The 57,071-nt window shown below is 64.9% G+C and carries 50 protein-coding genes, 1 tRNA gene and 2 pseudogenes (2 of these 53 cut by a window edge); 9 read left to right on the top strand and 44 right to left on the bottom strand.

What is annotated here, in order from left to right:
- The 6 genes in view from BRO63_RS09940 to BRO63_RS09915 are tightly spaced (at most 59 nt apart) and all read right to left on the bottom strand, a layout consistent with a single transcriptional unit that may run on beyond the window.
- A protein-coding gene (locus BRO63_RS09940) for an ATP-binding protein (RefSeq protein WP_088139661.1) crosses the window boundary here: on the bottom strand, positions 1-990 show its 5' portion. 378 nt of this gene lie to the left of the window's left edge; the window shows 990 of its 1,368 coding nt (coding positions 1-990); the start codon lies at positions 988-990; its stop codon lies beyond the left edge, outside the window.
- A 10-nt stretch (positions 991-1,000) separates the two neighbouring features.
- Complete coding sequence (locus BRO63_RS09935; RefSeq protein ID WP_088139613.1) at positions 1,001-2,545, bottom strand: acyl-CoA carboxylase subunit beta; 1,545 nt, start codon at positions 2,543-2,545, stop codon at positions 1,001-1,003.
- Positions 2,546-2,577: 32 nt separating this feature from the next.
- Complete coding sequence (locus BRO63_RS09930) at positions 2,578-3,246, bottom strand: 3-oxoacid CoA-transferase subunit B (RefSeq protein WP_088139611.1); 669 nt, start codon at positions 3,244-3,246, stop codon at positions 2,578-2,580.
- Complete coding sequence (locus tag BRO63_RS09925) at positions 3,233-3,922, bottom strand: 3-oxoacid CoA-transferase subunit A (protein WP_088139609.1); 690 nt, start codon at positions 3,920-3,922, stop codon at positions 3,233-3,235. The genes BRO63_RS09930 and BRO63_RS09925 overlap by 14 nt, the downstream gene beginning before the upstream one ends.
- Positions 3,923-3,981: 59 nt before the next feature.
- Positions 3,982-5,154, bottom strand: a complete 1,173-nt coding sequence (locus tag BRO63_RS09920; RefSeq protein ID WP_088139608.1) for a thiolase — start codon at positions 5,152-5,154, stop codon at positions 3,982-3,984.
- On the bottom strand, positions 5,151-5,552 hold the full coding sequence (locus BRO63_RS09915) for a Zn-ribbon domain-containing OB-fold protein (RefSeq protein ID WP_088139606.1): 402 nt from the start codon (positions 5,550-5,552) through the stop codon (positions 5,151-5,153). Before BRO63_RS09915 ends, BRO63_RS09920 begins: the two co-directional genes overlap by 4 nt.
- Before the next feature lie 154 nt (positions 5,553-5,706).
- Here BRO63_RS09915 and BRO63_RS09910 point away from each other — a divergent pair, with 154 nt between their 5' ends.
- Entirely contained in the window at positions 5,707-6,639 is a 933-nt protein-coding gene (locus tag BRO63_RS09910; RefSeq protein ID WP_088139604.1) for a LysR family transcriptional regulator, read from the top strand.
- Between the two features lie 15 nt (positions 6,640-6,654).
- Here the strand turns inward: BRO63_RS09910 and BRO63_RS09905 are convergent, their stop codons facing one another.
- A complete protein-coding gene (locus tag BRO63_RS09905; protein WP_088139659.1) occupies positions 6,655-7,248 on the bottom strand; it encodes a BPSL1445 family SYLF domain-containing lipoprotein in 594 nt (197 codons plus the stop codon).
- A gap of 325 nt (positions 7,249-7,573) precedes the next feature.
- Between BRO63_RS09905 and BRO63_RS09900 the strand changes: the two genes are divergently transcribed.
- The 4 genes and pseudogenes from BRO63_RS09900 to BRO63_RS09885 form a co-directional block, all read left to right on the top strand.
- A complete protein-coding gene (locus BRO63_RS09900) occupies positions 7,574-7,732 on the top strand; it encodes a DUF6726 family protein (protein WP_088139657.1) in 159 nt (52 codons plus the stop codon).
- Between the two features lie 381 nt (positions 7,733-8,113).
- Positions 8,114-9,193 carry an acyltransferase family protein gene (locus BRO63_RS09895; RefSeq protein ID WP_088139602.1) on the top strand — a complete coding sequence of 360 codons (1,080 nt, stop codon included), beginning with the start codon at positions 8,114-8,116 and terminating at the stop codon, positions 9,191-9,193.
- 694 nt (positions 9,194-9,887) lie between these two features.
- Positions 9,888-10,580: pseudogene (locus BRO63_RS09890) on the top strand (IS3 family transposase); the annotation flags it as partial.
- Between the two features lie 6 nt (positions 10,581-10,586).
- Positions 10,587-10,857: pseudogene (locus tag BRO63_RS09885) on the top strand (tyrosine-type recombinase/integrase); the annotation flags it as partial.
- Positions 10,858-10,873: 16 nt separating this feature from the next.
- Here BRO63_RS09885 and BRO63_RS09880 read toward each other — a convergent pair.
- The 20 genes from BRO63_RS09880 to ndk all read right to left on the bottom strand — a co-directional run bounded on the left by BRO63_RS09880 (position 10,874) and on the right by ndk (position 32,874).
- Positions 10,874-10,952, bottom strand: a tRNA-Ile gene (locus BRO63_RS09880).
- Positions 10,953-10,961: 9 nt separating this feature from the next.
- A complete protein-coding gene (gene rpoD / locus BRO63_RS09875) occupies positions 10,962-13,226 on the bottom strand; it encodes an RNA polymerase sigma factor RpoD (RefSeq protein ID WP_088139599.1) in 2,265 nt (754 codons plus the stop codon).
- Positions 13,227-13,974: 748 nt separating this feature from the next.
- Positions 13,975-16,044 (bottom strand): DNA primase, encoded by a 2,070-nt coding sequence (gene dnaG, locus BRO63_RS09870; RefSeq protein ID WP_088139597.1) that lies wholly within the window; start codon positions 16,042-16,044, stop codon positions 13,975-13,977.
- A gap of 19 nt (positions 16,045-16,063) precedes the next feature.
- On the bottom strand, positions 16,064-16,276 hold the full coding sequence (gene rpsU, locus BRO63_RS09865; RefSeq protein WP_006218592.1) for a 30S ribosomal protein S21: 213 nt from the start codon (positions 16,274-16,276) through the stop codon (positions 16,064-16,066).
- Positions 16,277-16,665: 389 nt separating this feature from the next.
- Entirely contained in the window at positions 16,666-17,208 is a 543-nt protein-coding gene (locus BRO63_RS09860; RefSeq protein WP_042792860.1) for a phosphoribosyltransferase, read from the bottom strand.
- Positions 17,209-17,292: 84 nt separating this feature from the next.
- Positions 17,293-18,588, bottom strand: coding sequence for an adenylosuccinate synthase (locus BRO63_RS09855; RefSeq protein ID WP_042792859.1), 1,296 nt, complete (start codon positions 18,586-18,588; stop codon positions 17,293-17,295).
- A 76-nt stretch (positions 18,589-18,664) separates the two neighbouring features.
- Positions 18,665-19,822 carry an ATP phosphoribosyltransferase regulatory subunit gene (locus BRO63_RS09850; RefSeq protein WP_088139594.1) on the bottom strand — a complete coding sequence of 386 codons (1,158 nt, stop codon included), beginning with the start codon at positions 19,820-19,822 and terminating at the stop codon, positions 18,665-18,667.
- Positions 19,823-20,086: 264 nt separating this feature from the next.
- On the bottom strand, positions 20,087-20,989 hold the full coding sequence (gene hflC, locus BRO63_RS09845) for a protease modulator HflC (protein WP_088139592.1): 903 nt from the start codon (positions 20,987-20,989) through the stop codon (positions 20,087-20,089).
- 18 nt (positions 20,990-21,007) lie between these two features.
- Positions 21,008-22,306 carry an FtsH protease activity modulator HflK gene (gene hflK / locus BRO63_RS09840; protein WP_088139591.1) on the bottom strand — a complete coding sequence of 433 codons (1,299 nt, stop codon included), beginning with the start codon at positions 22,304-22,306 and terminating at the stop codon, positions 21,008-21,010.
- Positions 22,272-23,378, bottom strand: a complete 1,107-nt coding sequence (gene hflX, locus BRO63_RS09835) for a GTPase HflX (RefSeq protein WP_059378961.1) — start codon at positions 23,376-23,378, stop codon at positions 22,272-22,274. Before hflX ends, hflK begins: the two co-directional genes overlap by 35 nt.
- Before the next feature lie 84 nt (positions 23,379-23,462).
- Positions 23,463-23,699, bottom strand: a complete 237-nt coding sequence (hfq, locus tag BRO63_RS09830; protein ID WP_006218585.1) for an RNA chaperone Hfq — start codon at positions 23,697-23,699, stop codon at positions 23,463-23,465.
- A 155-nt stretch (positions 23,700-23,854) separates the two neighbouring features.
- A complete protein-coding gene (gene hisC / locus BRO63_RS09825; RefSeq protein WP_088139589.1) occupies positions 23,855-24,928 on the bottom strand; it encodes a histidinol-phosphate transaminase in 1,074 nt (357 codons plus the stop codon).
- Between the two features lie 3 nt (positions 24,929-24,931).
- Positions 24,932-26,284 (bottom strand): ribosome biogenesis GTPase Der, encoded by a 1,353-nt coding sequence (gene der / locus BRO63_RS09820; RefSeq protein WP_088139588.1) that lies wholly within the window; start codon positions 26,282-26,284, stop codon positions 24,932-24,934.
- Positions 26,285-26,309: 25 nt separating this feature from the next.
- Positions 26,310-27,467 carry an outer membrane protein assembly factor BamB gene (bamB, locus tag BRO63_RS09815; RefSeq protein ID WP_088139586.1) on the bottom strand — a complete coding sequence of 386 codons (1,158 nt, stop codon included), beginning with the start codon at positions 27,465-27,467 and terminating at the stop codon, positions 26,310-26,312.
- A gap of 5 nt (positions 27,468-27,472) precedes the next feature.
- Complete coding sequence (locus tag BRO63_RS09810) at positions 27,473-28,111, bottom strand: YfgM family protein (RefSeq protein WP_088139585.1); 639 nt, start codon at positions 28,109-28,111, stop codon at positions 27,473-27,475.
- Between the two features lie 3 nt (positions 28,112-28,114).
- Complete coding sequence (hisS, locus tag BRO63_RS09805) at positions 28,115-29,401, bottom strand: histidine--tRNA ligase (RefSeq protein WP_088139655.1); 1,287 nt, start codon at positions 29,399-29,401, stop codon at positions 28,115-28,117.
- A gap of 54 nt (positions 29,402-29,455) precedes the next feature.
- Entirely contained in the window at positions 29,456-30,742 is a 1,287-nt protein-coding gene (gene ispG / locus BRO63_RS09800) for a flavodoxin-dependent (E)-4-hydroxy-3-methylbut-2-enyl-diphosphate synthase (protein ID WP_088139583.1), read from the bottom strand.
- 16 nt (positions 30,743-30,758) lie between these two features.
- Positions 30,759-31,253: a helix-turn-helix domain-containing protein gene (locus BRO63_RS09795; RefSeq protein WP_088139581.1), complete on the bottom strand. Its 495-nt coding sequence runs from the start codon at positions 31,251-31,253 to the stop codon at positions 30,759-30,761.
- Complete coding sequence (gene rlmN, locus BRO63_RS09790; protein WP_088139580.1) at positions 31,250-32,404, bottom strand: 23S rRNA (adenine(2503)-C(2))-methyltransferase RlmN; 1,155 nt, start codon at positions 32,402-32,404, stop codon at positions 31,250-31,252. The genes BRO63_RS09795 and rlmN overlap by 4 nt, the downstream gene beginning before the upstream one ends.
- Positions 32,405-32,448: 44 nt before the next feature.
- Positions 32,449-32,874 (bottom strand): nucleoside-diphosphate kinase, encoded by a 426-nt coding sequence (ndk, locus tag BRO63_RS09785; protein ID WP_088139578.1) that lies wholly within the window; start codon positions 32,872-32,874, stop codon positions 32,449-32,451.
- Between the two features lie 341 nt (positions 32,875-33,215).
- Here ndk and BRO63_RS09780 point away from each other — a divergent pair, with 341 nt between their 5' ends.
- A complete protein-coding gene (locus BRO63_RS09780) occupies positions 33,216-36,110 on the top strand; it encodes a valine--tRNA ligase (RefSeq protein ID WP_088139576.1) in 2,895 nt (964 codons plus the stop codon).
- Between the two features lie 118 nt (positions 36,111-36,228).
- Here BRO63_RS09780 and trmD read toward each other — a convergent pair whose 3' ends face one another.
- The 3 genes from trmD to rpsP form a co-directional block, all read right to left on the bottom strand.
- Positions 36,229-37,053, bottom strand: coding sequence for a tRNA (guanosine(37)-N1)-methyltransferase TrmD (gene trmD / locus BRO63_RS09775; protein ID WP_088139574.1), 825 nt, complete (start codon positions 37,051-37,053; stop codon positions 36,229-36,231).
- A complete protein-coding gene (rimM, locus tag BRO63_RS09770) occupies positions 37,053-37,670 on the bottom strand; it encodes a ribosome maturation factor RimM (RefSeq protein ID WP_088139572.1) in 618 nt (205 codons plus the stop codon). The genes trmD and rimM overlap by 1 nt, the downstream gene beginning before the upstream one ends.
- Positions 37,671-37,749: 79 nt before the next feature.
- The gene (rpsP, locus tag BRO63_RS09765; protein WP_013392819.1) at positions 37,750-38,010 is read right to left on the bottom strand and encodes a 30S ribosomal protein S16; all 261 of its coding nucleotides are present in this window, start codon (positions 38,008-38,010) and stop codon (positions 37,750-37,752) included.
- A 429-nt stretch (positions 38,011-38,439) separates the two neighbouring features.
- Here rpsP and BRO63_RS09760 point away from each other — a divergent pair, with 429 nt between their 5' ends.
- Complete coding sequence (locus BRO63_RS09760) at positions 38,440-39,021, top strand: hypothetical protein (protein ID WP_088139570.1); 582 nt, start codon at positions 38,440-38,442, stop codon at positions 39,019-39,021.
- 77 nt (positions 39,022-39,098) lie between these two features.
- On the opposite strand, the gene BRO63_RS09755 is transcribed toward BRO63_RS09760, so the two are convergent.
- The 14 genes from BRO63_RS09755 to panD form a co-directional block, all read right to left on the bottom strand.
- Entirely contained in the window at positions 39,099-39,368 is a 270-nt protein-coding gene (locus BRO63_RS09755; RefSeq protein WP_088139568.1) for a sulfurtransferase TusA family protein, read from the bottom strand.
- The gene (gene alaS / locus BRO63_RS09750; protein ID WP_088139566.1) at positions 39,368-41,992 is read right to left on the bottom strand and encodes an alanine--tRNA ligase; all 2,625 of its coding nucleotides are present in this window, start codon (positions 41,990-41,992) and stop codon (positions 39,368-39,370) included. Before alaS ends, BRO63_RS09755 begins: the two co-directional genes overlap by 1 nt.
- 81 nt (positions 41,993-42,073) lie before the next feature.
- Positions 42,074-43,123 (bottom strand): PulJ/GspJ family protein, encoded by a 1,050-nt coding sequence (locus BRO63_RS09745; protein WP_088139565.1) that lies wholly within the window; start codon positions 43,121-43,123, stop codon positions 42,074-42,076.
- 17 nt (positions 43,124-43,140) lie between these two features.
- Positions 43,141-43,761, bottom strand: coding sequence for a type 4 pilus major pilin (locus BRO63_RS09740; protein ID WP_088139563.1), 621 nt, complete (start codon positions 43,759-43,761; stop codon positions 43,141-43,143).
- 62 nt (positions 43,762-43,823) lie between these two features.
- A complete protein-coding gene (locus BRO63_RS09735) occupies positions 43,824-44,960 on the bottom strand; it encodes a general secretion pathway protein (RefSeq protein ID WP_088139561.1) in 1,137 nt (378 codons plus the stop codon).
- On the bottom strand, positions 44,953-46,689 hold the full coding sequence (locus BRO63_RS09730; RefSeq protein WP_088139559.1) for an ATPase, T2SS/T4P/T4SS family: 1,737 nt from the start codon (positions 46,687-46,689) through the stop codon (positions 44,953-44,955). Before BRO63_RS09730 ends, BRO63_RS09735 begins: the two co-directional genes overlap by 8 nt.
- Positions 46,686-47,183, bottom strand: a complete 498-nt coding sequence (locus tag BRO63_RS09725; RefSeq protein WP_088139558.1) for a hypothetical protein — start codon at positions 47,181-47,183, stop codon at positions 46,686-46,688. The genes BRO63_RS09730 and BRO63_RS09725 overlap by 4 nt, the downstream gene beginning before the upstream one ends.
- Positions 47,170-48,492: a hypothetical protein gene (locus BRO63_RS09720; RefSeq protein ID WP_256943267.1), complete on the bottom strand. Its 1,323-nt coding sequence runs from the start codon at positions 48,490-48,492 to the stop codon at positions 47,170-47,172. Before BRO63_RS09720 ends, BRO63_RS09725 begins: the two co-directional genes overlap by 14 nt.
- 2 nt (positions 48,493-48,494) lie before the next feature.
- Complete coding sequence (locus tag BRO63_RS09715) at positions 48,495-50,081, bottom strand: hypothetical protein (RefSeq protein ID WP_088139556.1); 1,587 nt, start codon at positions 50,079-50,081, stop codon at positions 48,495-48,497.
- Entirely contained in the window at positions 50,078-50,947 is an 870-nt protein-coding gene (locus tag BRO63_RS09710) for a TcpQ domain-containing protein (RefSeq protein ID WP_088139554.1), read from the bottom strand. The genes BRO63_RS09715 and BRO63_RS09710 overlap by 4 nt, the downstream gene beginning before the upstream one ends.
- A gap of 190 nt (positions 50,948-51,137) precedes the next feature.
- A complete protein-coding gene (locus BRO63_RS09705; protein WP_088139552.1) occupies positions 51,138-52,478 on the bottom strand; it encodes an extracellular solute-binding protein in 1,341 nt (446 codons plus the stop codon).
- A 4-nt stretch (positions 52,479-52,482) separates the two neighbouring features.
- Positions 52,483-53,739 carry a D-amino acid dehydrogenase gene (locus BRO63_RS09700; protein ID WP_088139551.1) on the bottom strand — a complete coding sequence of 419 codons (1,257 nt, stop codon included), beginning with the start codon at positions 53,737-53,739 and terminating at the stop codon, positions 52,483-52,485.
- A 181-nt stretch (positions 53,740-53,920) separates the two neighbouring features.
- The gene (locus BRO63_RS09695; protein WP_088139549.1) at positions 53,921-54,973 is read right to left on the bottom strand and encodes a CDP-6-deoxy-delta-3,4-glucoseen reductase; all 1,053 of its coding nucleotides are present in this window, start codon (positions 54,971-54,973) and stop codon (positions 53,921-53,923) included.
- Positions 54,974-55,034: 61 nt separating this feature from the next.
- Positions 55,035-55,403 carry an aspartate 1-decarboxylase gene (gene panD, locus BRO63_RS09690; RefSeq protein WP_088139547.1) on the bottom strand — a complete coding sequence of 123 codons (369 nt, stop codon included), beginning with the start codon at positions 55,401-55,403 and terminating at the stop codon, positions 55,035-55,037.
- 207 nt (positions 55,404-55,610) lie between these two features.
- Between panD and sugE the strand changes: the two genes are divergently transcribed.
- Both sugE and BRO63_RS09680 read left to right on the top strand, forming a co-directional pair.
- A complete protein-coding gene (gene sugE / locus BRO63_RS09685; protein WP_013392803.1) occupies positions 55,611-55,928 on the top strand; it encodes a quaternary ammonium compound efflux SMR transporter SugE in 318 nt (105 codons plus the stop codon).
- A gap of 197 nt (positions 55,929-56,125) precedes the next feature.
- Positions 56,126-57,071: the 5' portion of an acyl-CoA dehydrogenase family protein gene (locus BRO63_RS09680; protein WP_088139545.1), read on the top strand. Its footprint extends 206 nt past the window's final position; the window shows 946 of its 1,152 coding nt (coding positions 1-946); the start codon lies at positions 56,126-56,128; its stop codon lies beyond the right edge, outside the window.

The raw sequence follows: 57,071 nt of genomic DNA, 5'->3' as shown, positions 1-57,071 counted from the left end.
GGCAGGCTGCCCGCCAATCACCGAGGACAGCTTTTCACCCGCGGCCAGACGGATCTGCGCCTGCACGATGTCCACGCCGGTGACCGCTTCCGAGATGGCGTGCTCGACCTGCAGCCGCGTATTGACCTCGAGGAACGAAAAGCCGCTGCCCGGCGTGTACAGCATCTCCACGGTACCGATGACGTCGTAGCCGATCTCTCCCAGGATGGCCGACAGCCGCTCGGCCATGCCGGCGACCGCCTGGCGGTCGATGGCCGGCGCCGGCGCTTCCTCGATCACTTTCTGGTATCTGCGCTGGGTGGAGCAATCCCGTTCGAACAGGGACAGGACGTTGCCGAACCTGTCCGCCAGGAACTGGAATTCGATATGCCGCGGCGACGGCACGAATCGCTCCAGGTACAGGGCGGGATTGGCGAACGCCTTTTCGGCCATGCCGCTGGCGCGTTCCCAGCAGCCGGGCAGCGATAGGGGATCATGGACGGGGATCATCCCTATGCCCCCGCCGCCGCCTGCGGGTTTGATCAGCACCGGATAGCCGAGCGCCTCGGCCGCCTGGCGTACCGCCGCCATGTCATTGCGCGGCAGGATGCCCGTGCTGCCGCCTGCCTGCAGGCCATGCCGTTGCATCAACTCGCGCGCGCTGGCCTTGTTGCCCAGCACCTCGATCCACTTGGACGAAGGCCCGATGAAGCAGTGCCCCGCCTCTTCAACCCTGCGCGCGAACTGCGCGTTCTCGGACAGGAATCCGTAGCCCGGATGCAGCGCATCAGCGCCGCAACGCGCCATGACCTCGAGCAGCAGGTCCTGGTTGAGATAACTGGCCCGTGCCGGCGCCGGCCCGATGCAAAAGCTCTCATCCGCCTGGCGCACATACGGCAGGTCGGCATCGGCCTCGGAGTACACCGCCACGGACCGCAGGCCCAGCGCCTGCGCGGCGCGCAAGATGCGGGCGGCGGCGGCGCCCCGGTTGGCAATCAGGATCTTCTTCATCTGCATCCCCTCAAGGCCGGTATCCGGTGGCCATCATGCCGGGCTGGCGCAGCGGCGCGGCCAGATTGGCGAACTCGACCAGGCGCGCACGCGTGCAGGCCGGATCGATGATGTCCTCGATGACGAAGGCCTCCGCGCTGCGGAAGGGGGAAGTCAGGGCGCGGACTCTTTCCTCGATTTCCGCGCGCTTGGCTTCGGGGTCGGCGGCCGCTTCGATCTCGGACCGGTACGCCACCTCCAGGCCGCCCTCGATCGGCAGCGAGCCCCATTGCGCCGATGGCCAGGCATAGCGGAAATTGAAGCGGCTGGAATTCTGATGGCCGCCCGCGGCCACGCCGAAGGCCCGCCGCATGATCAGCGAGAACCACGGCGCCGTCGACTGCGCGACCGCCGTCAGCGCCCGCACGCCGGCGCGCATCACGCCGTCCTTCTCGGCTTCCAGGCCTATCTGGAAACCCGCGATGTCGACCATGTTCACCACCGGCAGGTGGAAGGTTTCGGCCAGGTCGACCAGGCGGGTGAATTTCTCGGCGGTGTGCCGGTCCCAGCCGCCGCCATAGTGATAAGGATTGCTGGCGACGAACAGCACCGGCCAGCCATCCACCCGGGCCAGCCCGCCCACGATGGCCTTGCCCCAATGCCGGCCGATTTCGAACACGCTGCCCGGATCGAACAAGGTGTCCAAGATCGGCCGGATCTTGTAGACCTTGCGCGTGTCCTTCGGAATGGCCGTGCGCAGCCAGTCCTGCTCCGCCGCCACGGCCGGGACCTCGCCCCTGGGCGCAAGCTCGTGCACGGACGCGGGCAGATACGACAGAAAGCGCCTGGCGGCCGCGAAGGCCTCATCCTCGGAACTCACCTCGTCGTCCACCACGCCATTGCGCGTGTGGATCGCGCTCCCCCCCAATTCATTCTTGCCCAGGTTCTGGCCGATCTTGGCCACCACCGGCGGCCCCGCGATGAACAGCTGCGACGTGTCCTTGACCATGACGCAGTAGTGGCTGCCGGCAACGCGCGCCGCCCCTTGGCCCGCCACCGATCCGAGGGCCAGCGACACCACCGGCACCTGGGCCAGGTTGCGCGCCACATAGGCCCAGATCTTCATCTTCGGCAGCAGCGCATGCCCCATCTTCTCGATGTTCTTGACCGACCCGCCCCCGCCCGTGCCGTCGATCAGGCGCACCAGCGGAATGCGCAGGTCGAACGCCATCTGTTCGGCGTAAATCATCTTGTCGCCCACGGCGCCGTCGTTGGCGCCGCCGCGCACGGTGAAATCGTCGCCCACGACCACGACGTTCTTGCTGCCCAGCGCCGCGCGTCCCATGATCACGTTCGAGGGCATCACGTGGACCAGGCGGCCCTGTTCGTCATACTCGCCGCTGCCGGCCAGTCCTCCCACCTCGACGAACGACCCGCCATCGACCAGCCGTTCGATCCGCTGGCGGATGTCCAGCTTGCCCGCGTCATGCTGACGCTTCACCTTCTCCGCACCCCCCATGCCCAAGGAAAACTCCTTGCGGCGTGCCAGTTCGTCCAACTCCTGCGTCCAGCTCATTACTTCCTCCCATGACGGCGTCGGCCTGAAATTCAGGGCGCCAGTTCGATCCACGCATCGTCCAGTTTCAAGTCCACCGCGGTCCGCGCCTGCAGCGCCGCGAAATCCAGGCCCCGCACCATCGCCCGCACCCGTAGTCCATCCGGCGTGATGTCGATGATTGCCAGGTCGCTGTAGATGCGATCGACCACGGCCTTGCCGGTAAGGGGATAGGTGCATTCGGGCACGATCTTCGGCCGGCCATCGCGGTCCACGTGCTGCATCATCACGAAGATGCGCTTCGCGCCCGCCACCAGGTCCATGGCCCCGCCCACCGCCGGGATCGAGTCTGCGCGCCCCGTGTCCCAGTTGGCCAGATCGCCCTCGGCCGATACCTGGAAGGCGCCCAGCACGGTGAGATCGATATGGCCGCCGCGCATCATCGAAAAGGACACCACGTGGTCGGTGATCGAGGCCCCGATATCCAGCGCGACGGGCTCCTTGCTGGCGTTGAGCAGATCCCTGTCGACCGCGGCGCCCGCCGGCAGGCCCTTCATGCCCAGGATGCCGTTTTCGCTGTGCAGCACCACGCCGCGCTCGGGCTTCAGGTAGTCGGCCACCGAGGTTGGCATGCCTATGCCCAGGTTGACGTAGGAGGCAGGAGGAATGTCGTCGGCAACGATCTGCGCCAAGCGTTCGCGGGACAGGCTATTGATGCTCATTGGGACACTCGACGATGCGTTGAACGAAAATTCCGGGCGTCATGACCTGCTCCGGCGCCAGCGCCCCCAGAGGCACCACCTGGTCGACCTGGACCACTGTCAGCCGCGCAGCCATGCACATCACAGGCCCGAAGTTGCGGCTGGCGTAGCGGTAGGTCAGATTGCCCGCGCTGTCGCCGTACTGGGCCTTCACGAAAGCCACATCGCCCGGCAGCGGCTCTTCCAGCACATAACCCCGGCCATTGATGGCGCGCGTTTCCTTGCCTTGCGCCAGCCGCGTCCCATAGGCGGTGGGCGTGAAGAACGGTCCCATGCCCGCGCCGGCGGCACGCAAGCGTTCGGCCAGCGTGCCTTGCGGCACCACCTCCAGTTCGATCCTGCCCGCCGCATACCATTCGCCGAACGCCGCGGCGTTGGGCTTCTTGGGATTCGAGGAGCGTGCAAAGGAGCAAATCACTTTGCGCACCCTGCCCGCGCGGATCAACTGGCTCAAGCCCGGCTCGCCATTGCCCGCGTTGTTATTAACGATGGTCAGTTCGCGCGCGCCAGTCTCCAGCAGCGCCTGCAGCAATTCCGTTGGCACGCCGGACGCGCCGAACCCGCCGATCAGCAGCGTGGCGCCGTCCGCCACGCCGGCCACGGCTGCCTCCAAAGTAGGCACGATCTTGTTCAACATTACTTACCCCATGGCGGCGGACGCGGCCGCGCCGCCCCCGCCGCAGACTTGTTGGACGGTCAGAGCGCAGGCAGCGCGCTCAGGATCGCGGTGGACTGGCTGGACAAAGTGCCGCCGTTGCCGTGCACCAGGGCCAGGTTCGGATCCTTCAGTTGGCGCGCGCCGCACTCGCCGCGCAACTGCCTGACGGCCTCCACCATGAGAAACACGCCGTACATGCCCGGATGCACGCAAGACAGGCCGCCGCCGTTGGTATTGACCGCCAGCCGCCCGCCGGGTGCGATCGCCCCTTGGTCCACGAACGCGCCGCCCTCGCCCTTCTCGCAAAAACCCAGGTCTTCCAGGAACAGGATGGTGTTGATGGTGAAGGCGTCGTACAGCATGGCCAGGTCCATGTCCTTCGCGGAGACGCCGGCCATCTCGTAGCAACGCTTGCCCGACTCGAGCGCCGCGGTCACCGTCAGGTCATGCATGGACGAAACCTGCCGGTTCCATACCGCGGTCGCGTTGCCCATGACGTACACCGGCGGCTTGGCGCAATCGCGGGCCCGATCCGAGCGCGTCAGCACGAAGGCGCCAGCGCCGTCGCTGACCATGCAGCAGTCGCGCACCGTGAAGGGCTCGCAGACAGGACGCGCCGCCTCGACATCCGCCAGCGACAACGGTTCGCGCATGGAGGCTTCCGGGTTCAATTGCGCCCATTTCCGCGCGGCCACCGCCACTTCCGACAATTGCTTGCGCGTGGTGCCGTACTGGTGCATGTGGCGGTTCGCGGCCAAGGCGTAGGCCGCCACCGGCAAGGGCGGGTCATAAGGCGTTTCGTAAGGCTGCGGGTCGATCGATTTCCGCACGCGCGTCAGATCGGCGCGGTTGAATTTGGCGGTGCGCTGGGTGCTGCCGTAGCAGACCAGGACCGCGTTGCATTGCCCGGACGCCAGCGCGTGCATCGCCGGCAGCAGATGCGCCACGTAGCTGGAACCGCCTATCATGGTGCTATCCAGAAAGGTCGGGCGTATGCCTAGATACTCGACGACCGACATCGCCCACATGGGCGACAGGGAACTGCAGGTCGTGATGCCGTCTATGTCCTTCAGGCTCAGGCCGGCATCTGCGATCGCAGCCATGGCGGCCTGCGCCAGCACTTCCTGCTCTGTGTGACCGCGCGCCTGTCCCAGTCCGGCCTGCCCCACGCCGACCACCGCAGTCTTGCCTCTCAAGTCGCGCAGCGTCATAGCCCAGCTCCCGAAGGCACGAAGACCACTTGCGCGGCCTCGCCGTCGCCGACGATCCTGGCGCTGACGCGCATGCCGATACGCACCTGCGCCGGCGCGATCTGCGCGACACGGCTCATCATCCGCGCGCCTTCCTGCAGGTCCACGAGACAGACGTTGTAATCGCCGCCCTGCTCCACATTGCGATACACGGTGGTGCTGGCGTACACCACGCCTTCTCCCGTGGGGCTGAACCAATCCAATGCCGCACCGCCGCAATGGGGGCATACGCAGCGCGGATAGAACACCGCCTGACTGCAATCGGCGCAGCGTTGGATCTGAAACCGGCCCGCCGCCAGGCCATCTAGATAAGTCTGCTCGGGTCCGTCTACTGCCTGCGCACTGCTCTGGATCTCCACCCATGCCTCCTGTCGTGTCGTCTTCTGAACCTGCCAACATTGCGGCTCAGTGTAGGGACAGGCATGCGGCGGATAAACGGGCCCGAGGGCAAATCACCTTTAACTTTGCGCGCGGGAATGGCTAAGATGGCGTGCATCCATCAGCCCGGCCGCCATGTACATCCTGATAGACCATCTCAAGCATGTTCTGAATTTCGTACGCGTCGCGGACAGCGGCAGCTTCACGGCCGCGGCGCACCGGCTCGACATATCCACCGCATCGGTGAGCAAGAGCGTTTCGCTGCTGGAAGCCAAGTTGGGCGTGAAGCTGCTCAACCGCACCACACGCAACCTGTCGCTGACCGACGATGGCGAATTACTGCTGCAGCGTTGCCGCCACATCCTGCTGGAAGTCGAAGCCGCCGAGGCCGAAGTAACGGGAGCCAGCGTGAGCCCGCGCGGCAAGCTGCGCGTGCATGCGCCGGTGGGCTTGGGCAGAAAGGTCATCATGCCCGCGCTGCTATCGCTGACCGCGCGCTATCCGGAACTCTCGATCAACGCCGATTTCAGTGACCGCATGCCCAATCTGGCCGAAGAAGGGCTGGACGCCACCATACGGATCGGCGTCACGGCGGATTCGCGGGTGATCGCCAAGACCCTGTCCCGGCTGCGCTACGTCACCTGCGCCAGCCCCGCCTATCTGGCCGCGCATGGCACGCCCGCCACGCCCAACGAGCTGGAACGGCACAACTGCCTGGCCTACGTTCAATGGCAGACCGGCCGCTATCACGAATGGGATTTCCAGAAAGGCGATGAGCGCTACACGATCACGCCCGGCGGCAACCTGAACGTGAACCATCCAGAAGCCATCCTGGACGCCGTGGTGGCCGGCGCGGGCATCGCCCGCATGGCCAGCTTCATCGCGGAGTCCGCCGTGCTGGACGGACGCCTGAAGCTGATCCTGACCGACTGGATGGCGCCCGGCGCGCCGGTCCAGCTGGTCTATCTGCCGAACCGGCATCTGTCGCCGCGCATCCGGGCCTTCGTGGATGCAATGACAGAAGCCCTGCCGCCGCAATTGCCTTGGGAAAAGGCCATGGGGCTGTAAGGACGCGCGCGCCGCTTACAGCAGCAGCGGAGATATCTTGCTGCCGTCGACCGACACCCCGGCCATGAGGCCGCCGTTGTTCAGCACGAAACCGACGATGGGTTGCTGCGCGGTGTAGGTATCGATGCTGCCGTTGACGCCCACATTGGCCACCGCAACCGTCGCGTCCGCCCCCACCGTCCAGCCGCTGCTGGCGCGGAACTTGGCCAGGGCGCCATCCGTCATGAACAGCACCACCATCGCCTTGGACTGCGCGCCGGCCTGCAGGCCGATGGAGCCGCCCGTGATGCTGTAGTAGCCGGTATCCGAGCCGCCCACGCGCAGCACGCCGCTTCCATGCTGGGCGCCCACAATGAAGCTCGCGCTCAACACGCCCGGAAACACCAGCACGCCGCGTGCGCGTTCCACCAGTTGCTTGGCCTGGGACGAGGATTGATAGAGCTTGGTCAGCGTCGCATCGGCTGCGGTATCGAGTTCCTGGCGCTTTTCCGCGGCCGTGGCCGAGGATTGGGCGGTGGTCGTGGTGCAGCCTGTGAACACCAGGCTGGCCACGCCCAGCATCGCCGCGATCAAACCGGCACGGCCTGCCTTGGGGAAAGTATCAAGCATGTAGCGCTCCTTCTTGTTGTTGGATGCCCTGCCGGACGCGCCCGGCAGGAACGCCCTCATCCTACCGGGGATTTTCTGGCCTTGGCACCATACAGGCGAGGTCCGCATTACTTCCTGTTCCAAGGCGAGCAAGTGTCATTACACTTGGCCAGCATTTGCCCACTAATTGGCGTAGAGACGCACAGCAGAATGCGGCCTTCACCATGCATCGCGCATATTTTCTTCAGATGGGAATCCGCGTCTGAACAGAATCGAGATCGACGCCATGCGGCACCGCCAGCCCTTGTCCGGGCTGCGCCTTGTCAACTATTTTCGAGTACGGCCAATGAAGTGGATCTTGATTTCAATGCTGTGCCTATTCGCGTCCGGTTGCGGCGTGGTAGCCGCCCCTTGCCGTATTGCATCTGCCGCCATCAAGATCGTGCCGGTCGTCGGCGACGTCGCTGCGGCGCCGACGGATGCTTGCGCGGAAGTCATCGATTGATTGCTGCGACGGCGGGGCGGATCGGCGAAATCGGGAATGTGAGGATTTTGTGTGCAGCTCACCCTCGCGGCGGCGGGCGAAACTTGACGCCTGGGAGGCTGGTTGGAGAAGCGAAAAGGAGCCAAGTCATCCACCGCCAGGCGTGGAGAACGCGCTTATGGATACACCGAATGAACGCTCTGAACGATCTGAAACACCCTAGCAATAGGACGTTTTAGATACGATTTCCAGATGGCGTACTCAACAATAAAATTTTCAAACCTCACAAAAAAACCGCATTGCACCGAAAATGCCGTTTCGACATATGGTTAACACCTAGAGGGCAGCAAAAAAATTTCTCTATGTACAATTTAAATAACAACTAAATAATAGAGAAAAAAAATGATCCGAAACATCCCCGCCCTCACCGGCGTGCGCGGATATGCTGCGCTTTGGGTGGTACTGATGCACTATACGTGGGGAGCGGGTATGAAAGGCGATGGGCTTTTCATGCATGTCCTGCTGTATGGATTTTCTGGGGTCATTGTTTTCCTGGTCCTGAGTGGGTTTGTAATGGCCCACGTCTATCCGGAGTTTAGAAAATCGGTGAATCTGGCGCCATACGGAGCCTACTTCTACAAGCGCATAGCCCGCATTTACCCTCTGCACTTGGTAACGCTATTCGCCTTTCTAGCGCTGATGAAAGCGGGCTACCCGATCGAGACCCCCAATGAAACGGCGTACACCTTTGGCCTCAATTTGCTCTTGATACAGGCCTGGGGATTCGTGAACCAGTTTTCATGGAACGCGCTGTCATGGACTATTAGCGTCGAGATGTTCGCCTATATCTGGTTCCCATTCGCCGCTCTTGTGATGTTCAAGCTTCCAAGGTTTTTTGCGGCCGCGGTGATGGCTGGCACGGTCTGGCTTCTCATCGAAATGCCGCACGTCAGACTGCTTCGAGCGGCGGGGATAGACGTCAATGGCATCGTACTCGCTCACGGGAATTTCCTGATTCAGTTCTCATCTGTTTTTATTGTCGGGGTCGCTCTTTATCGAGTCATCGAAGGTATCGATAAGCTCCCCAAGGCAGTTTCTGATGGACTGGTCATCGCAGGTATTGCCGTATTCGCCTACGCATGCACCGTCCCCTTCCACTCCTGGATCATGACCTGTGGTGCATTGCTGCTGATCGCCGGCCTACTTTGCGACAAAGGGCTGGGGCGCCTGCTTTTCGGAAACCGGGTCTCAGTATTCCTGGGGGAGATCTCCTACTCCCTCTATCTGACGCACTTCTTGCTCAACGTGGTACTGTCGATCGAAATCGCAGGATTGCGCCTTGCGGACAAGATATCCTTGGCGATTTGCACAGCAACGATTTCCTACTATCTGATCGAGCGGCCATCTCGTAATTTCCTGCGCAAACTGGGCGCCAGAAAGAAAATAGTCGCTCAGGCAGCTGTCGTACCGGCGACTACGTGATGGGCAGTGGATTTTGTGCAAGCAGCCATCGATCTCAATCCGTCGATGGCTGCTTGCGCATCTCCTGCCAGCGCTGATGTACCCAAGGGAATGGCGCCAAACTAGGGACAACTCGCAGCACTTCAGCCAACTTCGCCGTAGCCACCGTTCCGCACTCGCTTAAAGATTGCGATAGAACAGCTCGATCATGAACTCGTCGAGCGCCCGGCGTCACAGAGTCTCCAGCCTGAGGTGACTCGCTGGATACAGAGCGCGACACAGACAACAAGAGCCCTTCGTCACTTGCGAAGTGGCCACCTGCGAGCCAAAACTCCAAGAGCAGTAGGCGAAGGTCGTCCGAGCAGTCGACTCGACCGGCAAGGCCGGGGATCGACAGGAAGCAGGGCAACTCTGCCATGGTTCGGCGACGACCACCGAGAGGGCCCCCCAGCGCCCAAAGGCGACAAGGCGGCGCCCACGCGATAAGCCGAATTGCGGAAAAGACCATGAATCGCGGAAAACCTCACGCAACCCCCGCGGCTGCTGGACCTGCGCGCACTTTCTGGGCGAAACGTCCGATGAAGGCAGGCGCCCCTATTACCGTGGGGATCCACAGCTCCCTATCTCCCCATCCTTCCCGGATGACGGCTGTTCTAGCGGACTGAGGGGCCTGGTGCCGACGATGAGATCAAGCTAGCCGCGCAGCGGCGCTAGAAAAAAAGTGGTGAGGCCATCTCGCCGCCGCGAGATGGCCCAACGTGCCGTGCAGGATCGCGGCATGTCGAGTCGGATGGCCCGCGAGGCGTTCAGAGTCAGCCAGAGTTGCTATCGGTACGTCGCCAAGTTGGACGCCGAGAACGAGGAAATCGCCAACTGGCTGCTGCGTCTGACCGACAATCACCGCAACTGGGGCTTTGGTCTGTGCTTCCTGTATCTGCGCGATGTTCGAGGGCTCGGCTGGAACCATAAGCATGTGTACCGGATCTATCGCGAAGTCGAACTGAACCTGCGGATCAAGCCGCGCAAACGGCTGCTTCGACAGACGCCTGAGCCACTGACCGTGCCGACCAACGTAAACCAGGTATGGTCGATGGACTTCATGCATGACCAGCTTGCCGATGGGCGCAGCATCCACGCGCTCAACGTGATCGACGACTTCAACCGCGAGGCACTGGGCATTGAGGTTGACTTCTCGCTGCCGTCCGAGCGCGTGATCCGCACGCTCAAGCAGATCATCGGCTGGCGGGGAAAGCCCTTAGCCATTCGGTGCGATAACGGACCCGAATACTTGAGCGCAGCAATTGTCGAGTGGGCCAGGGCATGGAGCATAAAGCTCGAATATATCCAGCCGGGAAAGCCACAGCAGAATGCCTACGTCGAGCGGCTCAACAAGACCGTGCGCTACGAATGAACCCGCATGTTTGAGCGGGCATGCTGCGCCATCGGCATCGATGGACGTCCATTTTCACAACCTGCGCCACACCTGGGCATCGTGGCACGTCCGGGCCGGCACACCACTGATGGTCCTGAAGGAGCTGGGCAGCTGGGAGCGTATCGAGATGGTCAAGAAGTACGCCCACCTGGCCCCGACACACCTGGCCGCGCACGCCGAAACGGTCACGTTTTGGTCACAGCAGACGCAGGAAAAGAAACAGCCGCCATTACTGGCGGCTGTAGGTGCCTGAATTAACAGGACTTTCTTGGTAGGCCCCCCGAGAGTCGAACTCGGCACCAACGGATTATGAGTCCGCTGCTCTAACCAGGCATGAGCTAGAGGCCCAGAAAACGATTACTGCCCTTCCAGGAAGCTCTTCAGCTTATCGGCCCGGCTGGGGTGACGCAGCTTGCGCAGCGCTTTCGCCTCTATTTGGCGGATGCGCTCGCGCGTGACGTCGAACTGCTTGCCCACTTCTTCCAGGGTCTGGTCGGTGCTCATTTCGATGCCGAAACGCATGCGCAGGACCTTGGCTTCACGCGGGGTGAGAGAGTCTAGCACTTCCTTGACCACATCGCGCATGGAACCGTGCAAGGCCGCGTCGGAAGGCGCCAGCGTGGACGTGTCTTCGATGAAATCGCCCAGGTGCGAGTCGTCGTCGTCACCGATGGGCGTTTCCATGGAGATCGGTTCCTTGGCGATCTTCAGGATCTTGCGGATCTTGTCCTCGGGCATGTCCATCTTCTGCGCCAGGGTCGCGGGATCCGGCTCGGCGCCGGTTTCCTGCAGGATCTGGCGGCTGATCCGGTTCATCTTGTTGATCGTTTCGATCATGTGAACTGGAATACGGATGGTGCGCGCCTGGTCGGCGATGGAACGCGTGATGGCCTGACGGATCCACCAGGTCGCGTAGGTCGAGAACTTGTAGCCGCGACGATACTCGAACTTGTCCACGGCCTTCATCAGGCCGATGTTGCCTTCCTGGATCAGGTCCAGGAACTGCAGGCCGCGGTTCGTGTACTTCTTGGCGATCGAGATCACCAGGCGCAGGTTGGCCTCGGTCATTTCGCGCTTGGCCTTGCGGGCCTTGGCTTCGCCGGTGGCCATGCGCTTGTTGACGTCCTTCAGGTCCTTGAGCGGCAGCACGACGCGCGTTTGCAGGTCGATGAGTTTTTGCTGCAGTTCCTGCACGGCGGGAATCTGGCGCTCCAGCGTTTCGGCGTACGGGTGGCCAGCGGCCACTTCGTCGACGACCCACTGCATGTTGGTTTCGTTGCCCGGGAACACCTTGATGAAGTGCGTGCGCGGCATGCCGGCACGGTCCACACACGTGTGCAGGACGGCGCGCTCGAGCTGGCGCACTTCCTCGACCTGCTGGCGCAGGGTGTCCGCCAGCTTCTCGACCATCTTGGCCGTGAAGCGGATACCCATCAGTTCGTTCTGGATGGATTCCTGGGCACGCACGTAGACGTCCGACTTGTAGCCGTCCTTCTCGTACGAGTGGCGCATCTTTTCGAATTGCTTGCCGACTTCGTCGAACTTGGCCAGGGCCTTCACGCGCAGGTCTTCCAGCTGCTTGCTGGACATGCCGCCGGCGGGGCCGTCGTCGCCTTCGTCTTCCTCGGCGGTGACGCCGGCGCCGGCGTATTCCTCGCCGTCTTCCGGATCGACCAGGCCGTCGACCACTTCGTCGATCTGGGCCTGGCCTTCTCGCACGCGCAGGATGTGGGCCAGGATCTCGTTGATCGTGGTCGGGCAGGCCGAGATGGCCATGACCATGTGCTTCAGGCCGTCTTCGATGCGCTTGGCGATTTCGATTTCGCCTTCGCGCGTCAGCAGTTCCACCGAGCCCATTTCGCGCATGTACATGCGCACGGGGTCCGTGGTGCGGCCGAAATCGGAATCCACCGTGGTCAGCGCGGCTTCGGCTTCGTCTTCGACGTCGTCGTCGTTGGAGGCCACCGGCGCGTTTTCGCTCATCAGCAGCGTTTCGGCATCGGGCGCCTGGTCGTAGACCGCGATACCCATGTCGCTGAACGTGCTGATGATGCCGTCGATGGCTTCGGCGTCGACCAGGTCGTCAGGCAGATGGTCGTTGATTTCGCCGTAGGTCAGGTAGCCGCGGTCCTTGCCCAGCTTGATCAGCTGCTTCAGGCGGTTGCGGCGCGCTTCGTATTCTTCGGGCGTCACGGGGCCGCGGGCGATCAGATCCTTGGGATCGGCCTTGCCGCGCTTGCCACCGCGCTTGGGCGGCTTCAGATCGGGCAGGACTTCGCCTTCACCGTCCATGGTGTCGTCAAAGCCGTCGGAATCGTTGTTCGCGTTCTTGGCGGGACGTCCCGGGCGGCGGCCGCTGGGTACGGGACGCGCGCTGCCAACCAGGTCGGCGAGCTTGTCTTCGGCCTTCTTGGCGCGAGCCTTGGTCACCTTCTCGGGCTTGTCAGCCGCGGCAACCTTGGTCGCCTTCTTGGCGGCCGTCTTGGCTGCGGGCTTGGCGACCTTCACCGCCGTCTTGGCGGGCGCCTTTTCCGCTGCCATGCTTACGACACGCTTGGTCGTAGTGGCCTTGGTCTCGGCCGCATCAATTGCAGAGGAGGATTTGCCGGTGGATTTGGTCATAGTCGCTTCCGTGGTCGTCGCAACCCGTTCGGGCATGTTGCACCGCATGAAGCCGCTTTGGACGGCAGCCCAACGCGGCGGTTTATACGGGTAAATCTGGTGAATCAGCCAAGGCCACACGGCTGCGTTGTTCGCAGCGCCGGCTCTTGCGAGCCCGCTTGGCGCCGTTCCGGTGCAATACCGGACCTGCGCCTTGCGTGCATGGCCTCATTCTGCGGGGGCTCCCGGGCGTCGGGGGGGCTGCCTGCCTATAAATAGGCTTTGCTTGCTTATCGGGCCTTTGCCCCAAGCAGCTGAGTAGACACAGCACCCAAACCACAAACGCTACGCGGAGATGACCGCCGCCGAACTGCTTGATTCACCGCTCAGCTATATTAATTAACTATGTAACAAATTTGACGCGCGCATCCGCTTTTATTTCTGCCGTTGCGCGCCCGACGTTCCATTTGCTGGAAACCGTCCGTCGCGTCCGGATCGCAGGTCCCGCGTCAAACCCTATACATCCATTAGATTCCGACAGCCGGAATAGATTCCGCCCGCCGAATGCATTTCTTGTCGTCCACGCACCGTGGCACAAGGATTACCGCCAAATTCAGCAAGAATCGAGCGAAAATCAACTGCAAATACCACAATCCGAGTACATCAGACAGGTTTCGCCCAAAACATCACGCGAACTACCACCTGTCGCCCCGCCTCGGCCAGCCAAAGAGCACCTTCCGCCAGCGGACAACCTTTGATTTTAGCGCATTTAGCGCACTCCAGCACCTTTCAGCACAGCCATGCGGCTGGAAAGCTCCAGATAGCGCTTGCGCGCCTCTTCCGTGGCCAAACCCGCCGCGGCGAGTTTGGCGATCTCCAGCTTGGCCGAATCGAATTCGATGCGTCTCAAGGCATCGTCCCACTCGGTTTGCGGGTCTGGCAGATCTTCCTTGGACAGGAGGTCGGCCCGCAGCCCTTTCAGCACCGTGGCCAGATCCGAATCGGGTTCCGCCGCCTCCAATAGAGCCCCGACATGGCGCGCGCCGCTGGATTGCGCCAGCATGATCAAGTCTCTTACAAGACCTAGATGGGGGCCGTGGTCGATGACTTCAAGCTGCTGGTCACCCATGGAGTCGACCAGTTCAGGGTGCGCAAGCAACAGGCCCAACAGGCGCTTGGCCAGCGACGGCATGGTGCGGCGGCCTTCAAAGCCGCCGACGTCGTTGTCGCGCTTGCCTTTCCAGTTGCCTTTGCCGCCCTTCCAATCGCCCTTGCCTTTCCAGTCGCCTTTACCCTTCCATTCCTGCTTGCCACCGCTACGCTGACCACCACCACCGCCGCCGCCGCCAAAATCGGAACCCTGGGACGGCAGATGGACTTGATCCGCGTAATCGGACTCGTCGACCGGGATGTCATGAAAATCATGGCCGGCGAAATCGTAGCCCGTGTCCGGATAGCCCGCCTCGTGCTCCCGCGCGGACACGGCAGCCGCACCCGTCTCGCCTCCCGCCGCGCTGGACTTGGGCGCGGGCGCGAAAGGCTTGGTGGGTTGCTGAGCCAGCACCTGGGCCATTTCTTCCGGCGTCAGCTGCACCAGCTTGGCCATTTCCCGTTCGATCTGCACGCGCAGCGCGCATTCGGGAATGGCTGCCAGCAAGGGCTTGGCCTCGTGCAGGCAACTGGCCCGCCCTTCGGCTTCGTCCATGTTGTGCCGCGAAGCCAGCTCATCCAGCAGGAAGCGGGACAGCGCCACGGCCTCGCCCAGGCATGCCCGGAAGGCTTCCGCGCCCAATTCGCGCACATACGAGTCGGGATCGTGTTCCGAGGGCAGGAACAGGAAGCGGATCGCGATATCGTCGCGCAGCACCGGCAGACAGGCCTGCAATGCCCGCCACGCGGCGCGCCGGCCCGCCCCATCCCCGTCGAAGCTGAAGATGACCTTGTCGCTGGCGCGCAGCAGTTTCTTGACATGGTCCGGCGTGGTGGCCGTGCCCAGCGTCGCCACCGCATTGGCGATGCCTTGCTGCGCGAGGCCGACCACGTCCATGTAACCTTCGACCACGATGACCTGGCCTTCCTGGCGTATGGCCAGGCGCGCCTCCCACAGTCCGTAGAGCTCATGCCCCTTGGAGAACAGCGGGGTTTCAGGCGAATTCAGGTATTTGGGTTCGCCCTTGCCGATGATGCGGCCGCCGAAGCCGATGAGACTGCCCCGCGCATTGCGGATCGGGAACATCACCCGTTCCCGGAAGCGGTCGTAGCGGCGGCCGTCCTCGGATTCGATGACCAGCCCGGACTCGACCAGGACAGGGTCCTCGTAGTTCGGAAAAACTTGCGACAGGCCGTGGCGGTCGGTACCCGACCAACCCAGGCCGAAATGCGCCGCGATTTCACCCGTCAGGCCGCGCTGCTTCAAATAGCGGATCGCCGCGGGCGATGCCCGCAACTGCTTGAGGTAATGCGCCTGAGCGGCATCCAGCACCTGCGTGTGGCGGGATTCCTCGGCCTTGCGGCGCGCGGATTCCTGCTGCTGGCGTGGACTGCGATTTTCTTCGGGGACCGTCATTCCCGCCGATGCCGCGAGCGTACGCACGGCATCGGGGAAACTGGCGCCCGTGTGTTCCATCAGGAAGGTGATGGCGCTGCCATGCGCTCCGCAACCGAAGCAGTGATAGAACTGCTTGGTGGGGCTGACAGTGAACGAGGGACTTTTTTCGTTATGAAAAGGGCACAGGCCAAGCAAGTTGGCCCCGCCCTTTCTCAACTGCACGTATCGCCCGACTACGTCGACGACGTCGACTCGGGCGAGCAAATCCTGGATGAATGATTCTGGAATCAATAGATTCGGGAATCAAAAATCAATACAGGCGCGGGGGCAGTTGTTGGCTACGGATGCGCTTGTAGTGGCGCTTCACAGCGGCGGCGTGCTTGCGCTTGCGCTCGGCCGTGGGCTTCTCATAGAACTCGCGCGAACGCAGCTCGGTGAGCAAACCGGTCTTTTCGATGGTGCGCTTGAAGCGGCGCAGAGCGGCTTCAAACGGTTCGTTTTCCTTCAGTCGAACGATAGGCATAAAGTGATTGGCCTGCTTGTAGGGTAACAAAAGTTGATGACAAACCTGGCTTGCTTACCAGCAACGCTGCGCGGGTCCAGGTACGCGTAAACGGCCTCGTCGATACCAAAATCATACCAACAGAGGCAGGTACCGCGAACGGGGAACCTTGAAAGCGCAATCCGGGCGCCGGACTCCGATTGCAGCGCTGCTAGCAGCCCTGAACCACAGACCCATCCCGGATTTCCGCTGGCTGTTTCCGTTACCCAAAGACTACCCAAAGAGTAACAAGCCAAGTTCGGTTTAGCGATAACCAACGATTCTAGCATGGTCATGGCTGTTTTGACTACTGGAGGGACAGTCTGGCGCCCTGGGCGGCCAGAATGCCCTCTCCTGCCAAAACACCATGCTCAGCTCTTGGAGCCCTTGCGGATCCAGGCCTCGAGCTGATGCGGACGCAGGCTGTCGTAGTCTTCGAACGGCTGGTGAATCCAGGGATTCGTCGGCAGCTTGTCGACGTAGTAGTCCGGCGTCGCCTGGGAATGGCCCTTCCACCACAGCACCGCGCTGCGCAGCTCGGTGATGTCGGCGAACTGGCTCTTCAGGTGATCGTAGACCTTGCTGAAGGTCTTGCCGGTATCGACCATGTCGTCCACCAGCAACACCCGCCCGGACAAGGTGCCGCGCGTGATGGTGATGAACTGGGCGATATCCATGTCGCCCTGCTTGGTGCCGGCCGCTTCGCGATAGCTGCTCGTGGCGAGGATGCCCAGCGGCACATCAAAAATACGGGACATAACGTCACCGACGCGCATGCCGCCGCGCGCCAGGCAAAGAATCTTGTCGAACTTCCAACCCGATTGATGCACCTGCAAGGTAAGGCGCTCGATCAGGCGGTTGTAGTCGTCCCACGTCACCCACAGATGGCTGTCATCATTGGTCGGCGTGCTCATAGGCAAGCATCTCCTGCTTAATAAATACGAAAAGGCCGCCGCCGGTATGAGACCGGCGGCGGCCTTGCGAATAATAACCCGATGTCAGCCCTTCAGGGGATGACGCAGCACAATGGTTTCATTGCGGTCCGGGCCGGTCGACACCAGGTCGATAGGTACGCCGCAAACTTCGGCCACGCGCTCCAGGTAGCGACGCGCCGCCTGGGGCAGCTTGTCGTATTCGGTGATGCCAACGGTGGATTCGCTCCAGCCGGGCAGTTCTTCCAGCACCGGCTGCGCCTGCGCCACGGCATGCGCGCCATAGGGCAGCACGTCGCGGAACTCGCCGTTGACGCGGTAGCCGACGCCCAGCTGGATGGTTTCCAGACCGTCCAGCACGTCCAGCTTGGTGATGCACAGGCCAGTGATGCCGTTCAGGCGGACCGAGCGCTTGAGCGCGGCGCCATCGAACCAGCCGCAGCGGCGCGGACGGCCCGTGACGGAACCGAATTCCTTGCCGATCGTGGCCAGGCGGGTGCCGATCTCGTCGACCAGCTCCGTGGGGAACGGGCCCGAACCGACGCGCGTGGTGTAGGCCTTGGTGATGCCCAGGACGTAATCCAGCTGCTGCGGACCGACACCCGCGCCGGCCGAGGCCGCGCCAGCAACGCAGTTGCTGCTGGTGACGAAGGGATAGGTGCCGTGGTCCACATCCAGCAACGCGCCCTGCGCGCCTTCGAACAGCAGGCGCTTGCCTTCCTGTTGCATGGCGTACAGGTTGCTCGACACGTCCTTGACCATCGGGGCGATGGCCGGAGCCAGCGCCATGGCCTGGTCGCGCACTTCATTCGCGGAAACCGCCTCGGCGCCCAGGTACTTGGTCAGCACGAAGTTGTGATAATCCAGCACTTCGGCGAGCTTTTCGTCGAACAGCGCGGGATTGAACAGGTCCTGCACGCGCAGCGCGCGGCGGGCGACCTTGTCTTCGTACGCGGGGCCGATGCCGCGACCGGTTGTGCCGATCTTGCCGTCGCCCTTGCGCGCTTCGCGCGCCTTGTCGATGGCGACGTGGTACGGCAGGATCAGCGGGCAGATCTCGGAAATCTGCAGGCGCGAACGCACGTCCAGACCGGCGGCCTCAAGCTCTTCGATTTCCTTGAGCAGGGCTTCCGGGGACAGCACGACGCCATTGCCGATGAAGCAGGTGACGCCGGGATGCATGATGCCCGACGGGATCAGGCGAAGAATCGTCTTCTTGCCGTTGATCCACAGCGTATGGCCGGCATTGTGACCGCCTTGGAAGCGGACCACGCCCTGGACGGATTCCGCCAGCCAGTCGACGATCTTGCCCTTGCCCTCGTCACCCCACTGGGTGCCGATTACGACTACGTTCTTGCTCATGTTACGAATCAATATCGAGTTTCTCGGGAAATCCGGAAATCTCCCCGCGGCCCTCTCGTTGCCGAGAGGGAGTTAGTCACAGCGTTCTGACCGTCCAGGCGCCATCCTGCAGCGCCAGCTCGCGATCGCAAACGAATTCGTCCTGATCCTGCTCGTGACCGGGCAATACCTGAACGACAATTTCCCCCGACCGGCGCAGGCGGCGCACCGCCTCGGTCAGGGCGGGGGCTTGCCCCCAGGGCGCACGTACCGCACGCGCCCTTTCCGCCGGCGGCAAACCCGCCGCCAGCTTGCGTAAATCAAGACTGAAGCCGGTGGCGGGACGGGCCCGGCCAAACGCACGGCTGACATCGTCATAACGGCCGCCGCTGACCAGCGCATCGCGCCAGCCTTCGGCATACAGCGCGAACTTCACGCCGGAATGGTAGCCATAGCCGCCTACGTCGGCCAGATCCACGCCGAACGCCACATTGGGCATGGCATCAACCACCAACTGCAGCGCGTCCAACGCGGCCACGACGCCCGGCAGCAAAGGCAGTTCACGGCGCGCTTCCTTCAGCACTTCCGGTCCGCCGTACAGCTTGGGCAGCAACTGCAGGGCCTTCAGGGTCTCCGCACGCAGGCCGGGAGCCCGCTCTGCCAGTTCGCCCAGCCCCGGAACGTCCTTCTCGCGCATCAGCAGGATGACGTCCTGCGACAGCGCCGCCGCTGCCGGATCGGATTCCAGAAGAGCGCGCAATACGCCCGGATGGCACAGATCCAACCTCGGGTTGCGCACGCCGGCGATCGCCACCGTTTCCAGCACCAGCTGGATGATCTCCAGGTCGGCCTCGAAACCGGCATGGCCGTAGATTTCAGCGCCGATCTGCAACAGCTCGCGGCTGGACAGCAGGTCCGCCGGGCGAGCGTGCAGCACGTTGCCGCAATAGCACAGGCGGGTAACGCCCGCGCGATTCAACAAGTGCGCGTCGATGCGCGTGACCTGAGGCGTCATGTCCGCGCGCACGCCCAAGGTGCGGCCGGACAGTTGATCAACCAGCTTGCAGGTGCGCAGATCCAGATCGCTGCCGGTGCCGGACAGCAATGAATCAATGTATTCGACCAGGGGCGGCGCGACCAGCTCGAAACCGTAAGTGCGATACAGATCGAGAAGTTCGCGGCGCAATTCCTCGATGCGCCGGGCCTCTGCCGGAAGTACGTCGGCAAGGCTCTCGGGCAGCAACCAGTTACCCATGAATGTTTACCTGAAGAACGCCAAGTGATGCGTGGGCGTCGCCCAAACGAAAAAGCGGCTGAGGGGGCGTAAGCCCGCTCAGCCGCTGCGGAATGTTTTCTAGCTTACGGGGTATTGTACATGGTTCGGCGGCCAACGCCAGCCGGAGCTGCCATGGGCGCGAAACTGTCCCCTATTGCGCAGGCTTCAGGATGCCGCCGCGCCGGCAAGCAAAAAGCCCCTTGGATTTCCAAGGGGCTTTTATTCCGCATTACCGTCGCCGCATCACTTGGCCGGCACGGTGACCGGCGCCAGGGCGTCGCCGGTGGGGTCCTTCAAGAACTGGAAGAAGCTGGAGCTGGGGTCGACAACCAGCACGTCGCCCGGCTTGGAGAACGAAGCGCGGTAGGCTTCCAGGCTCTTGTAGTACGTGTAGAACTGCGGGTTCTTGCCGTAGGCCTGCGAATAGATCGCGGCGGCCGCGGCGTCGCCCTCGCCCATGATGCCTTGGGCCTTGGCGTAGGCCTGGGCCACGATGACTTCGCGTTGGCGGTCGGCTTCGGCGCGGATCTTTTCGCCTTCGGCGGCGCCGATGGAGCGCAGCTCGTTGGCGACGCGCGTACGCTCCGCTTCCATGCGGCGATACACCGATTCCGAGATTTCCGGCGCGAACTCGATGCGGCGCAGGCGCACGTCGACGATCTGCACGCCCAAGGGCTCGGCGCGCTTGGCGACGTTGGTCAGGATTTCGGCCATGATCTTGTCGCGTTCGGTCGAAACCACGTCGCGCACCGTGCGCACGTTGACCGAGGCGTTCAGCGCGTCGCGGATCAGCGCCTGCAGGCGCTCCTGCGCCACGCGCTCGTTGCCGCCGGTGGAAACGTAGTACTGGCGCGGATCCAGGATGCGCCACTTGACGTACGAGTCGATCAGCAGGTTCTTCTTTTCGGAAGTCTGGATGCGTTCGGCTTCGTTGGTTTCGATGGTCAGAATGCGCTTGTCGAGCGTCACGACATTCTGGAACGGAGGCGGCGCCTTGAAGTAAAGGCCGGGTTCGTTGATGGTCCTGCGGACTTCACCCAGCGAGAACACCAGGGCGTAGTCGCGCTCGCGCACGACGAAGACGCAGGAAGAAAGGGCGGCCAGCACGATGAGCAGGCCGACCAGGATGGGCATGAGACGTTGCATGATCAGGACTCCTCCGGGTTAGCGCGACGTACGGTCGCGGGGCAGCGTGTTGCTATTGCTGCTGCCGGAAGACTGAGGCACCGGCGCGGCGCTGCCGCGCGCCGGCGACTGCGCGGGCGGAGCCAGCGTGGGCGAACCCGAACCGGCGACACCGGACTTGCTGGCGTCCTGTGCGGCCAGATGCATGATCTTGTCCAAGGGCAGGTACAACATGTTGTTGTTGCTCTTGGTGTCGACCATGACCTTGCTGGCGCGCGTGAAGATCTCCTGCATGCTTTCCAGATACATGCGCTGGCGCATGACCTGCGGCGACTTCTCGTATTCGCCGAGGATGCTGGTGAAGCGCGAGGTATTACCCTGGGCGTCGCCAACGACCTTGGCCTTGTAGCCTTCGGCCTGCTCGGTCATGCGGGATGCCTGGCCGCTGGCCAGCGGCACGACCTGGTTGGCGTAGGCCTGGCCTTCGTTGATCTGGCGCTCGCGGTCCTGGCCCGCCTTGACGGCGTCATCGAATGCAGCCTGCACCTGTTCGGGCGGCTGCACGTTCTGGATGGCGACGGTGCTGACCTGCACGCCGGTCTGGTAGCGGTCCAGGATCTGCTGCATCAGGGTCTGCACTTGCGTGGCCACCGTGGTGCGGCCTTCGTAGAGCACGAAGTCCATCGACTGCTTGCCCACGACTTCACGCATGGCCGTTTCTGAGGCCTGGCGGACGGATTCGTCCGGGTCGCGCGTCATGAAGAGGTAATCGGGCGCGCCGTCGGCACGCAGGCGATACTGGACGACGAACTGCATGTCGACGATGTTCTCGTCCGTCGTGAGCATCAGCGCTTCGGGCAAGACCTTGTTGCGCGCGCCGCCACGGAAACCGACCTCGAACGTGCGCAGCTGCGACACGTTGACCATTTCGTGGCTCTGGATGGGATACGGCATGCGCCATTGGAAACCGGCTTGCGACGTCGACTTGTACTTGCCGAACTGTGTCACGACCGCGACCTGGCCTTCCTGCACGATGTAGAAACCGCTGGCCAGCCAGATGCCGGCCGCGACCAGGGCGATGACGCCCAGGCCGATGCGCGCACCGCGCGGCGACGGCGGCGTCATGCCGCCGCGGTTGCCAGGGCGGTTATTGCCGCCCCCGCCCTTGCGCCCGAACAGGGATCCGATGCGATTGTTGAAATCGCGCCAGACCTCGTCCAGGTCGGGTGGGCCGTCTCCGTTGCCTTGAGGCCGCTTGGGCGGCGGCTCGGAGCCATTGTTGTTCCCACGACCCCAGCCGGGGTCATTCAGATTGAAGAGTTTGATAATTCGCGGCATTGTTTCCCACAATCTGTCCGGTTTCCGCAATTGCCCCGCGCAACGCATCCAAACCGGCGCGCTCGGTGGCGCTTACAAATACTCGCGCAATCGTACCATGTGCATCGCGTTCCACCCGCGGCTCCAATCCGGCCAGGTCGATCTTGTTGTATACGAGAATGGTGGGAATGGCGGCCGCGCCGATCTCCGCCAGAACCTTGTTGACCTCGAAGATCTGTTCGTCGCGCTGCGGGCTGGCGGCATCGACCACATGCAGCAGCAGGTCGGCGTGCACGGTTTCCTCCAGGGTGGCGCGGAACGCCGCAATCAGGCCGTGAGGCAGGTCGCGGATGAAGCCGACCGTGTCGGACACCACCACCGAGCCCGCCCCTTCGATCCAGATGCGGCGCGTGGTCGTGTCCAGGGTGGCGAACAACTGGTCGGCGGCATAGCTGTCCGCGCGCGTCAGCGCGTTGAACAAGGTGGACTTGCCGGCGTTGGTATAGCCGACCAGCGACACCGACAGCGCGCCGCCGCGGGCGCGCGCCCGGCGCTGGGTCACGCGCTGGCGCTCGACCTTGTCCAGGCGCTCGCGCAACACCTTCACCTTGGCGCCGATCATGCGCCGGTCCATTTCGAGCTGGGATTCCCCGGGTCCGCGCATGCCGATACCGCCGCGCTGCCGTTCCAGGTGGCTCCACATGCGGGTCAGGCGCGTGGCCAGATGCTGCAACTGGGCCAATTCGACCTGCAGCTTGCCTTCATGGCTCTTCGCGCGCAGCGCGAAGATATCGAGAATGAGCGCAACACGGTCGACCACGCGCAGATTGAAGGCGCGTTCCAGATTGCGTTGCTGTGCGGGGGACAGCGGCTGGTCGAACAGGACGATGTCGGCCAGCAAGGCCTGAGCCATGGCCACGCCCTCGTCAGCCTTGCCTGAACCGATGAAGAATTTGGCGTCGGGGCGGTCGCGCCGAGCCGTCAAGGTGCCGACGATTTCCGCGCCAGCGCCCTTGGCCAGCATGGCGAATTCCTCGGCATGGGCCGCGAAGTCCGGATCTCCCAGATCCACGCTGATAATCAGAGCGCGCATACATGCACCATATTGGAGCCAAAGCGAAAATGCCCGCCGACGATGACCGTCCGGCGGGCAATAAAAGGTAAAGCTGGAGCGAGATTACTCAGCAGGGACTTCCACCTGAAAATTCACGGCGCGCGCGGGGACGACGGTGGAAATGGCGTGCTTGTAGACCATTTGCGTGACCGTATTGCGCAGCAGCACCACGTACTGGTCGAAGGATTCGATTTGCCCTTGAAGCTTGATGCCGTTCACCAGGTAGATCGACACGGGCACATGGTCCTTGCGCAGCGTGTTCAGGAACGGATCTTGCAGAGTTTGCCCTTTATTGCTCATTGGCCAGGCTCCATTGTTTGTTATTGAGTGGTGGCGTACTTCTGTACTGGTGGGGTACGCCGAAACTTGTACTCTACAGGGTTTTCCCGGCCCGTGCTACTTGGCCGGAATGCAAAAAGTGACACCAGAGTTTTCCAATAGGAAGCCCCGGCCGCTCACGCCTGCAGAACCTCCGCAAGCGCCTTCAGAAGCAGCTTGCACTGCTCGTCGGTGCCCACGGTAATGCGCAGAAATTGGTCGATGCGTTCATGGCGGAAATGGCGCACGATGATGCTGCGTTCGCGCAGGGATGCCGCCAGGCCCGCAGCATCCCAGGAGGGGTGCCGCGCGAACACGAAATTCGCAGCTGACGGCAGCACCTCGAAACCCAGGGACTCCAGGCCCGCCGTCATCCGCGACCGGGTTTCGATCACAGCCTGGCGAGTCCGTTCAAAATACTCCGCATCTTCCAGGGCCGCTACCGCACCGGCGGATGCCAGACGATCGATGGGGTAGGAATTGAAACTGTTCTTTACTCGCTCCAGCCCGCCGATGAGTTCGGCGCTGCCCACCGCAAAACCAACGCGCAGGCCCGCAAGCGAACGCGACTTGGACAGCGTCTGCACGACCAGCAGATTGTCGTGGCGTTCCACCAAAGGAATGACGGACTCTCCGCCAAAATCCACATAGGCTTCATCCACCACGACGACCGCGTCGGGGTTGCCGGCCACGATGCGCTCGACCTCCGCCGCGCTGAGCGCGCGGCCGGTGGGCGCATTGGGATTCGGGAAGATGATGGCGCCTGCCTGCCCCTTGCCGCCGGGCAGATAATCGTCGACGTCGATACGAAAATCGGACGTCAGCGGCACCGTTTCGTACTGGATGCCATACAGGCCGCAATAGACCGGATAGAAGCTGTAGGTGATGTCCGGGAAGCGCAGCGGCCGCTCATGCTTCAACAGCGCCAGGAACACGTGCGCCAGCACTTCGTCGGAACCGTTGCCCACGAAAACCTGGCCCGGCTGCACGCCGACCGTGCTGGCGATGGTCTGCCGCAGGCGGTCGGACGAAGGGTCCGGATAGAGCTTCAGCGTGTCGTCGCAGGCTGAGCGGATCGCGTCGAGCACCCTGGGCGACGGACCGTAGGGGTGCTCGTTGGTATTCAACTTGACCAGGTTCTGAAGCTTGGGCTGCTCGCCCGGCACATACGGACTGAGCGTCCCGACCACGGGACTCCAGAAGCGGCTCATGGATCAGCTTTCCTGCGTGTAGGGGTTGTGCGAAGACTTGAATTCGATGCGCAGCGGCGTACCGGCCAGGTCGAACGCGTTGCGGAAGCGCGTTTCCAGGTAGCGGCGATAGGAGTCCGGAATGGCGTCCAGCGCGTTGCCGTGGATGACGACCAGCGGCGGATTCTGTCCGCCCTGGTGCGCATAGCGCATCTTCGGCCTGAAGATGCCCTTGCGAGGCGGCTGCTGCTGCTCGACGGCGGTCTGCAGCTCGCGCGTCAGCTTGGGCGTGGACAGCTTGGCAAAAGCCGCGGCGTGCGCCGCGTTGATGGACTTGAGCAAGGGCTTGACGCCCTGCCCGCGCAAGGCCGAGATGGTGTGCATGCGCGCGAACGACAGGAAGCGCAGCTTGCGCTGGAACTCGCGTTCGATGCGCTCCTTGGCTTCGCCGTCCAGGCCGTCCCACTTGTTGATGGCCACGACCACGGCGCGTCCCGTTTCCAGCACGAAGCCGGCGATGTGGGCATCCTGCTCGGAAATTTCCGTTTGCGCGTCCAGCATCAACAGCACGACGTTGCTGGCCTCGATGGCCTGCAGCGTCTTGATGACGGAGAACTTTTCGACCGCCTCGAACACCTTGCCGCGCTTGCGCAGGCCCGCGGTGTCGATCAGCGTATAGCGGCGGCCGTCGCGCTCGAAGTCGATCTCGATCGCGTCGCGGGTCGTGCCCGGCATGTCGAACGCGATCACGCGTTCTTCACCCATCAAGGTGTTGATGAGCGTGGACTTGCCGACGTTGGGACGGCCGACGATGGCCAGCTTGATGCGGTGGTCGTGCTCGCCCTCTTCGGGCGCGTCTTCTTCGGCGGGCGGTTCGGCCAGGTCCTTCAGGGCCAGCTCGATCAGGTCGACGATGCCGTCGCCGTGCGCCGCCGAAATCGGATAGGGCTGCCCCAGTCCGAGTTCATGGAATTCGGAGATGGCCGAACCGGCGCCCATGCCTTCCGCCTTGTTCACCGCCAGCAGCACGCGCTGCTGGCCGGATTTGCGCAGCAGCTGGGCGATTTCGTGGTCATGGGCATTGATGCCCGCGCGGGCATCCACCAGGAACACCACGACGTCGGCCTCGGCGATGGCCTGCCGGGTCTGGCGGGCCATCTCCAGCAGGATGCCGTCCTTGGCGACGGGTTCGAAACCACCGGTATCGATGACGATGAAGGGGATCTCGCCTACCCTGCCCTCGCCGTAATGGCGATCGCGGGTCAGGCCGGAATAATCGGCCACCAGCGCGGCGCGCGATCGCGTCAGGCGGTTGAATAGGGTCGACTTCCCCACGTTGGGGCGGCCGACCAGGGCGACGACAGGCTTGAAAGACACGGTGTAAGGCTTTGTTCTATAGGTTTTAGTTGGCGCCGATCAGGACGAGGTTGCCATTCCCCGTCTGGACCAGCACTCCCTGGGAAGTGGTCTGCGGCGGCGAAACCACGGGACCACCGCCCACCGACAGGCGCGCCATCAGGCTGCCGTCGCTGCGCGACAGGAAATGCACGTAGCCGTCCAGGTCGCCGACTGCCAACGCACCGCCCAGCATGGCGGGCGCGGTGACCTGGCGGTTCTTCAATGCTGCCTGTTTCCAGACATTCCCGCCATTATCCAATGCAAATGCATTGACCACGCTGTTCTGGTCCGCCGCATAGGCGAAGCGCTCGTCCAGCGACAGGCCGCTGACGCTGGAGTAGTCCTTGGCCCACAACGGGCGGCCGCCGGCCGTGACGTCAAAGCAGACGATACGGCCCTGGTAGGCCACGCCGCAAAGCAGATTGCCCGCGATACGGGGTGCGCCGACCACGTCGGTCAGGCGCTCCAGGTCGCTGGCGCCGCGCGGCGTCGCGACGGTGCCTTCCCATTGCACGTTACCACTATTGGACGCGATGGCCATCAGCTTGCCGCCCGGCAGGCCGGTAATGACCAGGCCTTCGGCCAGGACCATCTGCGACACGCTGCGCAGGGCCAGCGAGGGACCTGGGCGCTGCACGTTCCAGACGCGCTCGCCGCTGTTGGCGTCGAAAGCCTGGATGCGGTAGTCGCCGCTGCGGACCACGACGATGCCATAGCCCACGACGGGCGGAATGGTCACGTCGCTGGTGGCCCGGACCTTCCACTTCACCTTGCCGGTGTCGTCAAAGGCAATGACGTCACCGTTCGGCGCTGCCACGGCGGTGGTGGTGCCGTCGCTGCCGGCGCCGGCAGACAACTTGCCGTCGACCTTGGCCTTCCAGATGGCGCGGCCGCTCTGCAGGTCGAATTTGCCGACCGAGCCATCCGGCGTGGCGGCGTAGACGGCATCGCCCAGCACCGTGGGCGCAAAGCCCAGGCCCGAGCCGCTGCCGACCGAGACGCTCCAGACCTGGCGCACGGACATGCCGGCCTTGTATTCGGTCAGGGGTGCGGGATCGTAGCGGCCGTCATCATTGGAAAACATGCCGCATCCGCCCAGGGCGAGCAAGCCCGCCAGGCAAACGGCGCCACGCCACGTACGACCAGGTGCAAATTTACGCATTACAGTCACGCTCCGCTCAGGGCATCCAGTTTCAGTTGCACAACCTGGGTCAGGGGATTTGCCGTACCCAGGCCATCAATGGCGCTTTGCCATGCGGCGCGCGCTTCCTCGCGCTTGCCTTGCGCGGCGAGGATGTCGCCGCGGCGATCCGCGAACAAGGCGGCGAAGGCTGCCGGCGGATTGTTCAGTTGCGCCAAGGCCGGATCGTATTGCTTCTGGTCCAGCAACATGCCGGCCAGGCGCAGGCGCGCGACGGCTTGCATGGACGGGTTCTTGCCCTGGCCGGCCAGCCATTCCAGCTGCTCGCGGGCGCCGGCCTCGTCCTTCTGCGCCTGCAGCGCCTGGGCCGCCACCAGCGCGCCGCGCGTGGCATAGCCGGTGGACGGATATTGTTCGCGCAGCGTGGCCGCGGCGGTCTTGATGCGCACCGACGAGTCGGCGCCGCCCAGGCGGGCCGCATCTTCCAGCGCTTCGAAGTAACCCATCGCCTGGTTGGCGCGGTGCGATTGATAGGCCTTCCAGCCCCACCAGCCGCCCGAGGCCAGCGCGACCGCCGCCACCAGCGTGACCATCAGGGTGCCGTAACGCGCCCACCACGCCTTGATTGCGTCGAGTTTTTCCTGTTCTTCGAGATCGTATGCCATGCATTAACCCTTGTTATTCAATACGTCGGCCAATCCCGCCAACGGGACTTGCTGCTGGGCCGCTTCGCCCTGCGCATCGGCGCGCAGAAACTTGATGCTGGCGGTCTGCGCGGCCACTTCGTCGGCGCCAAGAATAACCGCAACCCGGGCGCCGCTGGCGTCGGCGCGCTTGAATTGCGACTTGAAGCCTGCGGAACCGGCGTGCACGATGACCGACAGGCCGGCATCGCGCAGGTCTTCGCCGACCCGGGCGGCCAGGCGCTGCGCGTCTTCGCCCTGGTGCACGACGTAGACGTCGCACTCGGCCGGCTGGTCGACCTGCACGCTCTGCTCCCAGAGGTCCAGCAGGCGCTCCATGCCGATCGCGAAGCCGACGGCGGGCGCGGGCTTGCCGCCCAGCAGCTCAATCAAGCCGTCATAGCGGCCGCCGCCGCACACGGTGCCCTGGGAGCCGAGGCGGTCGGTGACCCACTCGAACACCGTGAGGTTGTAGTAGTCCAGCCCGCGCACCAGGCGCGGATTCAGGCGGTACTCGATGCCGGCGTCGGCCAGGCGCTGGCACACGCCGTCGAAGTGCGCGCGCGATTCTTCGCCCAGGAAATCGAACAGGCGCGGCGCGCTGTCGGCCATTTCCTGCATGGCGGGATTCTTGGTGTCCAGCACGCGCAGCGGGTTGCTGTACATGCGGCGCTGGCCGTCCTCGTCCAGGATGTCGCGGTGCTTTTCCAGGTGTTCGATCAGGGCGGCGCGGTGCGCGGCGCGCTCGGCCGGCTGGCCCAGCGAATTCAGCTCCAGGCGCACGTCGGTCAGGCCCAGCAGCTTCCAGAGGCGGGCCAGCATGACGATGAGTTCGGCGTCCACGTCGGGACCGGCAAAGCCCAGGGCCTCGACGTCGATCTGGTGGAACTGGCGGTAACGGCCGCGCTGCGGACGCTCGTGGCGGAACACGGGACCGATGGAATAGACGCGCTGCGGGCGGTCATAGAGCAGATTGTGCTCGATGGATGCGCGCACGATGCCGGCCGTCATTTCCGGACGCATGGTCAGCGATTCGCCATTGAGCGCATCGGTGAAGGTGTACATCTCTTTTTCGACGATGTCGGTTACTTCGCCGATGCCGCGCGCGAACAGGCGCGTATGCTCAAGCACGGGCGTACGCACATTGCGATAGCCGTAGCCGCGCAGCCAGCCGCGCACGATTTCCTCGAATTGCTCCCAGCGGGCGCTGGCCCCTGGCAACAGATCATTCATGCCGCGTATGGCGGCGACTTTCTGGAAAGCTTGAGTCATCTTGATCATGCCGCATCGCGCGCCTGCAAGCGCGCTAGCGGCCACACCCTTACTTTAATGAGAGGCGGGCGCGCCATAGCGGCGCGCGACGTAGTCTTCGACAATGGCCTGGAACTCTTCGGCAATACGGTCGCCCTTGAGCGTGACCGTGCGTTCGCCGTCGACGAATACCGGCGCCGCCGGCACTTCGCCGGTGCCGGGCAGGCTGATGCCGATATCGGCATGGCGGCTTTCGCCCGGCCCGTTGACCACACAGCCCATGACCGCGACGTTCATGCTTTCGACGCCGGGATACTGGGCGCGCCAGAGCGGCATCTGACGGCGCAGGTAGGTCTGGATGCTGTCGGCGAGCTCCTGGAAGAACGTGCTGCTGGTACGGCCGCAGCCGGGGCAGGCAACGACCATGGGCGTGAACGCGCGCAGGCCCATGGTCTGCAGGATTTCCTGCGCCACGATGGCTTCGCGGCTGCGGTCGCCGCCGGGTTCGGGCGTGAGCGAAATGCGGATGGTGTCGCCGATGCCTTGCTGCAGCAGCACCGCCAGCGCCGCGGTGGAGGCCACGATGCCCTTGCTGCCCATGCCGGCTTCGGTCAGGCCCAGATGCAGCGGATAATCGCAACGCGCGGACAGGTCGCGATAGACCGCGATCAGGTCCTGCACGTGGCTGACCTTGCAGGACAGGATGATGGCGTCGCGCCGCAGGCCGAGTTCTTCGGCGCGCTGCGCATTGCTGATGGCGGACACGACCAGCGCGTCGCGCATCACGGCCTGCGCTTCCCAGGGCTGGGCGCGCAGATTGTTTTCGTCCATCTTGCGCGCCATCAGCTCGTGATCCAGGCTGCCCCAGTTCACGCCGATGCGCACCGGCTTGTCGTAGCGGCAGGCCACTTCGATCATCTGCGCGAAGTTGTCGTCGCGCCGCTTGCCCCCGCCCATGTTGCCGGGGTTGATGCGGTATTTGGACAGCGCTTGCGCGCAGTCCGGGAACTGGGTCAGCAGCTTGTGGCCGTTGTAGTGGAAATCGCCCACCAGCGGCACGTTCACGCCCATGCGGTCGAGCTGTTCGCGGATGGCGATGACTTCGCGCGCGGCTTCAGGGGTGTTCACCGTGATCCGCACCAGCTCGGAGCCGGCCTGGGCCAGCTCCTTGACCTGGATTGCGGTGGCAATGGCGTCCGCCGTGTCGGTGTTGGTCATGGACTGCACCACGACCGGGGCGTCGCCGCCGATCTTCACGACACGGTCGCCCCACTTCACCGCCACCGAACGCGTGGCGCGGCGCTCTGCCGCCCCCACGGAGGGAGGTGGAGCGTCCTGGCAAGGCAGAGAGGATTCTTGCATCGGTGGAACCGGGTTGTTACTTGGTCGACTTCGGCAGCCAGTCCGACGGCAGCCAGTGCTGCGGCAGCCAGCCTTGCCAGAAGGCATACGCCACGCCGGCGGCCAGCACCAGCACGATGGCGATGAGCCAACCCCAGGAGGTCGAGGACGAGCGGTCGTCGTCGGCGCCGGACTGGGGAATGGAGTGCGCCGAATGCAGGGCGCCCGGGCTGAGCTTCACCGGGCCGGTGACGCGCGCCTTGGGATCGAGCGAATCCACGATGGCCTGCGAGTCCGCACCCAGCAGGCGCGCATAGTTGCGCACCAGGCCGCGCAGCGAAACGCCGGTGGGCAGGTTGGCCCACTGCTCGTTTTCCAGGGCTTCGATCTGCTTCGTGGAAAACTTGATGCGGCTGGACACTTCGTCGAGCGACCAGCCCTTGGACTGGCGCAGCGCGCGCAATGCCGAGCCGATGCCTCCCACAGCGCCTGCGGGCGTTTCTGAAACTGCAGAAGCGAAATCCTGCGTCATGCGTGCACCTGTTTAATTGGTATGGTCTGGCGCTGTGCGGCGTTCCGTTCGGTGATCCGGGTACGGTCGCGCACTTCTCCGGCCAGTTGGCCACAGGCCGCATCGATATCGTCGCCCCGGGTCTTGCGCACGGTGGTGATGATGCCGGCGTCCATCAGACGCTGGGCAAACACCTTCACCCGCGCCGAGTTCGAGCGCTTCAGGCCGGACTCGGGAAAGGGGTTGAACGGAATCAGATTGAGCTTGCAGCGCAGCTGGCGTGCAATTTGGATCAGTTCCTTGGCGTGCTGGTCGGTGTCGTTGATGCCGTCCAGCATGCAGTATTCGAAAGTGATGAAGTCGCGCGGGGCGAACGCCAGATAGCGTTCGCAAGCAGCCAGCAGCTCCTTCAACGGGTACTTCTTGTTCAGCGGCACCAGCTCGTCGCGCAATGCGTCGTTCGGCGCATGCAAGGACACGGCCAGCGCCACGGGACAGTCCTGCGACAGCCGGTCCATCATGGGGACCACGCCGGAGGTGGATACGGTGACGCGGCGGCGCGACAGCCCATAGGCATTGTCGTCCAGCATCAGGCGCAAGGCGGGCAGAACCTGGTCGTAATTGAGCAGGGGTTCACCCATGCCCATCATGACCACGTTGCTGATGACGCGGGTGTCTTCGGTGGCGCGGGCGCTTTCCAGGCGGGCGGTGCCGATGTCGGCCTCCAGCACGCGCTTGGCCCACCACAGCTGGCCGATGATCTCGCTGGTCTTCAGATTGCGGTTGAAGCCTTGGTGCCCGGTCGAGCAGAAGCGGCAGTTCACCACGCATCCGGCCTGGCTGGAAATGCATAGTGTGCCGCGGTCGTCCTCGGGGATGAAGACGGTCTCGATGGCATTGCCCTGCCCCACGTCGAACAGCCACTTGCGGGTGCCGTCGGTCGAGCGCTGCTCGATGTTGACGGGCAAAGCCTCGATACGGCAATGCTGCGCAAGCTGGCCGCGGAAATCGCGGGCCAGGTCGGTCATGGCGTCGAACGAATCGGCGCCGCGCTGGTGCATCCAGCGCTGCAACTGGCGAGCCCGAAACGGCTTGCCGCCCCACTTTCCGACCAGTTCGGACAGGGCGGAGCCGTCAAGCCCCAGCAGATTGATTCGTTCGACGGATTCCATGACCTGGGTAAAACTCAAAAGCTAGAACAGATGTTCCGCGAAAATCAACGGCTGTGAATGTTGATTTCGGGGAAGAAGAAGGCGATTTCGACAGCGGCCGTTTCCGGAGCGTCCGAGCCGTGCACGGCGTTGGCGTCGATGCTGTCGGCGAAGTCGGCGCGGATGGTGCCGGGAGCCGCCTTCTTGGGGTCCGTGGCGCCCATCAGGTCGCGGTTCTTCAGGATGGCGTCTTCGCCTTCCAGCGCTTGCACGAACACCGGGCCCGAGATCATGAAGTCGACCAGGTCCTTGAAGAAGGGGCGTTCCTTGTGCACGGCGTAGAAACGCTCGGCGTCGGCGCGCGACAGCTGGACCAGACGGGCGGCGATGACCTTCAGGCCGGCTTGCTCGAAACGGCCGACGATCTGGCCGATGACGTTCTTGGCGACGGCGTCGGGCTTGATGATCGAGAGGGTGCGTTGAATGGACATAAGAACTCCGAAAACTGATTTCTGACTGGTTTCTGATGAATTGCCTGGCGTGGCTCTGCGCTTGTCGGTATCACCCTTGAAGCGTCATCGCGCTGTTGGCGCACGGGCGGTCCGAAACGAATGCATGTTTCGGGCCGTCCCGAACCACTGGACCAAGGCAGGGATTCGACACTGCCTACCTGTCGGACTCACCCGGAATCCTCAATGAATTCAGGGACTTCTAAAAGGTTTACAGTAACCCGGTATTCTAACACGCTGAGAAGACCGCAATACATCTTAAAATGTGCGGTTTGCCGCCCCGCGTCCCTAGCCCGGGCGCCCCTGTTTGCCGGAACCCTGCAATGACTCAAGCTGCTCCCCCGAACGCCGCGAATGCCGCGAGCGACACCCAGGAACTCTCCAAGAGCTTCGAACCCTCCGAACTGGAATCCCGCTGGTACGCCGAGTGGGACAAGCGCGGGTACTTCCAGGCGGGCCAGCACGTAAAAACGGGGACCGAAAGCCAGCCCTACGTCATCCAGTTCCCGCCGCCCAACGTGACGGGCACCCTGCACATGGGCCACGCCTTCAACCAGACCATCATGGATGGCCTGGTGCGCTACCACCGGATGCTGGGCGACGACACCGTATTCATTCCGGGCACCGACCACGCCGGCATCGCCACGCAGATCGTGGTTGAAAGACAACTGGACGCCGAGAAGGTTTCCCGCCACGACCTGGGCCGCGAAAAATTCGTGGAAAAGGTGTGGGAATGGAAGGAAAAGTCCGGCAATGCCATTACCGGCCAGGTCCGCCGCCTGGGCGCCTCGGCCGACTGGCCGCGCGAGTATTTCACCATGGACGAGCGCATGTCGCGCGGCGTGGTGGAAACCTTCGTGCGCCTGCATAAACAGGGACTGATCTACCGCGGCAAGCGCCTGGTCAACTGGGATCCGAAGCTGCTGACGGCCGTGTCCGACCTGGAAGTCCAGTCCGAGGAAACCGACGGCCACATGTGGCACATCCTCTACCCCTTCGTCGACGGCCCGCAAACCATCGTCGACAAGGACGGCCAGACAGTCACGCTGCGCGGCCTGACCATCGCCACCACCCGCCCGGAAACCATGCTGGCCGACGGCGCGCTGTGCGTGCACCCCGAGGACCCGCGCTACAAGCACCTGGTCGGCAAGGAAGTCGAGCTGCCGCTGTGCGACCGCAACATCCCCATCATCGCGGATGATTTCGTCGACCCGGAATTCGGCACGGGCTGCGTGAAGATCACCGGCGCCCACGACTTCAACGACTATGCCTGCGCGATGCGCCACGATCTGCCCCTGATCGTGATCTTCACGCTGGACGCCCACATCAACGAGAACGGCCCCAAGCAGTTCCAGGGCATGGAACGCTACCAGGCCCGCAAGGCCGTGGTGGCGCAGCTGGAGGCCGAAGGCTACCTGGTCAAGGTCGAGCCGCACAAGATGATGCAGCCCAAGGGCGACCGCACCGGCGTCGTGCTGGAGCCGATGCTGACGGACCAGTGGTTCGTGGCCATGAGCAAGCCCGCACCGGAAGGCACGCTGAACCCGGGCAAGAGCATTACCGAGGTCGCCCTGGAAGTGGTGGCCGACGGCCGCATCCAGTTCTACCCGGACAACTGGACCACCATCTACAACCAGTGGCTCAACAACATCCAGGACTGGTGCATTTCGCGCCAGCTCTGGTGGGGCCACCAGATCCCGGCCTGGCACTCGGAAGACGGCCAGATCTTCGTGGCGCACGACGAAGCCGAAGCCACGGCCCAGGCCCGCGCGGCCGGCGTCACCGGCGAACTCAAGCGCGACCCGGACGTGCTGGACACCTGGTTCTCGTCGGGCCTGGTGCCCTTCACCACGCTGGGCTGGCCCGAAAACACGCCGGACCTGCAGCGCTACCTGCCGTCCAGCGTGCTGGTCACGGGCTTTGACATCATTTTCTTCTGGGTCGCCCGCATGGTGATGCTGACCACCCACATGACCGGCCAGATCCCGTTCAAGCACGTCTACGTGCACGGCCTGATCCGCGACGCGGACGGCCAGAAGATGAGCAAGTCCAAGGGCAACACGCTGGATCCGGTCGACCTGATCGACGGCGTCGACCTGGACGGACTGGTGGCCAAGCGCACCTACGGCCTGATGAATCCCAAACAGGCCGGCGCCATCGAAAAGGCCACGCGCCGCCAGTACCCGGACGGCATCCCGGCCTTCGGCACCGACGCGCTGCGCTTCACCATGGCCGCCTACGCCACGCTGGGCCGCAACATCAACTTCGACCTGAAGCGCTGCGAGGGCTACCGCAACTTCTGCAACAAGCTGTGGAACGCCACGCGCTTCGTGCTGATGAACACCGAAGGCCACGACCTGACCGGCCCGGAAGCCGGCGAAACGTCCTTCGTGGACCGCTGGATCGTCAGCCAGCTGCAGGCGCTGGAGGCCGACGTGGCGCGCGGCTTTGCCGATTACCGCTTCGACAATATCGCCAATTCGCTCTACCGCTATGTGTGGGACGAGTACTGCGACTGGTACCTGGAACTGGCCAAGGTCCAGATCCAGACCGGCACGCCGGCCCAGCAGCTGGGCACGCGCCGTACGCTGATCCGCGTGCTGGAAGGCGTGCTGCGCCTGGCGCACCCGATCATTCCGTTCATCACGGAAGAGCTGTGGCAAAAGGTGTCGCTGGTGGCCGGCAAGCGCAAGGAAGGCGTCGCTGACAGCGTCAGCGTCCAGCCCTACCCGCAGGCCAACCCCGCCGCGGTCGACACCGCGGCCGAAGCCGACGTCGCCGAACTGAAGGCCCAGGTCGAAGCCGTGCGCGCGCTGCGCGGCGAGATGAACCTGTCGCCCGCCCAGAAGGTGCCGTTGTGCGCCCAGGGCGATGCGCCCACCCTGACCCGCAACGCGCCGTACCTGGCCGCCCTGGCCAAGCTGAGCCAGGTCGACGTGCTCGACGCCCTGCCCGACGCCGGCGCGCCGGTCCAGGTCGTGGGCGCAAGCCGCCTGATGCTGCACGTCGAAATCGACGTGGCGGCGGAACGCGTGCGCCTGGACAAGGAAATCGCGCGCCTGGAAGGCGAGATCGCCAAGGCCAACGGCAAGCTGTCGAACGCCAGCTTCGTCGAGCGCGCACCGGCCGCCGTGGTCGAACAGGAAAAGGCGCGCATGGCGCAATTCGGCGAAACGCTGGAAAAGGTGCGTGAACAGCGCGCCAAGCTGGGCAACTGAACCCGGTCGCTGAGCTGAAAACAAAAACCCCGGACTCTGTTCCGGGGTTTTTGTTTGCCTGTCGCGGCAAGACACGCACGGCGCAAGGATCGCCGCCGAACACGCGGGCAAAGACGCCTCAGGAAGCCTTGGGCGGCTTGGGCCGGGAGGGCCGGCGCCGCTTGGCCGGCTCGGGCAGAGGAGTACCCGCCAGCTCGGCCAGGTAGCGCTCATCGGCCAGGGTCAGCATCCCTTTTGCGCGGGCAGCCTCGATCAGCTCGGGACGCCGGGCAACAGTCAGCTCGAGCGAACGCTCACGCCGCCAGCGGGTAATGTTCGCGTGATGCCCGCTAAGCAGGGGCACTGGCACGGACTCGCCTTCGTAGACTTCAGGCCGCGTGTAATGCGGACTGTCCAGCAGACCTGACAACGCGTCGTTGAATGAGTCCTGCAGCGCGGACTCGCCATCGTTGAGCACGCCGGGCAGCAGCCGCACGGCGGCGTCGATAACGGCAAGCGCGGCGATCTCTCCGCCCGACAACACGAAGTCGCCCAGCGATATTTCCTGCGTGACGCAGCGCGCAATGAAGCGCTGGTCCACGCCCTCGTAGCGACCGCAAATGAGGATCAGACCCTCGCTTGCAGCCAGGGATTCGGCGCCCGCCTGATCGTAGCGCCGGCCGACCGGAGCCAGCAGCGCGACAGGGGCGCGGCCCAGGCCCAGCGCGGCGCGCGCTTCCTGGGCGGCATTGACGGCGGCTTCCAGAGGACCCGCCATCATCACCATGCCGGGGCCGCCGCCGTAGGGGCGATCGTCCACGGTACGGTGCACATCGTGCGTGAAATCGCGGGGATTCCAGGCATGCAGGGACCACCGGCCCTGGGCATGCGCCCGGCCGGTGACACCCAGGTCCCGCACCACCCCGAACATTTCGGGAAAGAGCGTAACGACGTCTATACGCATCAAATATCCGCCGGCCAGTCGCTGTCTATGCGGCGAGCTGACAGATCGACGGCGTGTATGTGCGCGCGCACGAACGGAACAAGCATTTCGGTGGGCCGGCCCTTGGCGTTCAGGACGGGCTCGGGGCCTTCAGCCCCAGCCTTTTGGCACAAGACCCTCAGCACGGCATGGGCGCCGTTGTCGAGGACCTCGTCGACCACGCCCAGCAGCGCGGGCTCACCGTTGGCACTGGTATACAGCGCGCAACCAATGAGATCGACCCAGTAGTATTCGTCTTCCTCGGGCGCGGGGAAGGATCCCCGCGGCGCCTGCACGGAACAACCGCGCAGGGCTTCGGCCTGATCGCGATCCGCAATGCCCGCCAGCTGGGCCACCACGGTGGCCCCTTGCGAACGGGCTTGCACGACCTTGTATGCGACAGGCGCAGACGCGACAACGCCCCGCGCCAATTCAGGCACAGGGCGAGTCAACCACCATTGAGATGCTGAGAGCAGCACTTCGGCATTGGCCGAATGTGGCTGCACCTTGACCCAGCCTTTCACACCGTAGGCTGCACTGATGCGGCCCAGCTCGATCAAATCCGTCGGCGCCGCGTTGGAGGTTGCGGCATCAGGCATGTATCGTGCTCTTGGTAACTATGAAGCAGCTATGAATGGCAGCTGTTAAAGCGCAGAGCCAGGTATGCGACGCGGGCAATTAAGCCGCGGCGGAAACCTTGGCCGAGTACTCTTTGACCAGACGTTCGACAGCAGGCGACAGTTGGGCGCCGTTGCCGGTCCAGTGTTGCACGCGGTCCAGCGCAATGCGCAGGTTTTCCGTGCCTTCGCTGGCTACGGGGTTGTAGAAACCCACGCGCTCGATGAAACGGCCGTCGCGACGGTTACGCGAATCGGTGGCCACCAGGTTGTAAAACGGACGCTTCTTGGACCCACCGCGGGCCAGGCGAATCACCACCATAGGTAATCCCTTGAATTAGTTGTGAAAAACGGGAAATTCTAGCACTTAAACGAGCCTGCTGGCAAATGGCTGTGCTGAATTGTGCGTAACGGCGTGATTTGTATCCTAAAACACCACATCCGGGTATTCTACAAACACCAAATACGGGCCGGGGCCCGCGCCGCAGTTCGAAGTGTAGCCGCCCTGCCCCTCTCGTGCCTGTCTTAGTGCGTAAGAACTCAGTGCGTGTGAAGAAATAACCCGATTGAGGAGATCGGTTTTATGTCGACCTACGCAAGACCCCGCGCTTCGATCCTCCCTGCGGCCTGCCCACGGCGCCGCCACCGCACCTGCTTCAAGCCATCCCCCTGACGGCGGCCCGACCGCCGCGCGACTCTGCTTGTTCCAACGGTTTTCCCCCAACTTCCTCTAACCGGAGGGTGCACCACCATGAAGAACCAGAAATCAGTCTTCACCCCTGTTGCGCGCCTGGCCCTGGCGGGCTTGCTGGCGGGTACCCTGGCCATGCCGCTTGCCGCCTCGGCCCGCGTCGTGGGCGCCGCCCTGACGACCGCCTCCGGCAAGGTTACCGCGGTGGATCCCGCCACCCGGACCATCACGCTGCAGGGCGAAAACGGCAATAGCGTGGACATCCAAGCTGGCCCCGATATCCGCAACTTCCAGCAGATCAAGCCGGGCGACACGCTGACGCTCGACTACTACGAGTCGGTGGCGGTGGACGTGCGCCCCGCCGGATCCGGCATTCCGGAAGTGAAGACCGAAACCGCGGCCACCCGCAGCGCCAAGGGAGCCATGCCCGGCGGCGCAGCCGGCCGCCAGACCACCATCACCGCCGAAATCTGGCACATCAACAAGAGCGCCAATCTGGTGACGCTGAAGGGACCGCAGGGCGGCATGCGCACCATCCAGGTCCAGGATCCCGCCCTGCAGGCACGCCTGCAGCAGCTGAAGGAAGGCGATCTGGTGGACTTCACCATCACCCGGGCAGTCGCCGCCGCCATCCGCAAATAGACTGAGGTTCGTCCCCATGCATAAGGGCCCGCCTCGCGGCGGGCCCTTTTACGTGGCGCGGAAGGCTCGCAAGCCGCTCAGCGCCGCCGCAGGAAATGCACCCCGCGGCCATCGACCTCTTGTTGCGCCACCAGCACATTGCCGGTCTGGCGGGCGAACGCCTGGAAGTCACGGATCGCGTTGCGGTCCGTGGTGATGACGCGCAGCACTTCACCGCTGGCCATCTGCGCCAACGCCTTCTTGGCGCGCAGGATAGGCAAGGGGCAGGTCAGGCCGCTGGCATCGACTTCCTGCTCGAAGGACGGCGCCTGCGCGCCGCCATCAAGACCGGTATCCGCCCCGCTCATCACAGACGCTCATCCACCCATTTCTGCACGCTGGCGATCGCCGCGGGCAAGGCTGCCAGGTCGGTGCCGCCGCCCATGGCCATGTCAGGACGGCCGCCGCCCTTGCCGCCCACCTGGGCCGCGACGAAGCCGACGAGGTCGCCCGCCTTGACGCGGCTGGTCAGGTCGGCGGTGACGCCGCCCACCACGCTGATCTTGCCGTCGGCCGAACCCGTGGCCAGCAGCACGACTGCGGGCTTGAGGCGGTCCTTCAGGTTGTCGACCATGCCACGCAAGGCCTTGGGATCCACGTCGCCGATGCTGGCGGCCAGGACCTTGATGCCCTTGACCTCAACCGCGGCGCTGGTCGCCAGGTCATTGCCGGCGCTGGCGGCAAGCTTGTTGCGCGATTGTTCCAGATCCTTCTCGAGGCTCTTGACCTGTTCCTGCACCTGCGCGATGCGCGCCGGCAGGTCCGCCGGCGTGCTGCGCAGCATGCCCGCAACCTGGGTCAGCAAGGCGTTCTGGTTCTGCACCCAGACCAGCGCGTTGTCGCCGGTGATGGCTTCGACGCGGCGCACGCCCGCGGCCACGCCGCCTTCGGACACGATCTTGAACAGGCCGATATCGCCCGTGCGGCTGACGTGCGTGCCGCCGCAGAGTTCGCGCGAGAAACCGATGTCGAGCACACGGACGGTATCGCCGTATTTTTCGCCGAACAGCGCCATGGCGCCGCCCTTGACGGCGTCGTCATAGCCCATGACCTGCGCCACGGTGGGCTGGTTGGCCAGGATCTCGGCGTTGACGATGGCTTCGACGCGAGCGATCTGCTCTGCCGTCAGCGGCGCATCCTGGGCGAAGTCGAAGCGGGTCTTGTCGGGATCCACCAGCGAGCCGCGCTGCTGCACGTGCGCGCCCAGCACCTGGCGCAGCGCCTTGTGCATCAGGTGGGTAGCCGAGTGGTTGCGCACCGTGCGGGCGCGGCGGACCGCGTCCACGCGCGCCAGCAGCGTGTCACCCACGGACAGCGTGCCGGACTCCAGCTCGCCGTGGTGGCCGAAGACGCCGGCCTGGATCTTCAGGGTGTCGGCCACGGCGAAACGCACGCCGTCGGCTTCCAGCAGGCCGGTATCGCCGACCTGGCCGCCCGACTCGGCGTAGAACGGGGTGGCGTCCAGCACCACGACCGCGCTCTGGCCTGCCTTGACCTGCTGGACCTGCGTGCCGTCCACGTACAGGGCCGTGACCTTGACGCCAGCCAGCTCCAGCTTTTCGTAGCCTTCGAAGCGCGTGTCCGCGCCTTCATAGCTCAGGCCTTCGGCCATCTTGAACTTGCCGGCGGCGCGTGCCTGGTCGCGCTGGCGTTCCATGGCGACCTCGAAGCCTGCCATGTCCACGTCCACTTCACGTTCGCGGCAGATGTCGGCCGTCAGGTCCACCGGGAACCCGTAGGTGTCGTACAGCGTGAACAGGGTCGTGCCATCCAGTTGGCCGCCCTTGGGCACATTGGCCAGGGCGGAGTCGAGGATGCGCATGCCGTGTTCCAGCGTTTCGCCAAAGCGCTCTTCTTCCTGCTTGAGCACCTGGGCGACGCGGTCGGCAGTGGCGGCCAATTCCGGATAGGCCTCGCCCATTTCGGCGACCAGGTCCGGCACCAGGCGGTGGAAGAACGGCTTGGTCTGGCCCAGCTTGTAGCCGTGGCGCAGCGCGCGGCGGACGATGCGGCGCAGCACGTAGCCGCGGCCTTCGTTGCTGGGAATCACGCCGTCGACGATCAGGAACGAGCAGGCGCGGATGTGGTCGGCAATGACCTTCAGCGAGTTGTCTTCCAGGTTCTTGATGCCAGTTTCGCGCGCGGCGGCGGCGATCAGGTGCTGGAACAGGTCGATTTCGTAGTTGGAATGCACGTCTTGCAGCACGGCTGCGATGCGTTCCAGGCCCATGCCGGTATCGACACAGGGACGCGGCAGGCGCGGCATGTTGCCGGCCGCATCGCGTTCGAACTGCATGAACACCAGGTTCCAGATCTCGATGTAGCGGTCGCCGTCTTCCTCGGGCGATCCCGGGGGGCCGCCCCAGATCTCGGGACCGTGGTCATAGAAGATTTCCGAGCACGGGCCGCAAGGACCGGTGTCCGCCATCTGCCAGAAGTTGTCCGAGGCGTAGCGCGCGCCCTTGTTGTCGCCGATGCGGATGATGCGCTCGGTCGGCACCCCGACTTCCTTGGCCCAGATGTCGTAGGCTTCGTCGTCTTCCTGGTAGACCGTGACCCAGAGCTTCTCGGCGGGCAGCTTGTAGACCTGGGTCAGCAGCTCCCAGGCGTACTGGATGGCGTCGCGCTTGAAGTAGTCGCCGAAGCTGAAATTGCCCAGCATTTCGAAGAACGTATGGTGGCGGGCGGTATAGCCCACGTTCTCGAGGTCATTGTGCTTGCCGCCGGCGCGCACGCTGCGCTGGGACGACGTGGCACGCGTATAGGACCGCGATTCCTTGCCCGTAAAGACGTCCTTGAACTGGACCATGCCCGAATTGGTGAAGAGCAAGGTCGGGTCGTTGCCCGGGACGAGCGACGACGAGGGAACAATGGTGTGTCCCTTGGACTTGAAGAATTGCAGAAACTGCTGGCGAATCTCGGAGGATTTCATCGTGGGCGAAGCAGAATTTAGGCGAATTTTTGATTATAGAGGGTTGGCGGGCATCCCAGGAAAAGAGGCTTCGCGGCGGCTTCAGCGCACGCAGACGTAGCCTGTGGTCCAGCCTTCCGTCTCGGTCCATTTGCCGCCGGCGGAAACAATCACGGCCTGGTAGCCGGCAGGACACGAGCAGGCGCCGGTCCGGGGATTCGCAGTGGAGGTGCCGCTGTAATGGTAGCAACCCAGCGGGTGGTTGAAGCTGTATGCCCCGCCGAAACCGCCGCTTGCCGGCGCCCACACCTGGGACTGGCATGTCAGCAGTTCCCCCTGTTCCGAGGTGGCCACGGTGCCGTTCGAAACGCCGCACTGCTGCCCCGCGCTGGCGCGCGCGCCGACCTTGAAGTAGGCACCCACCTGAGCCGAGGATGCAACGCTCAGATCCCCCTGCAGCTGCGGATCGCGCGTATCGCGGATCTTGACGTAGCGATCCGGATCCAGCCCCCCGGCCCCGGCTCCCGCCCACAGGGCGACCGTACCGGGCGCATAGGCCGGCCCACCGGACGCCAGGGGATTGGCGAAACTGAAGGCCGCGCCGCGCACCAGGCCCGGCGACGCCGGCCACACCGCCCCGCCATATCCACCGGCGGCCTCGATCGCGGCGGCGATGCCGGTCAGATCCGGTGATTGCGTCCCTGTTTTAGTCAACGGCGTGGCGCTATAGACCAGCCCGTCCACCCGGCAACGTTCGCCGGGACATGCCTGCGACCTGACGATCCTGATTTGCGCGGCGAAACCCATGGCGGAACGCTCGGGAAAATCGGCGGGCAGCAGTCCCATGCCACGCAATTCGCCGATGGTGGGCGCGAGCGGATCCGCGAACAGCGGGTCTCCCTTTTCGCTGCGAGGCGCGTCCCCCTTGGCAAGGACTGCGGCATGCCGGCCCAGCACCTCGACCACCGCCAGGCGGATCTGCGTCAACCATACGCCGGCGGCGCGGGCTGCAGCGTCCTCGATCCGCTGCACCGCCTGGCCGGACGCCCAGATGGCCGCCATGGCGCTCAAGGCCAGCGCCACCACCAGGCCCGGCAAAGAGAATCCGAGCTGAGACAACCGCGCCGCGGGAGCCCGCGACCGAACAGTCATGGCACGCGCGAGCCGCCTCATTTTGCGACGAATAGGAAGGTGTTGACGTCGCCCGGACTGCACTGGGCCTGGGCCAAGGCCGCGCGGTAAGGCACGCTGGGCGTTGCGAACGCGTCCTTCACGATCCTGAGGCCGCCTCCCGCGCCACCGATCGAGATGGTCTCCGACATCCGCTGCAGCACCGAGGCCAGCGACGGACATGCGGCCTGGCTGACATTGCTCAGCTTGATGGAGAATGCCGAACCCTGCCCCGCGCTGCCGAACGAGGCGGCCGCGACCTCGACCACCCCGTTGCCTCCGACACCGCTGCCGCCCAGGCCATGGGCGATGCGCGCCGCGCCCCCAGTCCCGTCGACGGCCAGGACGCTGGATTCCCGCAGGGCATTGGCCATGGCGCCTGTGTCCAGGCCGGCGTAGGGCGTGATCCCGCCGCCTTGCGCATTGGTCTTCATGCTGGCGATGAAACGCTGCAATTCCTCGCCCACCTTGGGAACCTTGTTCTCAACCACGTAGGCGCCGATGGCCGGAATGCCGACGATCGCGATCAACAGAACGATGGCGGTGACGATGGACACTTCCATCAACGAAAAGCCGAGCTGCCGGCTTGCGCGGAATGGGACTGCATGAACATGGAGCATGGTTGCTTTCCTCGTGAGATAAGGCGAGCGGGCTGCCAAGCGCCGCTTGCCTGACATAGCCACTATTGGCTGGCGTAGAAATTGGTCAGGGCATGGCGCAATTCGTCGATCACGCCGTAGTGCCAAAGCGTGATGCCCAGCACGGCGGCCAGGGATGAGAGCAGCAGCGACCAGCGCAACGCCGATGCCTGCCGACGCACCCGCGCCAGCAGGCGCGACTCGATGCGCAGCCGCGCCTGCGCAAGTCCGGCCTCCATGCCCAGGGCATCCATCATGTCGGCCATGTACCACCAGGTGTCCGCATCGAGCAGGCCTGTGCCGAAGATCTCCGGGCCGGTCTGGCCACCGTCTATCCGCCCCAGCATGTCCTGCAGATGCGCATGCATCCAGGCCGCCGCATCCCGGGCCTGCACGGCCAGCGCGCGCCGCAGGCGGGTGTCGGCCGCGCCATGCTGCCTGACCAGCACGGCCAGCAGCGCAAGAAAGCGGATGGCGTGGAAATCCCGGTAGAGCCGCCACAGCAGCCAGTGGTCCAGCCGCGGCCGCAAGGCTCCGATGTAACGGGGCAGCGACCACAGGCTCAACAAGGCCAGGCCCAGCAGCAATACCAGCCACAGGGCCAGCCATTGCCTCAGGCCCTGGGCCAGCGCAAACAGCGCACGGGTCAGGCGGCCGTAGTCTTCCACCGGCACGGCCTGGAACACCTGCTGCAAGCGCGGGACACTGAAAAAGGGGATGGCACACAGCAAGGCGAATGCGACGGCCGCCGCCGCGACGCCGGCCATCGCCGCCGAAACCAGCGCCAGCCACGCATCCGACGCCAACCGAACGGCCCGCGCCACATCGCGCAACGCGGCGGGCAGATCGCCGCCCTCTTCCTGCACGCAGCTGAGCAGCAGGCATTCGCTGGAGGGCAGCGTGTCCGCCCAGGCCGCGCCCAGATCGCCGCCGGCGTCCAGATACATGGCCGCCCAATGCCTCGACAGCCGGCCGCGCACGGTATCCTCGCCATGACGGCGCGCGTCGTCCTCGAAGACGTCGCGCAGGTTCTTGCGGCCTTGCGTTCCTTCAACAAGGTCCGCCAGATACTCGTAGTAGTCCGCGCGTCCCGCCCGAAAGCGCAATGCGTCCAGGCGCAGCAACAGGGATCGACCGGAGGGCGCGCTCCAGTAAGTGCGCAGTGGCAACGGCCTAGCCATGGCTACCCCCGGCGGATCGCGCGCCAGGCATGGGCAAGGCCGCGGGAACATCGAAGCGGCGCAGCAACGCGCGGGGATCGACTTCTCCGCGGCTGACCTTGTACAGGGCGCAGTCCCGCGCCAGCGCGCCGCGCGTGGCATCGCTGCGCCAGGCAACGGGTCCGGCGGCCTCGGCCTGGCGCTTGAGCCCCACGTTATCGCGCGCACGCACGCGCTCGAGAAAGCCCTCGACGCGCTCGGGTTCGAGCATTTCAGCCGCCACGCTGCGGCCTGCGATGCCGTTCAATTCAGGCAATTGCGCACGCCTGCAAGCGCTGCAACCCGCGGCATTCCTGACCCTGAGCGTGGTGGAGTCCAGCAGGAACTCTTGCTGCATCCGCTTCAACCATGCCCGCCAATCAGGGCGCTTGCCGCCGCCGGCGGATCTGGACCAAAGACTGTCCACGGGCAGCGAGCAATGGCTGCACAGGCGCGGCAGCAAGGTCTGGTAGACCAGGAGCTTGAGTATGCCGGGCGTGGCCAGAAAATCGCGCGACACGCCGATCGCGTCCGACGCCAGGCGTTCGGGTATCAGCACGGCGCCAGCGGCGTGGGTGGTGGTGTACAGGCTGACGCCAGAACCGGCCAGGTCCATGAACGCGCGGCCGGTATCAATGTCCCGGATCTCGCCGATGAGCAGATCGTTCATCGCCGAGCGCTTGATGGTCTTGAGCTTGGCATCGAACGCCGGCCAGGCCGATTCAGCCAGAGCGCCGCCCAGCGTGTTCTGCAAGGCATTGTCGATGATGTACTCGACCGGATCTTCCAGGGTGATGGCCTTGCGAGTGGGAGCGATACCGCGCATCAGCGTCGCGATGGTGGTCGATTTGCCGGAACCGACCACGCCCGCCAACACGATGGCCCCGCCTTCGCGCTCGCGCGCCCGGGCAAGGGTTTCGACCTGCGCGGGCAGATAACCCAATGCGAGCAGATCGGCGTTGGCGGTCGCGTCCAACCGCAAGATGCGCAGGCAGACGGAAGGCCCGGCATCGGTGGCCAGCGAAGCCCAGCGCAGCACGATGGATACGCCATCGATGTCCAGCCCGATGCGTCCTTGCTGCTCCAGCGCCGGGTCGAACACCGCGCCGTTGCCGCCTCTGACATCCATCCAGGCCACCGCCAGGACCTCCAGCAGCGTCGCGTTGGACAGGCCTGCAAAGCGTTCCGTGCCGACGTATTCCCCGCCGATGGTGTAGCGGATCTCGCAGGATTCACGCCGACGGTTGACGTTGATGTGCACGTCGCTCGCCCCCTGGCCCACGCCCCAGCGCACGATGTCCAGGAACAGCGCGGCCAGGGCCGAGGCACGCTCCTCCCGTCGATCCTTGCCGCGGCCGGCCAGCCCAGGCGCCGCCAACTGCCCGCGGGCGATCATCAGCAGCAGCGGCGCGGGCAATTGGTAGCGCGGCACTTGCGCCAGCCGGTAACCCTGCGCCTGCACCATGCGCTCGACTTCGTCGATCTGGTCGCCCAGCGTGTAGTCCTTTACCGCGAACACGGCGACCTCGCCGCTTTCGAGCAGCACGGGACACAACCTGCCGGCGAGCGCTGCAAGATCGAAATCGCGTCCGAGCGCCCGCACGAATGCGGGGTGCAAGCGGGCGACGTCTTCGGGTGTCCGGAGCTGGGGCGGTTCCCAGGCCTCCACAGCGGGATGCGCCGCGACGGGCTGCAAAGCATGCACAGTCATGGCTGGCCCCTGCCCGCGTCGACGCAGGCGATGCGTTCGGTATCGCCGCGACGCAGCCTCACGCAACTGTCGTCGATAGCCAGCAACTGGTAGGCGCGGGCGTCGGCGCCCCCCGCGACGGGTTCACCCCTGCCCGCCTGATAGCGGAGTACGGCGCCATTGACGGCAATGTCGGCGCTCAAGCGCCGCGCGAGGCCGAAGATGGCCATCACCCGGATATCGTCGGATGCCCTGGCGGGCGGCGCAGCCTGTGTCACGGGCTCGGGTCCCGGACGGCACAGACCCGGGACCCGGCAGTCCGCCAAGGCGGCCGCGGCGTCCACGCGCAGCAAGGCGCGCACGGTTTCCGTCTCTGGCCAGGGCCGCGGCTCCTCGGCGCTTTGCAGTGACGGTTGACCATGAGCGGCCGGCACCAAGGCGGCCGACAAGAGCAGACGCCCGATGAATCCTGCCGCGGCATTCGAATGCGCAACGGCGCCCCTATTCCTGTTCATAAAGTTCTCCCTGTAATTCGGCGACCAGCGTGCTGGAAACCAGCGTGGGCCTGGCTAGCGCCTGGAGGTCCAGCGACAGGCGGGACCATCTGGCCGCCGCAACGGCGCCGTCCAGCAACGCGAAGGAACGCAACGGCCCCCGCAAAGTAATGGCGCGGCTGCGGATGGCAGGCCGGGCCGCAATCGTGGCGCCCGTGTGGCCGGCGGCGGGCTGAGGTTGTGGCGGCAAGGACAGCGGCAACGCCGACGCAAGGATCACGGAAGTAAAAGCCGCCCGCATGCGCTGCAACGCGGCGACCAGCCCGGTGTCGACTTGCAGCGCAGTGGGCAGGACCAGGTCCGCCAGCCCCACCGGCGAGGAGCCCATGCGCCATGACAGCGTGGCTTCTTCCAGCGGCTGGAATGTCACCTGCCAGCCGGTGGGCCGCAGCGCGTGCAGAACATCGTTGGCGGCCAGCGGATGAGCACGGACATAGACCGCCGAGCAATTCCAGGCCTGCTCCACGGCCAGGCAGCGCGCGCGGCTCAGCGCCCAGCCGCGCACTTGTATGGGCAGCCTGCCCAAGCCGTCCAGCAAGCGGGTGACCTCGGCAGGGGCGTGGACCACCGTGTTTCGCAGCAGGGTCAGATACGGATCCGGCTGCGAGGAAATATCTTCCGGACCGGCATAACTGGACGAGTCGCGGCCCGACCATGGCGCAATCACGCGCTCCCATAGCGGTGGAGCAATGGCGGCAAGCCCCGCGCAGGCCAGAAACAAACGGAATGCGAGCGGCAGTTCGGCCCAGCGCGAGGACAGCCCGACCAGGCGGGCAGCCGGGTCCGCCGCCTGCATGAGCAAGGCCCAGGCTTCATCGGCGGCCTGCGCCGGCAATGCGGGCCGCTGGGCGCGCAACAGCGCCTGCTCGCGCAAGGCCTCGTCGAGCGTGGCGTACACCCTGTCCGCCTGCGACAGCACGGTGCCGCGCTGCGCCGCCACCAGCCAGTGGCCACCGCTGGGCAAGCGGATCAGGCTGTAGCCTCCATCCGGGTACAACAGGGCGTACAGCTGGGCCGCGGCCTGGATGTGCGCATGCCTGCTCCGCCCCGCCCGCGCGCCGCCGCGCCAAGATGGGCGCATGCGGCCATAACCGGCCACCATGGCCGGCGCCCCGCCCACGACATAGTGGCTGGCCCGCAAGCGGCGCCCTCGCGAGCGGGCCAGCGCGGGAATGTTGGAGCCGATCAGGGCGAACCAGCGCAGACCGAAGGCCAAGGTGCGGCCCGTGTCGGGGACGTCGAGCAACAAGGTGGGAGGAAGGCGTTCCATGCCTAGTACCCTTCCTCGACCTGGGCGGTCACCAGCACCAGGGTCGTCGTGCGTTCCGAGGCGGCGCTGTCCAGGCCGCCCGCGATGAGCGGCAGCCCCGGCGCGAGCCGTTGGCGGTCATGCTGTTCCTGGCTGCGGTCGAAACCGGAAACGATGATGGGCTGGCCGGGACGCAACTCGACCTGCTGCACCGTGCCGTTGCCATCGATCGTGACCTGTTGGACCTGCACCTGGTTGCCGCGTTCGCCGAACGTGATGGTCTTCAAGGGTTGGGCGACCGCGTTGTCATAGGCAAGCGACAACAGGATCTGACCGTCCTCCTGGATGTCCGGCAACAGCGTCAGGAACGAACCTACCGTTTCTTCCTTTTGGCTGATGGACACCGCGGGCAGCGTACCGTTGACGCCTCCCGCCGTCGTGCCGGGGACTGCAGTGCTCTGCACCCGGTCGATGTAGCTGAACGTAGTTCTTACCGCGTGGGTCACCGGACGACGGTTCAAGGTCAGGATGGGAACCTTGTTATGCCGCACGACGGCGCCCATCGTGCTGAGCGCGGAGATGATGGCCTGCGAGCCTTGGAATGGCCCCCTGGCCACGGAAGCGTCCAGGCTGCCCCCGCCCGATCCGGCGCCGGGCAGCGCCAGCCGCGCCGCCGCTCCCGCCGCCGCGTAGACGATGTTCCAGTCGATGCCGCCTGAAACGGCGTCGTTGGCGACGACCGTGATTTCCTCGAACACCAGCCGCACCCGGCGGGTCAGCGCCTTGTTCTCGCGCTCGAGGTAGCGGGCGACGCGCTCCAGCGCCTCGGGCGTATCCGTGACGACGATCGAAGTGGCGCCTTCGACCGCTTCGGCGACCACGCCGGAACGCGTCAGGAACGGCGCGATGTTGGCGCGCAGGACGGCCATCGCGTCGTGCTGCCCCGCCGACAAGGATGTGTTGGAGGTGCTTTCAAAGCCCTCGCCCTCCGGACTGCCTTCGCGGCCTAGGCGCACGTCCACTTTGCTGGTCAGCGACAAGGCGCGCAAATCGAACACACGGGTCTCGGTGCGGTAGAACTCGAGCGCGTTGTGTTCGTAGCGCCAATGCACCGAGAAACGCGCGGCCAGCGTGTCCAGCAAGTCGGCCAGGGGCTGCGCGCCCGCGCGGATCTCCAGGCTGGCCGGGGCCGGAACGGATAAGGCGCCGTTGACGGCCAGCCGGGGCAGGAACATTTCCAGCGGCAGCAAGGCATCCGGCCGCACGCGCACGGCGATACCGGTGGCCGCGGTCAGGCGCTGGGCCAGCGCCGGCAGGTCGGCGTCGTCGGCCAGTATCAGGGTGGTCCGCACGTTTTCGCGCAGTGCGGGCGGCAGCGCCACCTCTCGCGCCAGCGGTTGCGGCTTGCCGGCAAGCCACGGCGCGGCGACGTCCTGGGCGGCGACGCGCGCGGCGCGGTCCGACAGCCCCTCGGTGAAAGCCTGATGAATGTCGGCCACCTTGGCCTGCCGCGTGTACGCGGCACGACGCTGATCGGCAACCTGCTGCGACACGCCGCAGCCGCCCAAGACCCCGCAGGCGGCCACGAACAAGAACAGTCTGCGCATCATGCTGCGGCTCCCTGTGGCGCGGCCATGCGCGTGCAGGACTGCGCCAACGGCACCACGCGCAACACACGATTGCCGTAGAAGCATGGCTGCAGCGGCTTTTCGGCGAGTTCCGTGGCGCCCAGCAGTTCGCGCACGGCCGATTTGAAATCGCCGGTGAACTCGGCCGTGGCCGACAGGGGAATGTCCACGTCAACGGCCCAGTGCTGCGGCTGGAAGGTCCAGCCCGCCAGATCTGCCCAGCGCGCGAGAACGGCCCGCAGCGTGGCGTCCGGCGGCGCCGCGCGGTAGACCAGCGTCGGCGCGGATGGCGGCGCCGCTGTCCCGCCAACGGCTGGCGCCGCGCCTGCCAAGGGTCCGGCGGCCTGCAATGCACCGATGGCGGGCGGCGCCGACTCCGCCGGCCGCGCCGGACCGATGCGTTGCGCCGCGGCGACCGGCGCCAGCGGTGCAGGCTCATCTGGCGGCCTGGCCCCTGCCCCGGCCGCCGTTCTGGCATCGGCGACCGCCGGCAGGCGCTGCGCGCGGGCGGTCAGCCGCCCGCCGCGAAACAGCAGGCCGCTCCACCCTCCGGCCAGCACGACATAGGGGTCGCGCCGCAAGTAGGGCAAGGCGCGTTCACCGTCGCTGCCTATGCCGAAAATCGCCGGCAGCGGCTGGCCCGGCGCGAACTGCAGCCAGGTCTCCTTGCCGTCGTCGAACACCTGCATCGGCGCGACAGCGGGATCGCCGGACAACTGCCAGTCGAAGCGGAAGCCTTGGGCAGCCTGCCGCGAGGCTTCCCATGACGTTGCGGCCGGACTCTTGCCTGCCCCAGTGCAGGCCCCCAGGCAGGACACCCCTGCCGCCAGAATGAAGAAACGAACCATGCCTCACCGCGAACGTAGGGCGCACCGGAATCGATACGCATGGGAGGCATGGTGGATGAGCGGCCCCAGGGTCACCAGACTGGCATGTACGCATGGATGGTTTGGTCGCGCGGCGGCCGGACGAAAAAAAACCCGGTCCAGAGACCGGGTTTGCATCAGAACGTGGCGGCGCTTGCGCCGCCCGCCTGGATCAGCGTTGCGCCGCGATGCTGCGCGCCTGGGTGGCGGCGTTGTTCAGCGCCGCGACCGGCGGCACCTTGCCTTCGAAAGCCTCGTTGAGCTGCTGGTTCAACACCGGCTCGATGCGCTCGTAGTTGGCCATGCGGAAGCCGCGGCTGTTGGCCGTGGGGTTGGTGCGCATGGAGGCAATCAGCGCCTGGACGCCCGGAATGCGGTCATAGAACGACACGTCCGAGGCGCGGAAAGCGGCCTCGGTCAGCGGCAGGTAGCCAGTGCGCTGATGCCATTCCGCCGCGATGACGGGCTTGGACAGCCAGGCCAGGAACTGGGCGGTGGCCTTTTCCTCGGCTTGGGGATGGCCTTCCAGCGCCCACAGCGCCGACCCGCTCACGAAGGGCTTGCCGCCGTCCTTGGTGACCTGGTCGTAGTACGGCAGCGGCGCCACGCCGAAGGACAGCGACTTGGTGCTGAGGAACTGGCCGAACGCGCCAGTGTTCGCCGTCAGCACGGCGCATTCGCCCTTGGCGAACAGCTTGTCGCTGGCGTTGTCGCCCGAATGCGCCATGAACAGCAGCGAACGCTTCCAGCTCACCATCAGCGAGATGTGGCGCATGTAGAGCGTGTCGAACTGCATGGCCGGCGCGGCCGACTTCTTGGTGACCGCATCCAGCCCGTTGTTGTTGCTGGTGAACTGCTGGTTGTTGATCGGCGCCAGGTTCTCCAGATGGACCGTGACCTGGTCGCTGGAGGCGTAGGGGCAGTCGATGTCGGCCACGTCGCGCAGCTTCAGCAGCTCGCCTTGCAGGGCGGTCCAGGTGCGCGCGGGCTTGTTGGGATCCAGGCCGGCCTTCTTGTAGGCGGCGGTGTTGTAGAACATCACCGGCACTTCGGCCATCCAGGGGAAGGCCAGCAGGCGGCCCTTGCTGTCACGCGTGAAGCTGCTGGTGGCGGGCACGAACCAGTTCAGGTCCTTGATCGGGTACTTGGCCAGCAGTTCGTACAGCGGCAGCACGGCCTTGTGCTGGGCGACGACTTCAGGCGAGTGGTTATCGGTCAGCTGCAGCAGGTTCGGGCCCTTCTTGGCCTTGACCGCCGTGACGGCTTCCTGTTCCAGCGCGCTGGACGAGGCGAAGCCGCGCAGCGTCACGCGGACCTGGTCCTGCTCTTTGTTGTATTGCTTGGCGAGCTTTTCGAACTCGGCCTTGTTTGCGTCGGTCAGCGTGTGCCAGACCTGGATCTCGACCGCCGCGGCATTCGCCGCACCGGCCATCGCCATGGCGGCGCCGAACAACCATGCGCGCCGGCTGGCGAACATCGCGCGGGCAACGCCCGCCAATTGCAGATTCTTCATAGGTTCACAGACCAAGAAAAGGAAATTCCGGTTCCGGCCGCCTTCCGCTGAGCAGATCGGCCAAGGCCCGGCCCGAGCCAACGCCCATGGTCCAGCCGAGCGTACCGTGTCCTGTGTTGACGTACAGGTTGGGGATACGGCTGCGGCCGATGATGGGCACGTTCGAGGGAGTGGACGGGCGCAAGCCCGACCAGTAACTGACGCGCTCGAAATCGAGCGCGTCGGGAAAGAGTTCGCGCGCCAGGCGGGTCATGGCTTCGCAGCGTCCGGTGTTCAGGCTGCGGGAATAGCCCGACAGCTCGGCGGTTCCAGCCATGCGCAGCCGGTCGCCCAGGCGCGAGAAAACGACTTTGTGGCTGCTGTCCGTCAGGCTGACCGTGGGCGTGGCGTCCGGCTTGATTACCGGGAAAGTCGCGGAATAGCCTTTGGCCGGATAGACATTGCAGGGCACGCCCAGCGGCCGCAGCAGGTACGGGCTGAAACTGCCCATCGCCACGACGTAGGCATCGGCCGACAAGACGCCGTAGCGGCCGTCGGGTTCGATGATTTCAACGCTTTGCACCGTGCCGCCCGCGGTCAGCAGGCGCGTGGCGCGCGTGCTGTAGCGGAATTCGACGCCCGCCTGGGCGCAACGCTCGGCCAGGGCCACGGTGAACAGGTGCACGTCGCCGCTTTCGTCCTCGGGCGTGTAGTCGCCGCCGACGATGGTCTGGCGGTGCGGCGCCAGCGCGGGCTCGATGGCGATGACCTCATCGGCCGACACCACGCGGCGCTCCACGCCGAAATCGCGCATCAGGCCCGCGGCGCGCTGCGAATTTTCGAATTCGTGCGGATCGCGGTAGAAATTCAGGATGCCGCGTTCCAGGTGGTCGTACTGGATGCCGAGTTCCGTGCGCATGCCGCGCAGGGTCGCCCGGCTGTATTCCGCCATGCGGACCATGGCGCGGATATTGGGAGCCAGGCGGCCGGGCAGGCACTCGCGCAGGAACGCCAGGCCCCACATCCATTGCCGCCAGTCCAGCTGCGGACGGAACAGCAGCGGGGCGTCATCCTGGAACATCCACTTGAGGAGCTTGAGCGGCGCTTGCGGGTTGGCCCACGGTTCGGCGTAGGACACCGAGATCTGGGCGCCATTGGCCAGGCTGGTTTCCTGGGCGGGACCGGTGCAGCGATCTATGACCACGACGTCATGGCCGGCCTGGTTCAGCCACCAGGCGCTGGAGATTCCGATGATGCCGCCACCCAATACCGCTACTTTCATGCCCGCATTGCTCCTTGCGTGCCAGCTCGGTTCGCCGACCCTATGTCCACGATCCATGGCAAGCTGCTGCCACGGCAGTTTACCCTGGCGCTTTGCCCGCGCCTACGGAATAAAAAGGGGCGGAAGTCACAAACCTTTCCAGGCCCGCTCGTTCCACCCCCGTTCGCTCATGCCCTGTTACTCAAGACTGGGCCGCGGCCCGCGCCAGGTCCGCTTCGGACGTGAAGGCATCGGCGTAGAACTCTTCTGGCGGCAGCCCGTTCTGGACGCTGAATTCGCGCCTTGCCGCATCCACCATCAGCGGCGTGCCGCAGGCGTAGACCTGATGGCCCGACAGGTCGGCGATGTCCTGCAAGACCGCTTCGTGGACGAAGCCGGTGCGCCCGGTCCAGCCGTCTTCCTGAAGGGCATTGGACACCACCGGCACGTAGCGGAAGTCGGGCAGCATGCCGGCCCACGATTGCGCCAGCGCGTCCATGTAGAGGTCGCGCGGACGGCGTCCCCCCCAATACAGCGCCACGGGACGCTTGATGTTGTTGTGGATCATGTGCTCGACGATGGCCTTGACCGGGGCGAAGCCCGTACCGCTCGCCAGGAGCACGACCGGCTTGTCGCTGTCTTCGCGCAGGAAGAACGAGCCGAAAGGCCCTTCCAGGCGCAGGATTTCGCGCTCTTTCATCTGCGTGTCGCCGGCGCCGAACACGTGGTCGGTGAACACGCCGCCCGGCATGTGCCGGATATGCAGTTCCAGCGGGCTGCCGGTGTGCGGCGCGCCGGCCATCGAATAGCTGCGCCGGCGACCGTCCTTCAGGATGACCTCGATGTACTGGCCGGCGTAGTAGCGGAACTGCTCGGAGGCGGGCAGCTGCAGCTTGATCACCGTGACGTCCGGGGCCACGCGCTCCAGCGCCTGCACGCGCGAAGGCAGCTTGCGGATCTGGATGTCGCTGGCCAGGCGGACTTCGGTGGATTCGACCACCATGTCGGATTCGGGCCGGGCCTGGCAGAACAACGTGTAGCCGTCGGCCAGCTCCTCGGGCGAAAGAATCTGCGCGGGATACTGCCCCGCATCGAACTCCCCGGACACCACGCGGCCCTTGCAGGTGGAGCAGGCGCCGTTGCGGCAGCTGTACGGCAGGACGATGCCAGCGGCCAGCGCGGCATCGAGCACGGTCTGGCCGGGTTCGGCCGGAAATTGGTGCTGGCTGGGTTGGATGATGACCTGGAAGCTCATGATGAAACGGTTCAGGGTTTTGGCGGAACGCCCCTCGCGAAGCGCTCCGCCCGGGCCGGCCTCAGGCCGGGAACTTGCGGATTTCCTTGACGCGGTTGGCGTCGTCCAGCAGGACCACCTGCGGCTTGTGCGTGGCCGAATCGGCTTCGGACATCGGGCCGTAGGTGCAGATGATCAGCAGATCGCCGACCTGTGCGCGGCGCGCGGCGGCGCCGTTCAAGGAGATGGCGCCGCTGCCGCGGGCCGCCTTGATGATGTAGGTATCGAAGCGTTCGCCGTTGGTGACGTTGTAGAGCTCGATGCGTTCGAACTCGCGCATGCCGGCGGCGTCGAGCAAGTCTTCGTCGATGCCGCAAGACCCTTCGTAGTGAAGGTCGGCTTCGGTGACCGTAGCGCGGTGCAGTTTTGCCCGCAGCATGATGCGTTGCATGATAAATATCCTGGTTTCGCGCCCGGAACGCGAAGTGTTGCAAGAGTGATGCCCGGCACCCGGTTTTGCCGTATGAACCCGGTATTCTATAATTTTTGCCGCAGCGGGACGGCCCGTTGCCGTGCGCGGCCGGACGGCCGGTGCGTTTGATTCTGGGGACGGCCCCTCGCGCCGGCGGCATGCCGGCAACCACGCGTAGGAGTCGCAATGACCTGGATCATCCTGGTACTCGCAGGCCTGTTCGAAATCGTCTGGGCCGTAGGCCTGAAGTACACCCACGGATTCACCCGCTTCTGGCCGTCGGCCATCACCGCCGGGGGCATGGCCATCAGCGTCTGGCTGCTGGCGGTGGCGATGAAATCCCTGCCCCTGGGCACCGCCTATGCGGTTTGGGTGGGCATAGGCACCATCGGCGCCTTCGTGGCCGGCATCGTGCTGTTCGGCGAGTCCACCAGCTGGATGCGCATCGCCAGCGTCGCCCTCATCGTGCTGGGCCTGGTGGGCCTGAAGCTGTCCTCGGCTTAAGGCCCCGGCGGCGGGCGGCGCGGTCCCTGCCGCCTGCCAGCCCCGTTTCTTCCCGGCGACACGAATGTGCGCACGGCGCACATGTCGCCGCGCATCTCCCCTTTCCCCTCGTTGAACCGCCCCTTCCCTGGCAGAAGGACGCGGGTGGCACGGTACTTGCATACCAGATCGGCACCACATCAATGGGAGTAAGAAACGTGAGCCTGCCCGACGATTACCAACTGACCGAGTTTCAGCGCATGATCCGCGCCAGCGTGCTGCCCCTGCTTGAACAGGCGCTGCCCCGGGAGAAGATCCGCGAACTCGACGATGCGAGCGAATTCCCTTTCGAAGCCTACGACGCGTTGGCGCGGGCCGGCTGGATGGGCCTGCCCTATGGCGCGGACTTTGGCGGCAGCGGCGGCTCCTTCAAGGATCTGGCGATCTTCATCGAGGCGGTCGCCTATCACAATGCGCAGATGGCGTCGGCATACCTGGCGACCGTGGTCTATGGCGGCATGCAGATCAGCCATGGCGCATCGGAAGCGGTAAAAAACAGGATCCTGCCCCGCATCATCAGCGGCAAGACGCGCATGGCCCTATGCCTGACGGAACCCGAGGCGGGATCCGATGTCAGCGCCATCCGCACGAGAGCGGTGCAGGACGCGGACGACTACGTCATCGACGGCCAGAAGGTATTCATCACCTGCGCGCATGTCGCCCACCAATTGGTGGTTGCAACCAAGACAGACCGCGACGCGGGGCGCCATGGCATCACCCTGTTCATGGTCGACGCCGACGCGCCGGGGGTAACGATCCAGCCGCTCAAGGCCCTGGGCCGGCGGATGATCCATACCAACGAGGTGTTTTTCGACAATGTCCGGGTGCCTGCCGCGCACATGCTCGGGACCCTGAATGGCGGCTGGAACGGCCTGATGCGCGGACTGAATCTGGAACGCCTCTGCCTGTCGGCCGCCGCCAGCGGCAACATCCAGCGCATCATCGACTCCGCCAAGGAATACGCGGACAGCCGGACGCAGTTCGGCAAGCCGATAGGCCAATACCAGGCGGTGGCGCACAAGTTCTCCGACATGCAGATCATGGCCGAGACCACGCGGGTGCTGACCTACCGGGTGGCCGATATGCTCGACGCCGGCCTGCAGC

It is taken from the genome of Achromobacter xylosoxidans (genome assembly GCF_002192695.1).
GTDB classification, from domain to species: Bacteria; Pseudomonadota; Gammaproteobacteria; order Burkholderiales; family Burkholderiaceae_B; genus Achromobacter; species Achromobacter xylosoxidans_C.
The sequence above is the reverse complement of the archived record's forward strand: the minus strand, read 5'-3'. Positions and strand labels throughout refer to the sequence as shown.

Excerpts from the sequence above, each read along its gene's own strand:
- BRO63_RS09935 (WP_088139613.1), bottom strand. The coding sequence starts at position 2,545 with ATGAGCTGGACGCAGGAGTTGGACGAACTGGCACGCCGCAAGGAGTTT.
- BRO63_RS09930 (WP_088139611.1), bottom strand. The coding sequence starts at position 3,246 with ATGAGCATCAATAGCCTGTCCCGCGAACGCTTGGCGCAGATCGTTGCC.
- BRO63_RS09925 (WP_088139609.1), bottom strand. The coding sequence starts at position 3,922 with ATGTTGAACAAGATCGTGCCTACTTTGGAGGCAGCCGTGGCCGGCGTG.
- BRO63_RS09920 (WP_088139608.1), bottom strand. The coding sequence starts at position 5,154 with ATGACGCTGCGCGACTTGAGAGGCAAGACTGCGGTGGTCGGCGTGGGG.
- BRO63_RS09910 (WP_088139604.1), top strand. The coding sequence starts at position 5,707 with ATGTACATCCTGATAGACCATCTCAAGCATGTTCTGAATTTCGTACGC.
- BRO63_RS09905 (WP_088139659.1), bottom strand. The coding sequence starts at position 7,248 with ATGCTTGATACTTTCCCCAAGGCAGGCCGTGCCGGTTTGATCGCGGCG.
- BRO63_RS09900 (WP_088139657.1), top strand. The coding sequence starts at position 7,574 with ATGAAGTGGATCTTGATTTCAATGCTGTGCCTATTCGCGTCCGGTTGC.
- BRO63_RS09895 (WP_088139602.1), top strand. The coding sequence starts at position 8,114 with ATGATCCGAAACATCCCCGCCCTCACCGGCGTGCGCGGATATGCTGCG.
- rpoD (WP_088139599.1), bottom strand. The coding sequence starts at position 13,226 with ATGACCAAATCCACCGGCAAATCCTCCTCTGCAATTGATGCGGCCGAG.
- rpsU (WP_006218592.1), bottom strand. The coding sequence starts at position 16,276 with ATGCCTATCGTTCGACTGAAGGAAAACGAACCGTTTGAAGCCGCTCTG.
- BRO63_RS09860 (WP_042792860.1), bottom strand. The coding sequence starts at position 17,208 with ATGAGCACGCCGACCAATGATGACAGCCATCTGTGGGTGACGTGGGAC.
- BRO63_RS09855 (WP_042792859.1), bottom strand. The coding sequence starts at position 18,588 with ATGAGCAAGAACGTAGTCGTAATCGGCACCCAGTGGGGTGACGAGGGC.
- BRO63_RS09850 (WP_088139594.1), bottom strand. The coding sequence starts at position 19,822 with ATGGGTAACTGGTTGCTGCCCGAGAGCCTTGCCGACGTACTTCCGGCA.
- hflC (WP_088139592.1), bottom strand. The coding sequence starts at position 20,989 with ATGCAACGTCTCATGCCCATCCTGGTCGGCCTGCTCATCGTGCTGGCC.
- hflK (WP_088139591.1), bottom strand. The coding sequence starts at position 22,306 with ATGCCGCGAATTATCAAACTCTTCAATCTGAATGACCCCGGCTGGGGT.
- hflX (WP_059378961.1), bottom strand. The coding sequence starts at position 23,378 with ATGCGCGCTCTGATTATCAGCGTGGATCTGGGAGATCCGGACTTCGCG.
- hfq (WP_006218585.1), bottom strand. The coding sequence starts at position 23,699 with ATGAGCAATAAAGGGCAAACTCTGCAAGATCCGTTCCTGAACACGCTG.
- hisC (WP_088139589.1), bottom strand. The coding sequence starts at position 24,928 with ATGAGCCGCTTCTGGAGTCCCGTGGTCGGGACGCTCAGTCCGTATGTG.
- bamB (WP_088139586.1), bottom strand. The coding sequence starts at position 27,467 with ATGCGTAAATTTGCACCTGGTCGTACGTGGCGTGGCGCCGTTTGCCTG.
- BRO63_RS09810 (WP_088139585.1), bottom strand. The coding sequence starts at position 28,111 with ATGGCATACGATCTCGAAGAACAGGAAAAACTCGACGCAATCAAGGCG.
- hisS (WP_088139655.1), bottom strand. The coding sequence starts at position 29,401 with ATGACTCAAGCTTTCCAGAAAGTCGCCGCCATACGCGGCATGAATGAT.
- ispG (WP_088139583.1), bottom strand. The coding sequence starts at position 30,742 with ATGCAAGAATCCTCTCTGCCTTGCCAGGACGCTCCACCTCCCTCCGTG.
- BRO63_RS09795 (WP_088139581.1), bottom strand. The coding sequence starts at position 31,253 with ATGACGCAGGATTTCGCTTCTGCAGTTTCAGAAACGCCCGCAGGCGCT.
- rlmN (WP_088139580.1), bottom strand. The coding sequence starts at position 32,404 with ATGGAATCCGTCGAACGAATCAATCTGCTGGGGCTTGACGGCTCCGCC.
- ndk (WP_088139578.1), bottom strand. The coding sequence starts at position 32,874 with ATGTCCATTCAACGCACCCTCTCGATCATCAAGCCCGACGCCGTCGCC.
- BRO63_RS09780 (WP_088139576.1), top strand. The coding sequence starts at position 33,216 with ATGACTCAAGCTGCTCCCCCGAACGCCGCGAATGCCGCGAGCGACACC.
- trmD (WP_088139574.1), bottom strand. The coding sequence starts at position 37,053 with ATGCGTATAGACGTCGTTACGCTCTTTCCCGAAATGTTCGGGGTGGTG.
- rimM (WP_088139572.1), bottom strand. The coding sequence starts at position 37,670 with ATGCCTGATGCCGCAACCTCCAACGCGGCGCCGACGGATTTGATCGAG.
- rpsP (WP_013392819.1), bottom strand. The coding sequence starts at position 38,010 with ATGGTGGTGATTCGCCTGGCCCGCGGTGGGTCCAAGAAGCGTCCGTTT.
- BRO63_RS09760 (WP_088139570.1), top strand. The coding sequence starts at position 38,440 with ATGAAGAACCAGAAATCAGTCTTCACCCCTGTTGCGCGCCTGGCCCTG.
- BRO63_RS09755 (WP_088139568.1), bottom strand. The coding sequence starts at position 39,368 with ATGAGCGGGGCGGATACCGGTCTTGATGGCGGCGCGCAGGCGCCGTCC.
- alaS (WP_088139566.1), bottom strand. The coding sequence starts at position 41,992 with ATGAAATCCTCCGAGATTCGCCAGCAGTTTCTGCAATTCTTCAAGTCC.
- BRO63_RS09745 (WP_088139565.1), bottom strand. The coding sequence starts at position 43,123 with ATGACTGTTCGGTCGCGGGCTCCCGCGGCGCGGTTGTCTCAGCTCGGA.
- BRO63_RS09740 (WP_088139563.1), bottom strand. The coding sequence starts at position 43,761 with ATGCTCCATGTTCATGCAGTCCCATTCCGCGCAAGCCGGCAGCTCGGC.
- BRO63_RS09735 (WP_088139561.1), bottom strand. The coding sequence starts at position 44,960 with ATGGCTAGGCCGTTGCCACTGCGCACTTACTGGAGCGCGCCCTCCGGT.
- BRO63_RS09730 (WP_088139559.1), bottom strand. The coding sequence starts at position 46,689 with ATGACTGTGCATGCTTTGCAGCCCGTCGCGGCGCATCCCGCTGTGGAG.
- BRO63_RS09725 (WP_088139558.1), bottom strand. The coding sequence starts at position 47,183 with ATGAACAGGAATAGGGGCGCCGTTGCGCATTCGAATGCCGCGGCAGGA.
- BRO63_RS09720 (WP_256943267.1), bottom strand. The coding sequence starts at position 48,492 with ATGGAACGCCTTCCTCCCACCTTGTTGCTCGACGTCCCCGACACGGGC.
- BRO63_RS09715 (WP_088139556.1), bottom strand. The coding sequence starts at position 50,081 with ATGATGCGCAGACTGTTCTTGTTCGTGGCCGCCTGCGGGGTCTTGGGC.
- BRO63_RS09710 (WP_088139554.1), bottom strand. The coding sequence starts at position 50,947 with ATGGTTCGTTTCTTCATTCTGGCGGCAGGGGTGTCCTGCCTGGGGGCC.
- BRO63_RS09705 (WP_088139552.1), bottom strand. The coding sequence starts at position 52,478 with ATGAAGAATCTGCAATTGGCGGGCGTTGCCCGCGCGATGTTCGCCAGC.
- BRO63_RS09700 (WP_088139551.1), bottom strand. The coding sequence starts at position 53,739 with ATGAAAGTAGCGGTATTGGGTGGCGGCATCATCGGAATCTCCAGCGCC.
- BRO63_RS09695 (WP_088139549.1), bottom strand. The coding sequence starts at position 54,973 with ATGAGCTTCCAGGTCATCATCCAACCCAGCCAGCACCAATTTCCGGCC.
- panD (WP_088139547.1), bottom strand. The coding sequence starts at position 55,403 with ATGCAACGCATCATGCTGCGGGCAAAACTGCACCGCGCTACGGTCACC.
- sugE (WP_013392803.1), top strand. The coding sequence starts at position 55,611 with ATGACCTGGATCATCCTGGTACTCGCAGGCCTGTTCGAAATCGTCTGG.